The sequence below is a fragment of the Mesorhizobium sp. M7A.F.Ca.MR.148.00.0.0 genome, assembly GCF_003997735.1.
In the GTDB taxonomy this organism is placed as follows: domain Bacteria; phylum Pseudomonadota; class Alphaproteobacteria; order Rhizobiales; family Rhizobiaceae; genus Mesorhizobium.
In genome coordinates, this window is sequence record NZ_RZTB01000004.1 from 1 (window position 1) to 57,342 (window position 57,342).

The 57,342-nt window shown below is 63.2% G+C and carries 49 protein-coding genes and 2 pseudogenes; 22 read left to right on the forward strand and 29 right to left on the reverse strand.

Annotation, left to right across the window (positions count from 1 at the left end):
• The first annotated feature begins 95 nt into the window (after positions 1-95).
• Complete coding sequence (locus tag EOB49_RS02450; RefSeq protein WP_127380041.1) at positions 96-2,078, forward strand: acetyl/propionyl/methylcrotonyl-CoA carboxylase subunit alpha; 1,983 nt, start codon at positions 96-98, stop codon at positions 2,076-2,078.
• A 90-nt stretch (positions 2,079-2,168) separates the two neighbouring features.
• On the opposite strand, the gene EOB49_RS02455 is transcribed toward EOB49_RS02450, so the two are convergent.
• Together EOB49_RS02455 and EOB49_RS02460 are read right to left on the reverse strand one after the other, a co-directional pair.
• Positions 2,169-3,290, reverse strand: a complete 1,122-nt coding sequence (locus tag EOB49_RS02455) for an ABC transporter substrate-binding protein (RefSeq protein WP_127270990.1) — start codon at positions 3,288-3,290, stop codon at positions 2,169-2,171.
• A 392-nt stretch (positions 3,291-3,682) separates the two neighbouring features.
• Positions 3,683-3,949, reverse strand: a complete 267-nt coding sequence (locus tag EOB49_RS02460; RefSeq protein WP_013532614.1) for a sel1 repeat family protein — start codon at positions 3,947-3,949, stop codon at positions 3,683-3,685.
• A 449-nt stretch (positions 3,950-4,398) separates the two neighbouring features.
• Here EOB49_RS02460 and EOB49_RS02465 point away from each other — a divergent pair, with 449 nt between their 5' ends.
• From EOB49_RS02465 to EOB49_RS02480, 5 genes are all read left to right on the forward strand, one after another.
• Positions 4,399-4,740 (forward strand): DUF2147 domain-containing protein, encoded by a 342-nt coding sequence (locus tag EOB49_RS02465; protein WP_127380042.1) that lies wholly within the window; start codon positions 4,399-4,401, stop codon positions 4,738-4,740.
• 224 nt (positions 4,741-4,964) lie between these two features.
• Positions 4,965-5,123, forward strand: coding sequence for a hypothetical protein (locus EOB49_RS36345; RefSeq protein ID WP_023812838.1), 159 nt, complete (start codon positions 4,965-4,967; stop codon positions 5,121-5,123).
• Between the two features lie 39 nt (positions 5,124-5,162).
• A complete protein-coding gene (locus EOB49_RS02470) occupies positions 5,163-5,357 on the forward strand; it encodes a hypothetical protein (RefSeq protein ID WP_127292634.1) in 195 nt (64 codons plus the stop codon).
• 74 nt (positions 5,358-5,431) lie between these two features.
• Entirely contained in the window at positions 5,432-6,937 is a 1,506-nt protein-coding gene (locus EOB49_RS02475; RefSeq protein ID WP_127380043.1) for an AMP nucleosidase, read from the forward strand.
• Between the two features lie 70 nt (positions 6,938-7,007).
• A complete protein-coding gene (locus EOB49_RS02480; RefSeq protein ID WP_127380044.1) occupies positions 7,008-8,054 on the forward strand; it encodes an endonuclease/exonuclease/phosphatase family protein in 1,047 nt (348 codons plus the stop codon).
• A 4-nt stretch (positions 8,055-8,058) separates the two neighbouring features.
• Here the strand turns inward: EOB49_RS02480 and EOB49_RS02485 are convergent.
• The 3 genes and pseudogenes from EOB49_RS02485 to EOB49_RS36350 all read right to left on the reverse strand — a co-directional run bounded on the left by EOB49_RS02485 (position 8,059) and on the right by EOB49_RS36350 (position 10,676).
• Positions 8,059-8,658: pseudogene (locus EOB49_RS02485) on the reverse strand (DUF922 domain-containing protein).
• 128 nt (positions 8,659-8,786) lie between these two features.
• Complete coding sequence (locus EOB49_RS02490; protein ID WP_127380045.1) at positions 8,787-10,466, reverse strand: electron transfer flavoprotein-ubiquinone oxidoreductase; 1,680 nt, start codon at positions 10,464-10,466, stop codon at positions 8,787-8,789.
• A 63-nt stretch (positions 10,467-10,529) separates the two neighbouring features.
• Entirely contained in the window at positions 10,530-10,676 is a 147-nt protein-coding gene (locus EOB49_RS36350; protein ID WP_164781564.1) for a hypothetical protein, read from the reverse strand.
• Between the two features lie 10 nt (positions 10,677-10,686).
• Between EOB49_RS36350 and EOB49_RS02495 the strand changes: the two genes are divergently transcribed.
• The 3 genes from EOB49_RS02495 to EOB49_RS02505 all read left to right on the forward strand — a co-directional run bounded on the left by EOB49_RS02495 (position 10,687) and on the right by EOB49_RS02505 (position 13,368).
• Positions 10,687-11,331 carry a hypothetical protein gene (locus tag EOB49_RS02495; RefSeq protein WP_127380046.1) on the forward strand — a complete coding sequence of 215 codons (645 nt, stop codon included), beginning with the start codon at positions 10,687-10,689 and terminating at the stop codon, positions 11,329-11,331.
• Between the two features lie 210 nt (positions 11,332-11,541).
• On the forward strand, positions 11,542-12,411 hold the full coding sequence (locus tag EOB49_RS02500) for a uracil-DNA glycosylase (RefSeq protein WP_127380047.1): 870 nt from the start codon (positions 11,542-11,544) through the stop codon (positions 12,409-12,411).
• 144 nt (positions 12,412-12,555) lie between these two features.
• The gene (locus EOB49_RS02505) at positions 12,556-13,368 is read left to right on the forward strand and encodes a helix-turn-helix transcriptional regulator (protein ID WP_127323083.1); all 813 of its coding nucleotides are present in this window, start codon (positions 12,556-12,558) and stop codon (positions 13,366-13,368) included.
• On the opposite strand, the gene EOB49_RS02510 is transcribed toward EOB49_RS02505, so the two are convergent.
• Positions 13,369-14,346 carry a DMT family transporter gene (locus EOB49_RS02510; protein ID WP_127327209.1) on the reverse strand — a complete coding sequence of 326 codons (978 nt, stop codon included), beginning with the start codon at positions 14,344-14,346 and terminating at the stop codon, positions 13,369-13,371.
• Positions 14,343-16,649, reverse strand: a complete 2,307-nt coding sequence (locus EOB49_RS02515) for a xanthine dehydrogenase family protein molybdopterin-binding subunit (protein ID WP_127380048.1) — start codon at positions 16,647-16,649, stop codon at positions 14,343-14,345. The genes EOB49_RS02510 and EOB49_RS02515 overlap by 4 nt, the downstream gene beginning before the upstream one ends.
• A gap of 156 nt (positions 16,650-16,805) precedes the next feature.
• Between EOB49_RS02515 and pepN the strand changes: the two are divergent.
• From pepN to EOB49_RS02535, 4 genes and pseudogenes are all read left to right on the forward strand, one after another.
• Positions 16,806-19,450 (forward strand): annotated as a pseudogene (pepN, locus tag EOB49_RS02520) (aminopeptidase N).
• 183 nt (positions 19,451-19,633) lie between these two features.
• Positions 19,634-21,955: a PAS domain-containing sensor histidine kinase gene (locus EOB49_RS02525; protein ID WP_127380049.1), complete on the forward strand. Its 2,322-nt coding sequence runs from the start codon at positions 19,634-19,636 to the stop codon at positions 21,953-21,955.
• Between the two features lie 108 nt (positions 21,956-22,063).
• Positions 22,064-22,324: a type II toxin-antitoxin system prevent-host-death family antitoxin gene (locus tag EOB49_RS02530; protein ID WP_023812822.1), complete on the forward strand. Its 261-nt coding sequence runs from the start codon at positions 22,064-22,066 to the stop codon at positions 22,322-22,324.
• Entirely contained in the window at positions 22,321-22,758 is a 438-nt protein-coding gene (locus tag EOB49_RS02535) for a type II toxin-antitoxin system PemK/MazF family toxin (protein WP_127327205.1), read from the forward strand. The genes EOB49_RS02530 and EOB49_RS02535 overlap by 4 nt, the downstream gene beginning before the upstream one ends.
• A 59-nt stretch (positions 22,759-22,817) precedes the next feature.
• On the opposite strand, the gene EOB49_RS02540 is transcribed toward EOB49_RS02535, so the two are convergent.
• The 13 genes from EOB49_RS02540 to EOB49_RS02600 form a co-directional block, all read right to left on the reverse strand.
• On the reverse strand, positions 22,818-25,766 hold the full coding sequence (locus EOB49_RS02540) for a bifunctional [glutamine synthetase] adenylyltransferase/[glutamine synthetase]-adenylyl-L-tyrosine phosphorylase (RefSeq protein ID WP_127380050.1): 2,949 nt from the start codon (positions 25,764-25,766) through the stop codon (positions 22,818-22,820).
• Positions 25,766-27,244 (reverse strand): HAMP domain-containing sensor histidine kinase, encoded by a 1,479-nt coding sequence (locus tag EOB49_RS02545; protein WP_127380051.1) that lies wholly within the window; start codon positions 27,242-27,244, stop codon positions 25,766-25,768. Before EOB49_RS02545 ends, EOB49_RS02540 begins: the two co-directional genes overlap by 1 nt.
• A 7-nt stretch (positions 27,245-27,251) precedes the next feature.
• Positions 27,252-27,926, reverse strand: coding sequence for a response regulator transcription factor (locus EOB49_RS02550; protein WP_164781566.1), 675 nt, complete (start codon positions 27,924-27,926; stop codon positions 27,252-27,254).
• A 352-nt stretch (positions 27,927-28,278) separates the two neighbouring features.
• On the reverse strand, positions 28,279-29,832 hold the full coding sequence (locus EOB49_RS02555) for a Do family serine endopeptidase (protein ID WP_127380053.1): 1,554 nt from the start codon (positions 29,830-29,832) through the stop codon (positions 28,279-28,281).
• Positions 29,833-29,962: 130 nt separating this feature from the next.
• A complete protein-coding gene (locus EOB49_RS02560; protein WP_127380054.1) occupies positions 29,963-30,430 on the reverse strand; it encodes a cytochrome c-type biogenesis protein in 468 nt (155 codons plus the stop codon).
• Positions 30,427-32,418 (reverse strand): heme lyase CcmF/NrfE family subunit, encoded by a 1,992-nt coding sequence (locus EOB49_RS02565; protein WP_127270960.1) that lies wholly within the window; start codon positions 32,416-32,418, stop codon positions 30,427-30,429. Before EOB49_RS02565 ends, EOB49_RS02560 begins: the two co-directional genes overlap by 4 nt.
• A 32-nt stretch (positions 32,419-32,450) precedes the next feature.
• Positions 32,451-32,894 carry a cytochrome c maturation protein CcmE gene (gene ccmE, locus EOB49_RS02570; protein WP_127380055.1) on the reverse strand — a complete coding sequence of 148 codons (444 nt, stop codon included), beginning with the start codon at positions 32,892-32,894 and terminating at the stop codon, positions 32,451-32,453.
• An 8-nt stretch (positions 32,895-32,902) separates the two neighbouring features.
• Positions 32,903-34,039 (reverse strand): c-type cytochrome biogenesis protein CcmI, encoded by a 1,137-nt coding sequence (ccmI, locus tag EOB49_RS02575; protein WP_127380056.1) that lies wholly within the window; start codon positions 34,037-34,039, stop codon positions 32,903-32,905.
• A 93-nt stretch (positions 34,040-34,132) separates the two neighbouring features.
• A complete protein-coding gene (locus EOB49_RS02580; RefSeq protein ID WP_127269161.1) occupies positions 34,133-34,570 on the reverse strand; it encodes a hypothetical protein in 438 nt (145 codons plus the stop codon).
• A gap of 185 nt (positions 34,571-34,755) precedes the next feature.
• Positions 34,756-36,189 carry an ATP-binding protein gene (locus tag EOB49_RS02585; protein WP_127380057.1) on the reverse strand — a complete coding sequence of 478 codons (1,434 nt, stop codon included), beginning with the start codon at positions 36,187-36,189 and terminating at the stop codon, positions 34,756-34,758.
• Positions 36,173-36,838 carry a response regulator transcription factor gene (locus EOB49_RS02590; protein ID WP_023812809.1) on the reverse strand — a complete coding sequence of 222 codons (666 nt, stop codon included), beginning with the start codon at positions 36,836-36,838 and terminating at the stop codon, positions 36,173-36,175. Before EOB49_RS02590 ends, EOB49_RS02585 begins: the two co-directional genes overlap by 17 nt.
• 120 nt (positions 36,839-36,958) lie before the next feature.
• Positions 36,959-37,261, reverse strand: a complete 303-nt coding sequence (locus tag EOB49_RS38755; RefSeq protein WP_127380058.1) for a hypothetical protein — start codon at positions 37,259-37,261, stop codon at positions 36,959-36,961.
• A gap of 175 nt (positions 37,262-37,436) precedes the next feature.
• Positions 37,437-37,844 carry a DUF3168 domain-containing protein gene (locus tag EOB49_RS02600; RefSeq protein ID WP_127380059.1) on the reverse strand — a complete coding sequence of 136 codons (408 nt, stop codon included), beginning with the start codon at positions 37,842-37,844 and terminating at the stop codon, positions 37,437-37,439.
• A 272-nt stretch (positions 37,845-38,116) separates the two neighbouring features.
• Between EOB49_RS02600 and EOB49_RS02605 the strand changes: the two genes are divergently transcribed.
• Positions 38,117-38,905: a fumarylacetoacetate hydrolase family protein gene (locus tag EOB49_RS02605; RefSeq protein ID WP_127380060.1), complete on the forward strand. Its 789-nt coding sequence runs from the start codon at positions 38,117-38,119 to the stop codon at positions 38,903-38,905.
• Here the strand turns inward: EOB49_RS02605 and EOB49_RS02610 are convergent.
• The 5 genes from EOB49_RS02610 to EOB49_RS02630 form a co-directional block, all read right to left on the reverse strand.
• On the reverse strand, positions 38,902-39,705 hold the full coding sequence (locus tag EOB49_RS02610; protein WP_127380061.1) for an ABC transporter permease: 804 nt from the start codon (positions 39,703-39,705) through the stop codon (positions 38,902-38,904). The genes EOB49_RS02605 and EOB49_RS02610 overlap by 4 nt on opposite strands.
• Complete coding sequence (locus tag EOB49_RS02615; RefSeq protein WP_127380062.1) at positions 39,705-40,538, reverse strand: ABC transporter permease; 834 nt, start codon at positions 40,536-40,538, stop codon at positions 39,705-39,707. Before EOB49_RS02615 ends, EOB49_RS02610 begins: the two co-directional genes overlap by 1 nt.
• A 25-nt stretch (positions 40,539-40,563) precedes the next feature.
• Complete coding sequence (locus tag EOB49_RS02620) at positions 40,564-41,679, reverse strand: ABC transporter substrate-binding protein (protein WP_023812803.1); 1,116 nt, start codon at positions 41,677-41,679, stop codon at positions 40,564-40,566.
• 68 nt (positions 41,680-41,747) lie between these two features.
• The gene (locus tag EOB49_RS02625; RefSeq protein ID WP_127380063.1) at positions 41,748-42,842 is read right to left on the reverse strand and encodes an ABC transporter ATP-binding protein; all 1,095 of its coding nucleotides are present in this window, start codon (positions 42,840-42,842) and stop codon (positions 41,748-41,750) included.
• A 118-nt stretch (positions 42,843-42,960) separates the two neighbouring features.
• Positions 42,961-43,857: a LysR substrate-binding domain-containing protein gene (locus EOB49_RS02630; RefSeq protein ID WP_013532647.1), complete on the reverse strand. Its 897-nt coding sequence runs from the start codon at positions 43,855-43,857 to the stop codon at positions 42,961-42,963.
• An 84-nt stretch (positions 43,858-43,941) separates the two neighbouring features.
• Here EOB49_RS02630 and EOB49_RS02635 point away from each other — a divergent pair, with 84 nt between their 5' ends.
• The 6 genes from EOB49_RS02635 (at position 43,942) to EOB49_RS02660 (ending at position 51,903) form a co-directional block, all read left to right on the forward strand.
• Positions 43,942-45,570, forward strand: coding sequence for an amidohydrolase (locus EOB49_RS02635; protein ID WP_127380064.1), 1,629 nt, complete (start codon positions 43,942-43,944; stop codon positions 45,568-45,570).
• Positions 45,557-46,489, forward strand: coding sequence for a dimethylarginine dimethylaminohydrolase family protein (locus EOB49_RS02640; protein WP_127380065.1), 933 nt, complete (start codon positions 45,557-45,559; stop codon positions 46,487-46,489). The genes EOB49_RS02635 and EOB49_RS02640 overlap by 14 nt, the downstream gene beginning before the upstream one ends.
• A 239-nt stretch (positions 46,490-46,728) precedes the next feature.
• The gene (locus EOB49_RS02645) at positions 46,729-48,168 is read left to right on the forward strand and encodes an FAD-binding oxidoreductase (protein WP_127380066.1); all 1,440 of its coding nucleotides are present in this window, start codon (positions 46,729-46,731) and stop codon (positions 48,166-48,168) included.
• A 228-nt stretch (positions 48,169-48,396) separates the two neighbouring features.
• Complete coding sequence (locus EOB49_RS02650) at positions 48,397-50,550, forward strand: penicillin-binding protein 1A (protein WP_127321660.1); 2,154 nt, start codon at positions 48,397-48,399, stop codon at positions 50,548-50,550.
• Between the two features lie 206 nt (positions 50,551-50,756).
• Complete coding sequence (locus tag EOB49_RS02655) at positions 50,757-51,341, forward strand: DUF1214 domain-containing protein (protein ID WP_127321659.1); 585 nt, start codon at positions 50,757-50,759, stop codon at positions 51,339-51,341.
• Entirely contained in the window at positions 51,334-51,903 is a 570-nt protein-coding gene (locus tag EOB49_RS02660) for a DUF1254 domain-containing protein (RefSeq protein WP_127380067.1), read from the forward strand. Before EOB49_RS02655 ends, EOB49_RS02660 begins: the two co-directional genes overlap by 8 nt.
• A gap of 140 nt (positions 51,904-52,043) precedes the next feature.
• On the opposite strand, the gene EOB49_RS02665 is transcribed toward EOB49_RS02660, so the two are convergent.
• Positions 52,044-52,232: a hypothetical protein gene (locus EOB49_RS02665; RefSeq protein ID WP_127321658.1), complete on the reverse strand. Its 189-nt coding sequence runs from the start codon at positions 52,230-52,232 to the stop codon at positions 52,044-52,046.
• A gap of 188 nt (positions 52,233-52,420) precedes the next feature.
• Between EOB49_RS02665 and EOB49_RS02670 the strand changes: the two genes are divergently transcribed.
• Complete coding sequence (locus EOB49_RS02670; RefSeq protein ID WP_127380068.1) at positions 52,421-53,458, forward strand: hypothetical protein; 1,038 nt, start codon at positions 52,421-52,423, stop codon at positions 53,456-53,458.
• Here EOB49_RS02670 and EOB49_RS02675 read toward each other — a convergent pair.
• The 3 genes from EOB49_RS02675 to EOB49_RS02685 all read right to left on the reverse strand — a co-directional run bounded on the left by EOB49_RS02675 (position 53,436) and on the right by EOB49_RS02685 (position 56,355).
• Entirely contained in the window at positions 53,436-53,783 is a 348-nt protein-coding gene (locus EOB49_RS02675) for a DUF1491 family protein (RefSeq protein WP_027035808.1), read from the reverse strand. The genes EOB49_RS02670 and EOB49_RS02675 overlap by 23 nt on opposite strands.
• Before the next feature lie 69 nt (positions 53,784-53,852).
• Positions 53,853-54,650: a peptidoglycan-binding protein gene (locus EOB49_RS02680; RefSeq protein ID WP_127268164.1), complete on the reverse strand. Its 798-nt coding sequence runs from the start codon at positions 54,648-54,650 to the stop codon at positions 53,853-53,855.
• Entirely contained in the window at positions 54,625-56,355 is a 1,731-nt protein-coding gene (locus EOB49_RS02685; RefSeq protein ID WP_127380069.1) for a PAS domain-containing sensor histidine kinase, read from the reverse strand. The genes EOB49_RS02680 and EOB49_RS02685 overlap by 26 nt, the downstream gene beginning before the upstream one ends.
• 536 nt (positions 56,356-56,891) lie before the next feature.
• Between EOB49_RS02685 and EOB49_RS02690 the strand changes: the two genes are divergently transcribed.
• Entirely contained in the window at positions 56,892-57,245 is a 354-nt protein-coding gene (locus EOB49_RS02690) for a DUF5330 domain-containing protein (RefSeq protein WP_027035810.1), read from the forward strand.
• Positions 57,246-57,342: the final 97 nt, after the last annotated feature.

Consider the following 57,342-nt stretch of genomic DNA (forward strand, 5'->3'; position numbering starts at 1 on the left):
TCTCCCCCCTTGCGGGGGAGATGTCCGGCAGGACAGAGGGGGGTGTTCAAGCGCTCTGCTTCCCATGGACTTCGAACCTTACATGCGGAGGCTCCATGTTCGCCAAGATCCTGATCGCCAATCGCGGCGAGATCGCTTGCCGTGTCATCCGGACGGCGCGCAAGATGGGTGTGCGCACTGTCGCCGTCTATTCGGATGCAGACGCGAGATCCCTGCATGTCGAGATGGCCGACGAGGCGGTGCATATCGGCCCCTCGCCCGTCAGCGAAAGCTATCTGCGCGGTGACAAGATCATCGCCGCGGCCCTGGCAACGGGCGCACAAGCCATTCACCCCGGCTACGGCTTCCTGTCGGAAAATCCCGATTTCGTCGACCAGGTGGTGGCGGCGGGGCTCATTTTCATCGGCCCGTCGGCGGCCTCGATCCGTGCCATGGGGCTGAAGGACGCCGCCAAGCGGCTGATGGAAAAGGCCGGCGTGCCGGTCGTGCCGGGCTACCATGGCGAGGCACAGGAAATCGTGCTGCTTGCGTCCAAGGCACGCGAGATCGGCTATCCCGTGCTGATCAAGGCGCGCGCCGGCGGCGGCGGCAAGGGCATGCGCCGGGTCGAGCATCCAGATGAGTTTTCCGAAGCGTTGTCCAGCGCACGGCGCGAGGCGAAAGCCGCTTTCGGCGACGACCGCGTGCTGGTCGAAAAATATGTCGACAAGCCGCGCCATATCGAGGTGCAGGTGTTCGGCGACAATTTCGGCAATGCAGTGCACCTTTATGAACGCGACTGCTCGGCGCAGCGCCGCCACCAGAAAGTGATCGAGGAATCGCCCGCGCCCGGCATGACCGAGGCTTTGCGCAAGGCGATGACGGATGCGGCGGTGAAGGCCGCCAAGGCGATCAATTATTCAGGCGCCGGCACCATCGAGTTCATCGTCGATGCCTCGCAGGGCCTGAAAGCCGACCGCTTCTGGTTCATGGAGATGAACACCCGCCTGCAGGTCGAACATCCGGTCACCGAAATGGTGACCGGCACCGATCTGGTCGAGTGGCAGTTGCGGGTCGCCAGCGGCGAAAAGCTGCCGAAGACGCAAAGCGAGATCGCGCTCGTCGGCCATGCCTTCGAGGCGCGCATTTATGCCGAGGACGCGACGAAAGGTTTTCTGCCGGCAACGGGCACGCTGCACCATCTGAAATTTCCAGACGCGGCCTCCGAAGGCGCCACGATGCGCATAGAGACAGGCGTGCGGGCGGGTGACGCCATCTCGCCCTATTACGACCCGATGATTGCCAAGCTGGTCGTCCACGCAAAGGGCAGGCTGGCGGCTCTGGAAGCGCTTGGCGCGGCGCTATCCCGGACCGAGATCGCCGGCTCGACCGTCAACACCGCCTTTCTTGCCGCTCTGGCCGCCGATCCGGATTTCGCTGCAGGCGATGTCGACACCAGCCTGATTGGCAGACACCAAGAAACCTTGACGACCGTCCCGCCGCCGAGCGACGAAACCATTGCTGCCGCCGCTCTTGCGGCCTCCGGTGCCGGCGCAACCCCGTCATCCGACGATCCGTGGTCGTCGCTTGTCGGCTATGCACATTTCCACAGCGTGGCGCGACGCACATGGCTGAAGTTCGGCGAAGACGATATCGCGGCGAAGGTTTCGGTGCGGGCGGACGGACGATTCCAGGTCGCGCTGGACAAGCCCTATGGCGACACCAATTCGCATGATTTTCGCGCCACGCCGCGCCTCGCCCGCTGGCCAGGCCATATCACCGTGTTCGAAGGCGCCGTTGGCTACACCTTCGCCGTGCCGGACCCGTTGGCACGGGCCGATGAGGCGGCGGCAAGCACCGGCAGCCTGCGTGCGCCGATGCCGGGATTGGTCAAGCTGGTGCGCGTGGGAAAAGGCGATACGGTGATCAAGGGCCAGCCGCTGCTGATCCTCGAGGCGATGAAGATGGAGCACACCATCGCCGCGCCGCATGACGGCGTGATCGCCGAGATCGCCACAGAGGGCGCACAGGTCACCGACGGAACGGTGCTGGTGCGGTTCGTCGAGGAGCACAACGCCGCGACCACAGCAGTGAGCTGACGGTTCGGAAGGCCAGCGACAGGGCAAACAAGAAAATGGCCGGGATGAACCCGGCCATTTCTCTATGCTATCCAGTCGCCAGGGTGGCGATTACTGCGCGATCGGCGCGTATTTGCCGTCATGCCACTGGTTGATGTCGTAGCTGGCATTCTTGAGGTCGCCCTTCTCGTCGAAGGTGACATCACCGACAACGGTGCTGATCGGCGTACCGTTCTTCAACGCTTCGGCAACCTTGGCCGGGTCGTCGCTGCCGGCACGCTTGATGCCTTCGGCGAAAGCCTGGATGGTGGCGTAAGAGAACAGCGTGAAACCCTCCGGCACGAAGCCGCCGGCCTTGATCTTCTCGACGGCTGCCTTGGCTTCCGGCTTTGCCTGCGGATCCGACGGGAAGACGAACATGGTGCCCTCGCCGGCCGGGCCGGCAACCTGCCAGAATTCCGGCGAGGCGATGGAGTCCGGCATGATCAGCTGGAACTTCAGGTTCTGTTCCGCCGACTGACGCAGGATCAGGCCGGCTTCAGGATGGTAGCCGCCGAAATAAACAACGTCGGCTTTCAAATCCTTGAGCTTGGTGACGAGAGCCGAATAGTCCTTCTCGCCAGCGTTGATGCCGTCATAATAGACCTCCTTGAGGCCGCCGGCATTCATCGTTGCCCTGACGGCGTCAGCCACGCCCTGTCCGTAGGCGCTCTTGTCATGCAGGACGACGACATTCTTGCCGGCAAACTTCTTGGCGATCCATGGGCCGATGAAGGCGCCCTGCGCGTCGTCTCGCGTATAAAGGCGCATGATCGTCGGCCAGCCGGCCTTGGCTGCCGCATCGGTCAGCACCGGGTTTGACGAGGCCGGGCTCATCATCAAGGCGCCGGCTTCGGCATAGACAGCTGATGCCGGAATGCTGGAACCCGAGCAGGCATGGCCGTCGATGAACTTGACGCCATCGGCGACGACGCGGTTGGCAACCGACACGGCCTGCTTGGGATCGCATTGGTCGTCTTCGATGCTCAGCTTGATCTGACGACCGTCGACACCGCCCGCAGCGTTGATCGCATCGGCGGCAGCCTGTGCGCCCTGCTTGAACTGATCGCCGATGGTGGCGAGCTGTCCTGTCATCGGGCCCACCACCGCAAAGGTGATGTCGTCTGCGAATGCGACCGGCGTGCTCAACATCAGGCCGAATATGGCCGCGTTCAAAATACTCAATTTTTTCATGACGGTAGAACTCCTCCACTCACGCGCGGCCGCCCCGGCCGCGCTTCTTCCAGAGAGGCCGGACAATTTCACCCTTCATTGAGCCTGTCTAGGCGCATTGGCGCCGCTCGATTGGGCCTGCAAGACGTCATCCACGCAAAAAGCCACGCCAGCCTTGTTCCGGCTGGTCGCGGCTTTTTTGCCCGTCGAGCAATCTCCAGGCGCCCCCGCGCCTAAAAATCCGCTCAGCTTCCCTGTGTCGCGCACGACTGGGCCTTGCGGCCTGCCGCGTTCTTTCCCTCGCCTTCGTGACCGTCTTGCGCGGCCTTCAATTTCGCCGGGTCTGGCCGTCTGTGCGGCCTTGATCCCGGAGCTTCCCTGTCTTCGATGGACCTGTCTGCGATTGGCAGATTTCAGTGCATGGTCATCCATTCGCGGGCTTCGCGCAGCGCCGTGGCGATCTCGACCTTCGACATGGCGGCCGAAAGTTCCGAGCGCAGCTCGGCGGCGCGGGCCGAGCCCTTGATTGCGGCGATGTTGAACCATTTGTGGGCGGCAACGACATCGGTCTCGCAATCGCGGCCGGTCGCATACATCATGCCCAATTCGAAAAGGATGTCGGCCTGGGCAGTTGCTCCCATGGCGCCGAAACCTGCTTCAAGCATTTCAAAACGTGCCATTTCAATCCCCTGTTTTCCGGCCCCTGTCAGGCTCCCGAGAGCTGCCTTCTTTCGTCTTGCCGGCTGCTCTTCCGATGCTTTCGAGAATGCCGTGCAGGCTTGAATCCGTCGTTAAATGGCGTGCTTAATTTGAGGAAAACAAAGCTAAAACAAGAGGTAAACGCCGAAATTCGTTAAGGATACAAACCCAGCAATTCAGCCTGCTTGCCTCAAATTTGACGAAAGTTTTCTCGCGCGGGGGCAAGACTTCGCTAACCACGGCAGACAAAGGCGATGCGCCGATCGTTTCATTTCATCGTCGAGGAGGCGCTTTCAGGCGGCTGCGAAATCCCAAAGTCTTCCGCTACGGCACCGCTTTTGTTTTGCCGGGAGCTGGATTAGCTTACGTTTGCGTAAGCGGCAGACCGGCGAGGCGGAGCATCCGGCCGGACATCCACAGGGAGGAAGACATGTTTCGAAAACTGAGCCTGGCCCTTGCGGCCACATTGATCGTGGCGAGTGCGGCATGGGCCGATCCGATCGAAGGCAATTGGAAGACGCAGGCCGGCGAAACCGCGGCCATCGCCGGCGGCAGCTCGTTTTCCATCACGCTCAAGTCCGGGAAATATGCCGGCAAGACCATCGGCTCGCTCAAGGCGACGGGCGACAACAAATATGCCGGCAACATCACCGATCCGGCAAACGACAAGACCTATTCGGGCAAGGCGACATTGTCGGGCACCTCTCTTAAGATGAGCGGCTGCGTGCTCGGCGGGCTGATCTGCAAGAGCCAGACCTGGCACAAGCTCTGATCGAGCGCATCCTTGCGACATGAGGACGGGGCCCCAGCGGGCCCCGTTTTCGTTTTGTCGACACATCCTGCACCGGTGATGCTCGATACCCGCGGCGGCTATCCAAACCGACGCCGGCGCCGTCGAAACCCCGTCAATCATCTTGAACGGCAGATGAACGCCGGCATCAGAGCCGGTTCAGTTGCATCAGGGCATTCTCCGGCGTGTTGAAGGAGACCGACCCAATGCTTGCTCGCCGCTTCACCATCGTCTGCCTGCTGGTGAGCCTGTTTGGAATGTTCTTCGCCATCCTCGTCGCCGAAGCGGGCCGTCCGGCCCGCGCCTGGGACGAAGCCAGTTCCAGAACCTGCCGCCTCGCCTGCCCCACCCATCTTCGCAACTGAACAAAGAACCAAGACCTCGAAAAGAAAAGCTGAAACACCATGAACCGCATCGCCGCCAACGCTCTCAAGACACTTCGGCTTCTGCCGCGGGCGGCGCTTATCCTGGCGGTTCTGGCCGCTCCGGTTCTGGCCGTGCCGATGATGCGCTCAGATGCCGGCTCGACGATCGACGCACCAGCCCTGAAGAAGTCCGGCGTCGGCTTTGTGCTCCTGGTCAGCCTGCAGCGCGGTTGAAGAAAAACGGCGCGTTGGCCGCCTTCGGTCGCGACACCCCTCCCAAGTGCCGATCCAAGTCTCTATATTGAGCCATGGAAAAGCGAATCTACCCACAAGCCATCGAATCTGTCGTCATGCCGGAGCCTTTTGGCCGGCAAAGCTTTGATAGCGCCGAAAAAGCAGTCAAGGCACTGCAGGCGCTTTACAACCGCAACACCAAGTTCCTGCGCGACTCCTTTGCAGAGCTAGCGGCAGCAGGCGGCGACAATGGCAAGCGCTACCGGGCCTTTTATCCGGAGATCGGTGTCACCACCAACTCGTTCACCCAGATCGACTCGCGCCAGGCCTATGGCCATATGCCGACGCCCGGGCATTTTTCCACCACCATCACCCAGCCGGGCCTGTTCGAAAGCTACCTCGTAGAGCAGTTGCGCCTGATCATGCGCAATCATGGGGTTGCGGTCACGGTGTCGGAATCGACCACACCCATCCCGCTGCATTTCGCCTTCCTTGAAGGCACCCATGTCGACGGCGCGACGGCAGAGCGCATCAAGCGGCCGATCCGCGACCTGTTCGACGTGCCGGATCTCGACGGCACCGACGACCAGATCGCTAACGGCACCTTCGAAGTCGCCTTTGGCGAGCCGAGGCCTCTGGCGCCCTTCACGGCGCAGCGCATCGATTATTCGCTGCACCGGCTGTCGCACTATACGGCGACCACGCCGCAGCAGTTCCAGAACTTCGTGCTGTTCACCAATTATCAGTTCTACATCGACGAGTTCGTCGCCCGCGCCCGCGACCTGATGGCCAGCGGCGGCGGCGGATACACGGAGTTCGTCGAGCCGGGCAATGTCATCACCAAGAGCGGGCAAAGCGCGCCAAGCGAAGGCGTTGCACCGCCGCGCCTGCCGCAGATGCCGGCCTATCACCTGAAGAAATCGGGACATGGCGGCATCACCATGGTCAATATCGGCGTCGGGCCTTCCAACGCCAAGACCATCACCGACCATATTGCGGTGCTGAGGCCGCATGCCTGGGTGATGCTCGGCCACTGCGCCGGCCTGCGCAACACCCAGGCGCTTGGCGACTATGTGCTGGCGCATGCCTATGTGCGCGAGGACCATGTGCTGGACGACGATCTTCCGGTCTGGGTGCCGATCCCGCCGCTGGCCGAGATCCAGGTGGCGTTGCAGGAAGCCGTCGCCGAAGTCACCGGCCTTACCGGCTACGACCTGAAGCGCATCATGCGCACCGGCACCGTCGCCACCATCGACAATCGCAACTGGGAACTGCGCGACCAGCGTGGTCCGGTACAGCGTCTGTCGCAATCTCGCGCCATCGCACTCGACATGGAATCGGCGACCATCGCCGCCAATGGCTTCCGCTTCCGCGTTCCCTACGGCACGCTGCTGTGCGTTTCGGACAAACCGCTGCATGGCGAGTTGAAGCTGCCCGGCATGGCGACCGAATTCTACAAGCGCCAGGTGGCGCAGCACCTGACCATCGGCATCAGGGCGATGGAGAAGCTCGCGGAAATGCCGATGGAGCGGTTGCATTCGCGCAAGCTCAGAAGTTTTTCGGAAACGGCGTTCCAGTAGGCCGATGCCACGCATCGCGGCGGCATTTCTCATCTTGATTGGGCCGCATTTCTGCCGATAAGCAGGCGGCATGGAGAGAGCGAGCCTCGGGACATTGCTGATTTCGGTTGCATTCCTGGCAATGCTGGCCTGTTCGATCGCTCTGGTGACCGGGTTTTTCGGAACGCTGCATCCCGCCTTCGATTCCTTCTCGCATTTCCGCGTCCACCTTGCCGTGCTGATGGCGCTTTGTGCGCTGCCGCTGCTGGCCACGACATTTCGCCTGCAGGCGGCCGTGGCACTGCTTTTTGCCGTGGCGGCCTTCGCCACCACTTCCGGGTCGCTGTCCTTCTCCCGCCTGTGGCCGGTTCAGGCCGCCTATGAAGCAAAGAACGAAGACCGCGCGATCTACAAGCTGCTGCAGATGAACCTGCGCTACGACAATCCGACGCCGAAGAAGGTGCTGTCGCTGATCGGCCGGACCAATCCCGACGTGATCACCCTCGACGAGGTATCGGCGATGTGGGCGACCGAGCTTGGCTATATCAGCAGCGCCTATCCATACCGGATCCTCTGTCCCTATCCCAACGGCATATTCGGCGTCGCGCTGCTCTCGCGGCGGCCCTTTGCCGCGGGCACCGAGGCGCGTTGCGAAAGGCGCGGCGCCATGGCGACAGCGACCGTCGACTTCGGCGGCATCGACGTCGATGTCGCGGCGATCCACCTCAGTTGGCCGTGGCCACGCGAGCAGTACTGGCAGATCGGCGAGTTGACGGAGCCGCTTTCCGCGCTCGGCGAGACGGCCATCATGGCGGGCGACTGCAATGCCGCGCCATGGAGTGCCGCCGTGCGGCGGGTCGCGGCGCTTGGCGGGCTGACCGTGATGCCGTCCGCCGGTCCGACCTGGATCCACATCAAGCTGCCGGACTTCCTGCGGCGCTTCGCAGGCCTGCCGATCGACCAGGTTTTCAGCAAGGGCGGCGTGACCATCCATTCCGCGACACGGCTGGAAGACACCGGCTCGGATCACCTTCCGGTCATGGTGGAGTTCTCACTCAGGCTGAACCAGCAAAAGCCGCTCGACGAACATGAAACCGCGACCGCGGCCATAAGCCAGACCGGCAAGACGCCAGGCTGAAGGATCAGGGCCTGACCAAAGCGATGACGAGATGCTGGACATGGCCGCCATCGCGATGCTCGCGCGCATCGAAAGCGAGCTGCTTGGCCTCATATGCGGCATTGGTGGCCTTGATACGTCGCTGTGCCTCGCGACGTGTCTTGTAGCAGAACCGGTCGTCGGCAATCCTGAGGCCGGAGATCGATCTTTCCGTGGCCTACATCATCTCCCTGGCGATGCGGCCATGGGTTTCCTCATGGGCGCGGACGCCGGCGAAGAACCGCGTCCATCGCTTCCGGAGCGTCGGCGTGGTGGCCGAGGCGACACGCGGAAACGTATAAAAGAGATTGAGCGTGCCGTTGGCGCGCCGCAAGCGGCAAACGCCATTGTCCTGGCTGGTGTCAAGGTCCCAATCCACTGCGTAGCCGGTCAACGCGATGGCGTGCGTCATGAAGCCGTGCTTCGGCCCCTTGCGGTCCATAGCCTGCATCAGCGCCAGCCCCGTATTCCCGGTGATGTCGTAGGTCCGCGTCTTGACCACCACCCTGGTGCCGGCCGAGGCCGCCGAAGCCGAACCGAACAGCGCAGCGATCGCCACAAGGCATGCCAGAACCGCCAGGCGCATTGGCCATCTCCTTATCGTCAAGGAATGGAACCATAAGCGCGCGGCAGTTTCAACAGTCCTAATGTTTCACATGCGACGGGAGACCCGAGCCGTCGTCGGGTCCTTTGCACGCTGTGGCCGGCGCGGGCCTACATGCCCTGGTAGACCGGGCCTTCTCCGCCTTGCGGCGGCACCCAGTTGATGTTCTGGTTCGGGTCCTTGATGTCGCATGTCTTGCAGTGGACGCAGTTCTGCGCGTTGATGACGAAGCGCACATCCTTGGCCGTGGGATCGGCGGCGGCATTGCCGTCCTTGTCGACCCACTCGTAAACCCCGGCCGGACAGTAGCGCGTCGAGGGGCCCGCAAAGACATCGTGCTCGGAACGCTTCTGCAGTTCCATGTCGCCGACAAGCAGGTGGACCGGCTCGTTTTCCTCGTGATTGGTGTTGGACAGGAACACCGAGGACAGCCTGTCGAAGGTCAGCACGCCATCGGGCTTCGGATAGGCGATCTTCTTGTGCCGGGCGGCAGGCTCGAGCGTCGCATAGTCGGCCTTGCCATGCTTCAGCGTGCCGAAGGGCGAGACACCGAACAGCGTGTTCAGCCACATGTCGAGGCCGCCGAGGCCGACACCGACGATCGTGCCGAAGCGCGACCACAGCGGCTTGACGTTGCGCACCTTCTTCAAATCCTTGCCGATGTCGGTCGCGCGCCAGGCTTCCTCGTAGGAAGCGAGTTCGTCGTTGGCGCGCCCGGCACCGATCGCCTCTGCGACATGCTCGGCCGCCAGCATGCCGGACAGCACGGCATTGTGCGAGCCCTTGATGCGCGGCACGTTGACGAAGCCCGCCGCACATCCCATCAGCGCACCACCGGGGAAGGAGAGTTTCGGCACCGACTGCCAGCCGCCCTCGGTGATGGCGCGCGCGCCATAGCCGAGGCGCTTGGCGCCGTCGAAAGTCCCGCTGATCGCCGGATGGGTCTTGAAGCGCTGGAATTCCTCGAAGGGCGACAGCCAGGGGTTCTTGTAATTGAGGTGGAGGACGAAGCCGACCGCCACCTGATTGTCCTCGAGATGGTAGAGGAACGAGCCGCCGCCGGTCTTCAAGTCAAGCGGCCAGCCGAAGGAATGCTGGACCAGCCCCGGACGGTGGTTCTCCGGCTTGACCTGCCAGAGTTCCTTCAGACCGATGCCGTATTTGCCCGGTTCGCGGCCATCGGAAAGCTTGTATCTGGCGATCAACTGCTTGGCGAGCGAGCCGCGAGCGCCCTCCCCGATCAGCACATATTTGCCCATCAGCGCCATGCCGGGTGCGAAGCCCGGACCGTGCGTTCCGTCCTTCTCGATGCCCATGTCGCCGGTGACGACGCCGGTGACGGCGCCTTGCTCATTGTAGAGCAGGCCGGCAGCGGCAAAGCCCGGATAGATCTCGACGCCGAGCGCTTCGGCCTTGGTCGCCAGCCAGCGGCAGACATTGCCGAGCGAGACGATGTAGTTGCCGTGATTGTTCATCAGCGGCGGCATCAGCATGTTAGGCAGGCGAAACGAGCCGGCAGGACCAAGGACGAGGAAATGGTCTGATGTGACCGGCGTCTTGAAGGGATGGCCGTCCTCATCGCGCCAGCCCGGCAAGAGCCGGTCGATGCCGATCGGATCGACAACGGCGCCGGAGAGGATATGGGCGCCGACCTCACCGCCCTTCTCCAGGACGACGACCGAAAGCTCGGGATTGACCTGCTTGAGGCGGATGGCAGCGGCGAGGCCCGCCGGTCCGGCACCGACGATAACCACGTCGAATTCCATGCTTTCGCGTTCGATGTCGCTCATCAACCCCTCCGCACTGGCTTATCCCATTCGGGTATCTTGCTGGCTCCCGCGCTGCATAGCGCATCAATTGACGACAGGAAACCGGCGCATACGTGACAATGCCGTTTTGGCCAAAAAGTCGCGCATTGCGAAGCTGGAAGACTGCTTTTCGCCCGGCATTGCCTCCAAGGCGCGCGTTTCTAATTGTTCGACGGCTTGCTTATCGGCCATACTTCACGCCATGCGCATTCCTGGGCCAGCCGGCTTTTCATCGACGCGCTTTCTTTTCCCGCTCGGCCGGATCCGCCAGGCGCTCCTTTTGGCCCTTCTGATGCTGGCGCCGCATCACGCTGCCGCCGACGAAGTGAAGGTCTGGGCGGCAGGCGCCTACTCCTTCTCCGACGAGCTTGGCGGCTTCCGCATCACCGGCGCCTCGGGCATCGGAACGAAGGACGATCCGTTCGTCATCACCGAAGAGCTGAATTCGTCAACACCGGTGACGCTGACGATCCGCACGACAAAGCCGATCCAGGCCTTCGGCAAGGCCGGCGAATTCGCCAACGGCATGATGTATATGCGCATCGAGGTGCTCAACAACAGCGGCCAGGCCTGGGTCGAATTCCAGTTCGAATTGCAGGAGATCCTGAATCGGCCGAGCGTGTTCGGCGACGGGCTTTCCTTCGACCAGCGCAACAAGACGCCAGACAATATCTTGTCGAGCAATTTCGCCGATTTCGATCGCGATTTCGAACCCTATGACCGGCTGCTGTTCAGGAATGGCAAGGTCGACCCGCTGAAAACCGCCAGGTTCGAATTCCTGATGACTGATTACACGCCGCGCTGGACGTTTTACCTCGTGCAGGATCCACGCATACCGACGGGATGAGGCGCGGATGCGGGGCGCGCTCTCCCCCCTCGAGGGGCGGCACGACCGGACGCGACTCCCCTTCGCCGACAGAGGAGGTTGACGCTCTACGCGCGACGACCCCCTCTGGCCTGCCGGCCATCTCCCCCTCAAGGAGGGAGATTGGCTGTCATCACCGCTTTCGCCAATCACAAACTTGCAAATCGTGCTCGCGCGGATGAATGTGCCGGCATGACTGCCGCTTCCCCAAACAACAGACCTGACATCGCCGACTTGCTGGCCTTTTACGCCAGCGTGGGCGTCGACGAGGCGCTTGAAGACCAGCCCGTGAACCGATTCGCCGAGGTTGCGCCAAAGCCCATGGAGCGCGCGGCGGCGTCTTCGGGCGATATCGCCGCACCGCAGAGTTCGACGAATATGTCTCGCCCCGAACCAGGTGACAGATCAAGTGCGCCGCCGGTTGCGCGCCCAACGTCGGCCACCGTTCCCGACGAAGCGCAGGCGGCACTGGCTCGCCAATTGGCGACGACAGCAACGACGCTGGACGAGCTTCGCCAGCACATGGCGGCATTCGAGGGCTGCAATCTCAAGGCCACCGCCAAGAGCCTGGTGTTCGCCGACGGCAACCCGGACGCCGCCGTGATGCTGGTCGGCGAGGCACCCGGCCGCGACGAGGACATCGAGGGCCTGCCCTTCGTCGGCCGATCGGGCCGGCTGCTCGACCGCATGCTGGCGGCGATCGGGCTCGACCGTACTTCAGTCTATATCGCCAATGTCATTCCCTGGCGGCCGCCGGGCAATCGCACGCCGACGCCGCACGAAACCGAGATCTGCCGGCCGTTCATCGAGCGGCAGATCGAACTGGTCAATCCGAAGGTGCTGATCAACCTTGGCGGCCCGTCAGCCAAGACCTTGCTCAACACCTCGGAAGGCATATTGCGGCTGCGCGGCAACTGGCGCGCCCACACGACGGCGTCCGGCATCGCCATCCCGGCCATGCCGACGCTGCATCCGGCCTATCTCCTGCGAACCCCGTCGCACAAGAAGCTGGCGTGGCGGGATTTTCTCGAAGTCAAGGCGAAGCTGCGCGCACTTGGGTGATTGGCCAATCTCCTCCACGAGGGGGGGAGATTGGCTGTCATCTCCGCTTTCGCCAATCTCCAATGTGGATAGGCGAACGCCGGCAAGAACTATGACCTCAGACGTAATTGAAATGCCCCCCTCTCCCAGTCTAACCATGCCCTCATGACAACAGCCCAAACCTCCGCCGGCAGCCTCATTCGCGAGTGGCGCACCCGCCGCCGCATGTCTCAACTCGACCTCGCCATGGAGGCCGAAATCTCGCAGCGGCATCTGAGCTTCGTCGAAAGCGGCCGCGCCGCGCCCTCACGCGACATGGTGCTGCATCTGGCCGAGCAATTGTCGATGCCGCTGAGGCAGCGCAACCAGTTGCTCCTCGCCGCCGGCTTTGCGCCGAGCTTCGGCGAGCGCTCATTGACCGACACCACGATGGCGCCGGCGATGGCGGCGGTCGAGATCGTCCTCAAAGGCCACGAGCCGTTCCCGGCACTCGCCGTCGACCGCCACTGGAACCTAATTTCGGCCAATGCCGCCATTGCCCCCTTCCTTGCCGATGTCAGCGAGGCTTCGCTGCTGACGCCGCCGGTCAACGTACTTCGCCTCAGCCTTCATCCCGGCGGCATCGCGCCACGCATCGTCAATCTCCAGGAATGGCGGACGCATCTGCTCGAGCGCCTGAAACACCAGAATGACGCGAGCGGCGACGCGGTGCTGATCGAACTCGAGCGTGAGCTGAGGACTTATCCGTCCGGCTTGAAAGGCAGTCGGCCGGTGTCGGTAGAGCCGAACCCCATCGTGCACCCGCTCAGGCTTGCGCACGGCGACCAGGTGCTGTCGTTCATCAGCACCATCACCGTCTTCGGCACGCCGCTCGACGTGACCCTGTCGGAACTGGCGATCGAATCGTTTTTTCCAGCCGATGAGCAGACGAGAACGGTGTTGGTGCGGTTGGCGAAGGAGCGGGCCGAGCTGTCGTAATCACCCTTCAGGCAAAGATGCCTTGCGCGTGCGGGTGCGCTCCAGGCCAAGCTGGCGTTCGCGCCAGATGATGAAAATGCCGGCGGCGACGACGATCAGGCCGCCGACAAGCATATGGAGCGTGGCGACGTCGCCGAAGACGAGATAGCCGACGACGACGCCGAGGATCATCGACGTATATTCGAACGGCGCCACGACCGAGGCTTCGGCATGGCGATAGGCTGCCGTCATCAGGATCTGGCCGAGGCCGCCGCAGAAGCCGGCGGCAACAAGAAGAGCCGCCTGGAGCGGCGTCAGCGCCTGCCAGCCGAATGGCAGCGACAGCAGCGACATGACGCTCGCCGTCACCGAAAACCACAGCACGATGGTCGCTGTGCGCTCGCTTTGCACGAGATTGCGCACCAAGAGCATGGCGACGGCCGAGATCGCCGCGGCGACAAGAGCGGCGATGACGCCAAGCACTTCCTGATCGTCGAGCGCCTCGTCGGAACTCAGCAGCGTCAGTTCCGGCCAGGAGATGATCAGCACGCCGACCAGGCCGACCGCGACCGCACTCCAGCGATAGACACGGATGGCCTCGCCGAGGAAGATGGAGCTGAACACCACCACCAGCAGCGGCTGCGCGTAATTCAGCGTGATCGCTTCCGGCAGCGGCAGCCGGGTCAACGCAAAAAAGCCGAGCCCCATGGCGCAGACGCCGACCAGGCCGCGGGCGATGTGGTTGAACGGACGGTTGGTGGTGAAGGCAGTGCCGAGTTCTTTCCTGAAGGCCAGGAAGGCGATGATCGGGAAGATAGCGAAGAAAGAGCGGAAGAAGACAATCTGGCCGGCCGGAACCGTGCCTGCGGCTTTGATGCAGGTCTGCATGCCGACGAAGACCGCCACCGACACGATCTTGAACATGATGCCGGTTAGCGTGTCGTGCCCGCCGGCATCACCGCTGGCTGTGGCCGGGGGGCTGCCGGGGCCTGCTGTCACGCTCCCGACGCTTCTCGGATGGTCGCCCAGATACGCGCCGGCGTTGCCGGCATGTCGATGTGCTTGACGCCATAGGCGCGCCAGAGCGCGTCAGTCACCGCATTGAGTGCCGCCGGCGTCGAGCCGATGGTGCCGGCCTCGCCCGCGCCCTTGATGCCGAGTGCATTGGTGGTCGAAGGCACGTTGCGGGTCTCGAAATGGAAGAACGGGAAATTGTCGGCGCGCGGCATGGCGTAATCCATGAAGCTCGCAGTCAAAAGCTGTCCGTCCTCGCCATAGATGGTGTCCTCGGTCAGTGCCTGGCCGATGCCTTGCACGACGCCGCCATGCACCTGGCCGGCGAGCAGGATCGGGTTCACGGTGACGCCGAAATCGTCGACGATGGTGTAGCGGACGATCTCGGTCGCGCCGGTGTCGGGATCGATCTCGACCTCGCAGATATGAGTGCCGTTGGGATAGGTGCATTCGTCCTGCACGAACTCGCCAAAGCCCTTGAGATCATCCGGCGTCTTGGCGGCCTTGGCGATGGCGGAAAAATCGATCGAGCGATCGGTGCCGACGATGCGGGCAACACCATCAGACAGCTCAATGTCGCCGGCCGAGGCTTCAAGCTCGTCGGCGGCGATGCGCTTGATCTTGTTGGCCAGATCCTCGCCCGCGCGGGAAGCCGATACACCCCCCAGCGGTATGGAGCGCGAGCCGCCGGTGCCGCCGCCGGCTTTCAATTCATCGGTATCGCCCTGGCGGACATGGATCTTGTCGATGTCGAGATTGAGCTTTTCCGACAGGAACTGGGCATAGGCGGTGGCGTGCCCCTGTCCGTTGGTCTGGGTGCCGATCTTCAGCGTCACCGTGCCATCGCCGTTGAGTTCGACGAAGGCCGGTTCGGAGCCCGGAAAGGCACAGGCCTCGATATAGGTCGCCATGCCGAGGCCGCGGATTTTTCCACCGGCCTTCGATTGCGCCAGCCGCTCGGGAAACGCTTTCCATTCGGATTGCTCAATAGCGCGCTCCATATGGCCTTCGAATTCACCGGTGTCGTAGAGGCGGCCGGTTTGCGTCCGGTAGGGAAATTGCTCCGGCCGGATGAAGTTGCGGCGGCGGATCTCCTCGACAGGCAGGCGGAGATCGTGGGCGCAGGCATCGACCAGCTTTTCCAGCAGGAACGCCGCTTCCGGCCGGCCGGCACCGCGATAGGCATCGACCGGGCAGGTGTTGGTGTAGAGGCCGGTCACCGAGACGTCGAGCGCCTGGATATCGTAGACACCGGTGGACATGGTGACGCCGATATAGGGGATGAACGGGCCGTATTGCGAGATATAGGCGCCGATGTTGGCGAGCAGGTCCACCTTCATGCCGAGAAAGCGGCCGTCTTTGTCCAGCGCCATCTCAGCCGTGACGAAATTGTCGCGGCCTTGCGCGTCGGTCAGGAAGTGCTCCGTGCGGTCACCGGCCCATTTCACCGGGCGGCCAAGCCGCTTTGCCGCTTCCAGCACCAGCGGATATTCGCGGTAGACGAAGCTCTTCGGCCCGAAACCACCGCCGACATCAGGCGTGATGACGCGCAGCTGGTCCTTCTTGATCTTGAACACGCTGGCCAGGATATACTGCATGGAGTGCACGCCTTGCGACCCGGTGGTCAGCACGAAGCGCTTCTCCTCGACGTTCCATTCGCCGATCGCGGAGCGCGGCTCCATGTAGTTGCACACCAGCCGGTTGTTGACGAACTCGATGCGGGTGACATGGGCGGCCTTGGCGAAAGCCGCTTCGCTCTTTTTCTTGTCGCCCATGTGGTAGCTGAAGGCGCGGTTGGAACCAAGCTCCGGCCAGACCAGCGGCGTGCCTTCGGCCAATGCCGTTGCCGTCCCGGAGGCCGCATCTTCGCCGTCATAGTCGACATCGATCAGTTCGGCGGCATCCTGCGCCAAGGCTCGGCTGTCGGCGACGACGAAGGCAACGGCATCGCCGACATAGTTGACGCGGTCGCGGCACAGGATCGGGATATCGCGCGTCGGAGCCTTGGTGCCGTCCGGCTGTTCCTGCATGACGCCGGATTTCAGATCGCCGAGATGGGCAAGATCCTTGCCGGTCAGCACCAGATGGACGCCAGGTGCCGTCTTCGCCGCCTCGGTCGAACCGATGGTGAAGGTGGCCTTGGCGACCGGCGAGCGCAGGACATAGCCATGCAGGACGCCAGCCGGCTGGATGTCGTCGGTATAGCGGCCCTGGCCCTGGATGAAGGCGGCATCCTCGCGCCGCAGCACGGATGCGCCCATGCCGAATTTCGGTGTGACGACGGTCATGGGTGCCTCGTGATGATGACAGGAGAAGGAACGCCTGAAATAGGCATTGCCTCAGTTTTGTCGAGGGGCCGTTTCGTGTAAAGAGCGCGGACTTCAAATTTCTTGGACCAGCGGACACAATCCGCCGCCAACGCAATCGACAGGAAAACCCACGGAATGCGCACGGACACCGGCCAGGTCTTCAAACTCGAAGACTATCGCCCCAACGACTACCTCATTCCGACAACCGACCTTACCTTCCGCCTTTCGCCAGACGCAACGCGTGTCACCGCCGTACTCACGGTAGAGCGCCGTGACGACGTCTCCGTGTCGGCACCGTTGGTGCTCGACGGCGACGGGCTGACGCTCAAGCGCATCGAGATTGACGGCAAGAAGGTAAAACCGGCGGATCTGCTGGCGACGCCTGACCGGTTGACCATCCTCAAGCCTCCGGCGGCGCGTCGCTTCCAGTTGCTCATAGAGACCGAGGTGGCGCCGGCCGGCAACGAAGCCCTGATGGGCCTCTACCGCTCGAGCCATGTCTACTGCACGCAATGCGAAGCCGAGGGCTTTCGCCGCATCACCTATTTCCTCGATCGTCCCGACATCCTCTCCGTCTACACGGTGCGCATAGAGGCAATGCGTGACGAAGCGCCGCTGCTCCTGTCCAACGGCAACCCGGTCGACAGGGGCGACCTCGGCGACGGCTGGCACTATGCAGTGTGGCACGACCCTTTCCCCAAGCCATCCTATTTGTTCGCGCTGGTGGCCGGCAATCTCGGCCAGGTTGCGGACAGTTTCGTCACGCTATCGGGCCGCACGGTCGAACTCGGCATCTATGTCGAGCCCGGCAAGGAGAAGCTGGCCGGCTACGCGATGGATGCCCTGAAGCGGTCGATGAAATGGGACGAAGAGGCATTCGGCCGCGAATACGATCTCGACGTCTTCAACATCGTCGCCGTGTCAGACTTCAACATGGGAGCGATGGAGAACAAGGGCCTCAACATCTTCAACGACAAATATGTGCTGGCCGACCGGGAGACCGCGACGGACGCCGATTTCGCCAATATCGAGGCGATCATCGCGCATGAGTATTTCCACAATTGGACAGGCAACAGAATCACTTGCCGCGACTGGTTCCAGCTCTGCCTGAAGGAAGGCCTGACGGTTTTCCGCGACCACGAATTCTCCGCCGACCAGCGCTCGCGCGCGGTCAAGCGCATCGCCGAAGTGCGCACCTTGCGCGCCCACCAGTTTCCCGAGGACCAGGGTCCGCTGGCGCATCCGGTGCGGCCGCGCCGCTACCGCGAGATCAACAATTTCTACACCGCGACGGTCTACGAGAAAGGCTCCGAAGTGGTGCGCATGATCCGCACAATTCTCGGTGCCGACGTCTTTCGCGCCGGCATGGACCTCTATTTCGAGCGGCACGACGGTGACGCCGCGACGATCGAGGATTTCATCAAGGTGTTCGAGGATGCGTCCGGCCGTGATCTGTCGCAGTTCGCGCTCTGGTATCATCAGGCAGGCACGCCGAACCTGACGATCAGTTCGACGCACAATCCGGCGGCGCAAGAGTTCACGCTCGAAATCGAGCAGTTGGTACCGCCGACACCCTCCGAAAGCCGCAAGCGGCTGATGCACATCCCGCTGGCTTTCGGCCTGATCGGCGCCGGCGGCAAGCCTGTGCCGTATAGCGGCGTCGAGGGCGCCAGCGTCGAGGACGGCGTCATCCATATCCGCAAGCGTCGCCACATGGTGCGGTTTTCAGGCGTCACCGAGCGCCCGGCCGTGTCGCTCAACCGCGGCTTTTCGGCGCCGGTGACATTGTCCGTCGAGCAGAAAGCCGACGACCAGTTCTTTCTCGCCCGCCATGACAGCGACGCCTTTTCGCGCTGGCAGGCCTTCAATACTCTGCTGACCGATGCACTGATCACCGCCTTCCGCGAGATCCTCGGCGGCAAGCAGCCGGCCTTTGCACCGCGGCTGATCGAACTCGCCGGCAGCATCGCCGGCGACGAGACGCTGGAGCCGGCCTATCGAGCACTGGCGCTGGCATTGCCCGGCGAAGCCGACATCGCCCGCGACATCGGCCGGAACATCGACCCCGATGCTATCTATGCGGCTCGCGAGGCACTGGCGTTGGCGATCGGCACTGCGAACCGGGACGTTTTTTCGGGCCTTTACCGCAGCCTTGCCGACAAAGCAGCGCTCAGCCCCGACGCGGCGAGCGCCGGACGACGCGCCTTGCGCAACACTTTGCTGGATTATCTGTCGCTGCAGCCGGGTGGAGCAGCACTCGCCGCCAGGCATTTCCAGTCGGCGACCAACATGACCGACCGCGCGGCAGCACTTGCCGTGCTCGCGCATCGTCACCACGGTTCGCCCGAGGCGGTCGAGGCGCTGGCGGCTTTCGAGACGACCTATGGGTCCGACCCGCTGGTCATGGACAAATGGTTCCAGATCCAGGCCAGCGTTCCGGGACCGCAAACCGTCGACACCGTGAAGGCCCTGACCAACCACCCGGCCTTCTCGATGGGCAATCCGAACCGGTTCGCTCGCTGATCGGCACCTTCTCCAGCGCCAACCAGACCGGCTTTCATCGTGCTGACGGCGAAGGCTACTGGTTCTTTGCCCAGACTGTGCTTGAGGTTGAAAAGCGCAACCCGCAAGTGGCGGCCAGGCTGGCTACGGCGCTCAGATCGTGGCGTTCGCTCGAACCTTTGCGGCAGGCGAAGGCCAGGGAAGCGCTGCTGTCGATCGCCGGCGCCGAAAACCTGTCGGCGGATCTGCGGGATATTGTCGAGCGCACGCTGGCGTAGGGAGAGTGATCTCCCCCACGAGGGGGGAGATCGACCATTTCGACGTTATTTTAGTCGATTTTTAATCTTTTTTGGCCGGACCACTGGACAAGGCGAATCACCTTTGATTCTTTACTGACGATTCGGATGTGCGGCGTTTGCCGGATCACCAAGCAGCATAGGCAAATTCGGGGAGTGCCATTTATGGCGAAGGCGGACGCGTGGGGCGCGCCCGGAGGGACGGCTTTTGCGCGTCGTGAGACGCGCGGCGACGGTCTTGCCGGGAATACGCGGCTCATCGCCGAACCGGCCTATCGACGGCTTCTGGCCGCCGAGCCGCTGCTGCGCCGGTCAATACCCGTCCTCATCATCACCTTCCTGATCGTCATCGCGGCGCTGCGCGTGCTGTCGCTGATGAACGAGCGCGACGATGTCGAGCGCAATGCCAAGGCGATCCTGACGCTGGCGGCGGGCCAATTGGCCAGTTCGCTCGCCACCACCTCGGAAACGGTGCCCGGCGCCATACAGGACCTGCTGGAGACCACCAGCCGTCAGGGCGCGATGGGCCGCAGCCATGTGCTTGTCATCACCGACAGCGCTTTCAAGATCGTCGCGGTGACGCCGCGCTCCATGCCATGGCAGGGCCATTCACTCGACGGCCTCGTCGAGGGCGGCCAGCCCTTGTTCATGTTCGGCGATCGTGCCGGCGTCATGGACGTCAACATCGACGGACGGGATTGGTACGCGGCGGTCAGCCTGGCGGATGGCGGAAAGGGCGCATCGGCGGCCCTGGTGCCACAGGACGCGGTTTTCGATGCCTGGCGCAAGACCGTTTCACTGAACGTCACCCTGTTCGTGCTGACGGCCGGCGTGCTGATCGTCATCCTCTACGCTTATTTCGGTCAGGCCGCGCGTGCGCAGGCGGCCGACCGCATCTATCTCGAAGCGCATCAGCGCATCGATATGGCGCTGGTGCGCGGCCGCTGCGGCCTGTGGGACTGGGACATGGTGCGCGGCAAGATGTACTGGTCGCGCTCGATGTACGACATGCTCGGCTACAAGCCCTGCGACACGATGCTGTCCTTCGGCGAGGTCGATCAGATCATCCATCCCGAGGACGGTGACCTGTTCGAACTCGCCAACAGAATTGTCGCACGCGAGATCGATCATATCGACCAGGTGTTCCGGATGCGGCATTCCGACGGCCAATGGGTCTGGATGCGCGCACGGGCACAGGTCATCGATCCGGAAGCGCCGGAGATCCAGCTGATCGGCATTGCCGTCGACGTCACCGAACAGCGTCATCTGGCGCTGCGTTCCGAGGCTGCCGACCTTCGCCTCAGGACGGCGATCGAGAACATCAACGAATCCTTCGTGCTGTGGGATTCGACGCAGCGCCTGATCATGTGCAATTCCAAATACCAGCAGGACAATGGGCTTTCGGACCGCGACGTGATGCCGGGCACCGCGCGCGCGGCGCTGGAAGAACGCATGCTGGCCTTTGCTTCCGAACGGCGGCTTGCCCACACCAGCGGTCTGCAGGGCGGCGCCACTTTCGAGCGGCAGCTGGCCGACGGCCGCTGGCTGCAGGTCAACGAACTGAAGACCCGGGACGGCGGCATCGTCTCGGTCGGCTCGGACATCACCCAGATCAAGCTGCACCAGGAGAAGCTGGTCGACAGCGAGCGCCGGCTGATGGCGACGATCCATGATCTTAGCCTGGCGCGGCGGGCCGAAGAGGAGCGTTCGCGCGAACTGGTCGACCTCAACCGCAAATACATGAAGGAAACCGAACGCGCCGAAGCGGCGAACCGGGCCAAATCCGAATTCCTGGCCAACATGTCGCATGAGTTGCGCACGCCGCTGAACGCGATCATCGGCTTCTCCGAACTGATGGAACAAGGGCTGTTCGGCCCGCTCGGATCGGAGCGCTACGAGGAATATGCCACCGACATCAACAGCAGCGGCAAATATCTGCTGGGCGTCATCAACGATATTCTCGACATGTCCAAGATCGAGGCCGGCCAATTCTCGCTGGACCGGGAAGAAATCGACCTCGGCCCGCTCATCAGCGAAACCGTACGCGTCGTTTCGCTGCAGGCGGCGCAAAAGGCCATCACCGTGGAAACGCGCATTGCCGATGCGCTGACGCTGGTCGCCGATCGCCGTGCGATCAAGCAGATCGTCATCAACCTTTTGTCCAATGCGGTGAAGTTCACCGGCCAGGGCGGCCACATATCGGTCAGGGCCCGCAACACATCCGGCGCGTTGGTGCTGACGATCGAGGACAATGGCTGCGGCATCCCCAAGGATGCGCTCGGCAAGCTCGGACGGCCTTTCGAGCAGGTGCAGAACCAGTTCTCCAAGAGCCATGCCGGGTCCGGCCTTGGTCTTGCCATCTCACGTTCGCTGGCCGAACTCCAGGGCGGCGCGCTGAAGATCCGGTCGAGCGAAGGAGTCGGCACGATCGTGTCGGTGCGCATCCCGGTGAAGAAGGCCGTGCTGGCGATCAAAGCCGCAGCCTGAAGATTTCATCACCATTCCAGGCTTGATCCCATCTCGCAGGCCCGAGGTGAGATGCTTTGACAAAACTATCTATTTTATCTATTTTAGATAGAAATGAGAGGCATTGTCATGCGGGTGACTTCAACAGAATTCCAGCAGAATGTCGGGCGTTTTCAGGACGCTGCCCAGCGTGCGCCGGTCGCAATCACAAAGAATGGCCGGACCCACACGGTACTCCTGTCGGCGGCGATGTTCGAGGTGTTGGTCAAGGGACGAGTCGCCCGTAACGCGGAAGAACTGGACGATGAGACGCTGAACGCCATCGCCGAAAGCGCCGTACCGAGCGAATATGCCGGGCTCGATGCGATGCTTAAAGACTGGACACCGTGAGCCTGCCCAAACCTATCCCGGGTCTGGTGATTTCCTATTCTTACCTCTGGGTGAGAGAACACGAAAAGGGTGCCGAAGAAGGTCGCAAAAACCGACCATGCGCCATTGTCGCCGCGCGCCGGGTCGTGGAAGGCCGTGAAGTTATAACGGTCGTTCCGGTCACACACTCGCCACCGGCTGATCCTGCCGATGCAGTAGAAATACCTGCGCCACTCAAAGCCCATCTCGGCCTCGATGACACGCCGTCATGGATCGTCGTGACCGAAACCAATGACTTCCTCTGGCCGGGTCCCGATCTCAGGCCCATCGCGGGCAGCAAACCGTCCCGATTCGACTATGGCATGCTGCCGCCGCGTTTCTATGCCTATCTGCGCGACCGGATTTTGCAGTCTCACGCGAGCCGGGCGCTCCAGCAGATTCGGCGAACAGAGTAGCTGCATGAGACCGGAAGAGCACGAAACGTCTTCGGTTCCAGGGGACGATCGCTTCACGGTCATCCCGTACGAAGCAAAAGGTCGAAGTCCTTCCTGACCTTCTGCGATGTCTCCTTGAGGTGTGCTTCCAGCACACCGAAATCCGGCAAGTCGGTCACCGCCAGAAGCAGATCCGAAAGCCCCGGCGGAACGTCGTCGCGCTCAAAGGCTCCGGTGAGGCACAGCCGCGTCATCTGGGTCAGTGCAAGATAGAGCGCGTAGGCGTCGCCAAGCTCCTGCCTCACCCCGGCAGCCGCGAAGCCCGGTGCCAGGCGCGACAGGATCTCGGCGGTGCCGGTGGCGCGGCGCCCGGTCTCGACCTGCCCGGTAATGACGGCCACCTGGGCGATGAATTCCAGATCGATCAATCCTCCGGGAATAAGCTTGATGTCCCAGAGATCGCGCGGCGGCTTTTCCTTCTGGATCATAGCCCGCATGTCCGCAGCCTCGGCCATCACCTTTGCAGCATCGCGCGGCTGGCCAAGTACAGCCGCTACTTCCGCTTCAACCTCGCCGCACAGGCTGGCGTCGCCAGCAATGGCGCGGGCGCGGACCAGCGCCATGTGTTCCCAGGTCCAGGCTTCCTGGCGCTGGTATTTCTTGAAGGCATCGATATGGGTGGCCACCGGTCCCTTGTTGCCGGACGGCCGCAGGCGCAGGTCGAGTTCGTAGAGCACCCCCTCCGCCGTCGGCGCGGACACCGCCGCGATCAGCCTTTGCGTCATGCGGGTGTAGTAATGCGAAGGTGCCAGCGGCTTGTCGCCATCGGACTCTTCGGCATCCGACGCGTGGTCGTAGAGCAGGATCAGGTCGACATCCGATCCGGCGGTCAGCTCGCGGCTGCCGAGCTTGCCCATACCGAGCAGCGCAACCACGCCGCCGGCAATGGTGCCGTGGCGGGCCGCGAATTCGGCCGTCACCGCCTGCAACGCAGCCTCGATGGTGAGATCCGCCAGATCGGAAAAGGCGCGGCCGGCCCGCGCCGGATCGATCGAGCCGGCGAGCAGCCGGACACCGATCAGGAATTTCTGCTCGGAGGCAAAAATGCGCAGCCGGTCGAGCACATCCTCGTAAAGCCGGTCGCCCTCGACGAAGGCGGAAAGCCGCGCCGACAGATAGGCGCGGTCCGGTAGTTCGGTGAGCAAGGCCGGGTCGAGCAAACCATCGAAGACATGCGGCCTGCGGGTGATGATCGCCGCCAGCCGGGGGGCGGCCCCCATGATCGTCGCCAGAAGCTTCAGCAGGGCAGGATTGGACTGCAGCAGGGAGAACAGCTGGATGCCAGCCGGCAGGCCGGCGAGAAACTCGTCGAAGCGCATCAGAGCTTCGTCGGCCCGGCGCGTCTGGCCGAAGGCGCGCAGCAGCGCCGGCGTCAGTTCCGTCAGCCGCTCGCGTGCCTCCGCCGACTGGGTGAGGCGATAGCGGCCGAAATGCCAGCCACGGATGACGCGGCAGATGTCGCTTGGCCGCTGAAAGCCGAGCCCGTGCAAGGTCTGCAGCGTATCGGGATCGTCCACATCGCCGGTGAAGACCAGGTTGCCGATGCCGGTCGACAGTTCGGGTGCTGTTTCGAACAGTGCCGCGTAGTGACGTTCGACCTGCTGCAGCGAGGCACGGAACGCTTGAGAAAAGGCAGAAGCATCGGCAAAGCCGAGCATGCGTGCGATACGCTCCAAGCCTTCATCATCTTCCGGCAGCGTGTGCGTCTGCTCGTCGGCAACCATCTGCACGGCATGTTCGACGCGGCGCAGGAACCAGTACTGGCGGGCAAGCGCATCGCGCGCCTCGGCGGTGATCCAGCCGCGGGTCGCAAGCTCGCCGAGCATCGGCACGGTCTCGCGGCCACGCAGTTCAGGGAAGCGTCCGCCGGCGATGAGCTGCTGGGTCTGGACGAAGAACTCGATCTCTCGAATGCCGCCGCGGCCAAGCTTGACGTTGTGGCCTTTGACCGCAATCTCGCCATGGCCCTTGTGGGCGTGGATCTGGCGCTTGATCGAATGGACGTCGGCAATCGCCGCGTAGTCCATGTATTTGCGCCAGATATAGGGCTGCAACTCCTTGAGGAAGGCCGCACCCGCGGCCAGATCGCCTGCCACCGGGCGTGCCTTGATCATCGCGGCGCGCTCCCAGTTCTGGCCGCGTGCCTCATAGTAGCGCAGTGCCGCCTCGACCGGGATCGCCAGCGGTGTCGAACCGGGGTCTGGGCGCAGTCTCAGATCGGTGCGGAAGACATAACCGTGTTCGGTGCGGTCCTGCAGGATGCGCACCAGGCGGCGCGTCAGCCTCGAAAACAACTCGGTGGCATCGAGCGGATCGACGACGGCGGGCGCTTCCGGATCGAAGAAAACCACCAGATCGATGTCGGAGGAAAAATTCAGCTCATGCGCGCCGAGCTTGCCCATGCCGAGCAGGATCCAGCCCGACTGTTTCGACGGATTGCCGACATCCGGCAGTTTGAGTTTGCCCTGGCCATGCGCGTCACGCAGTAGGAAGTCGACGGCCGCACGGGTGCAGGCGTCTGCAAGATCGCTCAATCGCCGGACCGTCAGCGCCGTTTCGGCCTCGCCGGCAAGATCGGCCAGCGCGATGAGGAAATGCGCCTCCGCCTTCCACTGGCGCAGCTCCATCATCAAGCCGGATTCCGAGACTGCTTCGGCTAGATGCACCTGGTCGATGGCGGCGCCGATCACCTTCAGCCGAGCCTCGATCGTCTGCTCGAACAGCCCGTCCAGGATTTGCGGCCGGCGACGTGCGGTATCGCGCAGGAACGGCGACAGATCGAAGACGGCGGCAAGGAAATCCTGGCCCTCCCCCTTGCCGGCCAGGAACTTGGCCAGCCGCGTCAGTCCTTCTTCGCGCGCCGCGGAAGCGATCTCGGCCAGTTCCAGCCGCGCACGGTCTTCGTCCAGCGGAGCCAGGCTGGTCGCCGGCTTCAGCAGCCAATCTTTCGCCCTCGCAGCCGTGCTCATCAGTGATCCTCCCGTGCTGGGAAACTCATGACCACGGATAATCCGGGATTGCCAGGCAAGAGTTCAAGCCGGCCATTGTGGAACGTCATGACCGCCTTGGCGAGGCTGAGGCCAAGACCGGAACCCGGCTGCGAACGGCTCTTCTCCAGCCGCACGAAACGTTCCGTGGCTCGCGCCCGGTCGCCATCGTCGGGAATGCCGTGTCCATTGTCGGCAACAGACAGGCGAACGTCCGTACCGGCTCGCTCGAGCGTGACGCGCACCGCCGGCTGGGCATTGGCGCCGGTCGAATATTTGATGGCGTTGTCGACGATGTTCGACAGCGCCTGACCGATCAGTTCGCGGTTGCCGTTGACGGACACCGCGTCGAGCGCGTCTGCTTCCAGCGACACGCCTGCCTCTTCCGCCACCGGCTCGTAAAGCTCGACAACGTCGCGCACGGCCTCCGCCAGATCGACGCGGTTGGTGTTCTCCGAGGAGTAGCCAGCCTCCAGCCGGGAGATCATCAGGATGGCGTTAAACGTTTTTATCAGCTGGTCCGACTCGGCAATAGTGCCTTCCAACGCCTGCCGGTAGTCGGTGGGCTTTTGCTTGCCCGAAAGCGTCGCTTCGGCCCGGTTGCGGAGCCGGGTCAGCGGCGTCTTCAGATCATGCGCGATGTTGTCGGAAACCTGCTTCAAGCCTTCATTGAGCGTGGCGATCCTGGCCAGCATGGCATTGAGATTTTCGGAGAGCCGGTCGAACTCATCGCCAACCCCCGTCACCGGCAGCCTGCCCGACAGATCGCCGCCCATGATGCGACGGCTGGCTTCCGACACGCTGTCGATGCGCTTCAGCGCGGCGCGGCCGACAAAAAACCAGATCAGCAATCCGCCCAGCCCCATCATGCCGAGCGCCAGCATCAGCGCACGGCGGATGACCGCACGAAACCGCTCCGGCTCGCCAAGGTCGCGGCCGACCAGCATGATCATCTGGTTCGGCAGCCGCAGCACCAGCGCAATGGCGTTGTGGCCCTTTTCGCCCTGCGCCTGCGCATCGTTCTGCTCGGATTGGGTGGTGGTACCCTGCTCGGCGGGAAGGTTGCGCAGGCGCTCGAGCTCTCCCTCGCCAAAACGCTGATAAGAGAACGGACTGCTGGTCCAGCCTTCGGTTTCGAGAACGCCCGGCTCCAGGCTCTGCACATTGCCGGTCAGGATCTGGCCGTTGGCGTCGGCGATCAGATAGAGGTTGGCGCCGGGCTGGCGCGAGCGGGCCTCGACTACACGGACCAACACCGGCAGACCGCCGCGTTGATAGGCGCGAGCCAGACCGAGCACCTCGTCATTGATGGTGTCCTGTGTCTGCCCGGTCAGCATCCGCGCCGACAACGAGGTCATGTAGAAGACGAGCGCCACCGCGCAGAGCGCGAAGAGCAGGAGGTAGAGCGCCGAAAGCCGCGCTGCCGTCGTCTTCATGATGGCTGGCACGGAAAGAGCCATGCCGCAGCTAGCCGCTCTTCAGCATATAGCCGGCGCCGCGAACCGTATGCAGGATGGGCTTGTCGAAGCCCTTCTCGATCTTGCCGCGCAGCCGGGAGACATGGACGTCAATGACATTGGTCTGCGGATCGAAATGATAGTCCCAGACATTTTCCAGCAGCATGGTGCGCGTCACCGCCTGGCCGGCATGCCGCATCAGATATTCGAGCAAGCGGAATTCACGCGGCTGCAGCGTTATCTCGCGTGACGCACGGCGGACCGAATGCGACAGCCTGTCGAGTTCGAGATCGCCGACGCGGTAGACGGTTTCGGCTTCCTTGGCGCTGGCGCGCCGGTTCAGCACCTCGACGCGGGCGAGAAGCTCGGAGAAGGCATAGGGCTTTGTCAGGTAATCGTCGCCGCCGGCGCGCAGACCCGTGACCCTATCATCGACCTCGCCGAGCGCCGACAGGATCAGCACCGGCGTTGTGTTGCCCCTGGACCGGAGACCGGCAATGACCGACAGGCCGTCGCGACGCGGCATCATCCGGTCGATCACCATCACGTCGTAGTCGCCCGCGTCGGCGAGCGCAAAGCCGGTTTCGCCGTCACCGGCGACATGAGCAGTGTGACCGGCCTCGGCAAAGGCTTTCTGCAAATAATCCGCAGCCTCGCGATCGTCTTCTATGACGAGAATCTTCATAGGGCTGTTATACGCGATTTCGCCGGAAGGTTGAGTGGCAGACATCTGCATTGTGGCCTTTGCCAAAGCGCACCGCGATCAAGATTGCCCGAAGCCGTACGCGATAAAGCTGCTCGCTGCCGATGTCATTTTGCGTCGGATCGCGGAAGCGCTTTTGAAAGTATGCGGCAGCGGACGATGGGAAGCCCGCTGCCGCCGGGGGAAGGCGCGATGACTGACTAACGCGCGCTTCTCCATGCTTTCCCGTACGGCGGCTCGGGGGTGTTGAAACTGCCGCACTGGAAAAGTCCAACCTGCCGCCGGAACGCCCTCACCCACTTGGAAAGGCCGAGAGATCGCTCCGGGGCCAACCTCAACCCTTGGCGACGGGCAGCGCGACGAAACGATTGGTGTCGTCGCGGGTGATCTGCATCAGCACTGCCTTGCGGCCGGATTTGACTGCATCGGTCATCGCCTTGGTGACGTCGTCGGTGCCGTTCACTTCGGTCGAATTGACCGATGTAATGACGTCGCCCGGCTGGATACCGCGATCGGCGGCATCGCTGTCGGGATCGACATCGGTCACCACCAGTCCCTTGCCGTTTTCAGATTTGGTAACGGTCAGGCCGAGATCGGCCAGCGTGTCGGGCTTGGCCGGGGCGGCGGGCTGCTGCTGGTCGACAGAGGCTTGCTTGTCGCTCGAGGGCAGTTTGCCGAGATCGACCTTGACCGTCTGGCTCTTGCCGTCGCGCCACACGTTGACGTCGACCGACTTGCCAGGCGAATAGGCGCCGATCAGCCGGGCCAATTCCTTCGGCGAAGCGACATCCTTGCCGTCGACCTGGGTGATCACGTCACCGGCCGTGATGCCCGCCTTCTTGCCGGGACCATCGTCCTGGGCACTGGAAACCAGTGCGCCGTTGTTGGACTTCAGACCAAGCGACTCAGCGATGTCGGAGGTGACCGGCTGGATTTCCACACCGAGCCAGCCGCGCTGCACGGAACCGCTCTTCATCAGGTCCTGAACGACCTGCTTGGCGGTCGAAGCGGGAATGTCGAAGGCGATGCCGACGCTGCCGCCGGACGGCGAGAAGATCGCGGTGTTGATGCCGACGACCTGGCCGTTGAGGTTGAAGGTCGGACCGCCAGAATTGCCGCGGTTGACCGATGCGTCGATCTGGATGAAGTCGTCATAAGGGCCAGCGCCGATGTCACGGCCGCGGGCGGAGACGATGCCGGCGGTGACGGTTCCACCAAGGCCGAACGGATTGCCGACGGCCACCACCCAGTCGCCGACGCGAACCTTGGAGTCATCGGCGAAGTCGACATAGGTAAACTTGCCGACGCCGTCGACCTTGAGCACGGCGAGATCGGTGCGCGGGTCGGTGCCGACCAGCTTGGCGTCGAGTTCCTTGCCGTCATGCATCACCACGGTGAAGGCCGAGCCTTCCGAAACAACGTGATTGTTGGTGACGAGATAGCCGTCATCCGAGATGAAGAAGCCCGAGCCCTGGGCAACCGGCCGCGGCTGGTCGTTGTTGCGGTCGCGGTGGCTGAAGCGCCTGTTGCCGCCACCCTGGCCGTCCTGGTCACCAAAGCCACGGAATTCCTTGAAGAAGCGGCGCAGCTGTGGATTGTTGGGCAGGTTGTTCATGCCATCCTGGTCGTCGGACGGGTCGGAGCCATCATCGGCGGCCGGGCTGATCTTGGCCTTGACCTTGACACTGACAACGGCGGGAGAAACGCGCTCGACCACATCGGCGAAGCCCGGCACCTGCGGCGCCTCGACGCGCACGGCATCGGCCAGAACAGGGCTGGTTCCGCTGGTCAGCGCGCCAACCCCGATCGCACCGGCCACGGCGACAGATGCGACGGCAGCCATGAGACGCTTGCGGGTGACGGAATATGAATTGGGGGCAATATTCATGGATCTCTTATCCTCTTTCAACGGACGCTGCTTGGTCGGCATCCTCGGAAAGGAGAATTAGAGCGGCACACATTACAGCGCCATTTCCGACACATGAAACTTTGGTAATGTTTGCGGGTGACGGCGGACGTCAGTCGCGGCGCAATATGGCGTCCAACGATGCCTGTTCTTCGGCGGACAGGGATTTTGTTGCCAGCACGCGGCGCGACCGCGCGGTCAGCACGATGAAAACACCTCCCACCAGCAACAGCAGGACGGGCGTGCCCCATAGCAACGCATTGCGCAGGTCGAATCGCGGCTTCAGCAGCACGAACTCGCCATATCGCGAAACCACGTAGTCCATGACCTGCTGGTCGGTGTCGCCGGCGACGAGGCGCTGACGCACAAGGACGCGCAGGTCGCGGGCAAGGTCGGCATCGGATTCGTCGATCGACTGGTTCTGGCAGACCATGCAGCGCAAGCCTTCCGACAGCGCCCGCGCCCGCGCCTCCAGCGTCGGATCAGGCAGCACCTCGTCAGGCTTCACCGCCAAGGCCGTGCCGGCAAAGAACAGCGCCAGCAGCAGGACGATGGAGGTCAGAGAAAGCCGCGCGTTCATGGCAGGGTCGCGGATGGCACCGCGCTCGCCTGCTTGCGCCGCCGCGACGGCGCGCCGACGCGCAGGCGCCGGTCCATCAGTGACATCGCCGCGCCCGCCATCATCATCAGGCCGCCGCCCCAGATCAACGTCACCAGCGGCTTCCACCACAAACGCACGACGACGGAACCGTCATTGCCCTCGTCGCCGAGCGAGATGTAGAGCTGCGAGAAACCAATCGTCCTGATGCCCGATTCCGTCGTCGTCATCTGCCGCACCGGATAAAACCGTTTGGCGGAGCTGATTTCGCCAACAGGGCTGCCGCTGACGCCGATCAGTTCGAAGCGGCCGAGATCCTCGCTGTAATTCGGTCCCTGGGCCGGATAAAGCCCGACGAAACGCAGCGTATGGCCGGACAGTTCGACGGTCTCACCGGCATGCATCGACAGGATCTTCTCGGTGCCGAAGCAAAGTGTGCCGACGATGCCGAGCGTGGTCAGGCCGAGGCCAAGGTGAGCGAAGGCAGTGCCGAAGACCGAGCGCGGCAGGCCGAGCAAGCGCCTGACCATGATCCCGGCGGCGACATTGCCGACCCCCGATTTGACGGCGAGATCGGTGAGCGCGCCAAGGATCAGCCAGACGGCAAGGCCAACGCCCAGGGCTGCGAACACCGAGGCGCCGTCGATGAACAAAGCGGTGACCAGCGTCGCCAGCAGCGCCGCTGCAAAGGCCACCATAAGGCGCTGCGCGACGGCGAAGACATCGCCGCGCTTCCAAGCCAGCAACGGCCCGAACGGAACCACGAGCAGCAACGGTACCATCAGCGGTCCGAAGGTGAGATTGAAGAACGGCGCGCCGACCGAGATCTTGTCGGCTGAAAAGGCTTCGACGGCGAGCGGATAGAGTGTGCCGACGAGGACGGTCGCCGTCGCCGTCGTCAGGAACAGATTGTTGAGGACCAGCGCCCCTTCTCGGGAAATCGGCTGGAACAGGCCGCCGGTCGTCAGCCGGGAAGCGCGCAGCGCAAACAGCGCCAGCGAGCCGCCGATAAACAGCGTCAGTATGCACAGGATAAACACGCCGCGCGTCGGATCGGTGGCAAAGGCGTGCACCGAGGTCAGCACGCCTGAACGCACGAGGAAGGTGCCGAGCAGCGACAGCGAAAAGGTCAGGATGGCGAGCAGCAGCGTCCAGATCTTCAGCGCCGAGCGCTTCTCCATGACGATGGCCGAATGCAGCAGCGCTGTGCCCGCCAGCCACGGCATGAAGGAGGCGTTCTCGACCGGATCCCAGAACCAGAAACCGCCCCAGCCAAGTTCATAGTAGGCCCAGTACGATCCCATGGCGATGCCGCCGGTCAGGAACATCCAGGCGACCAGCGTCCACGGCCGCACCCAGCGCGCCCAGGACGCGTCGATGCGGCCTTCGATGAGAGCGGCGACCGAGAAGGAAAAACAGATCGAGAAGCCGACATAGCCGAGATAGAGGAACGGCGGGTGTATGGCGAGGCCGAGATCCTGCAGGATCGGGTTGAGATCGCGGCCTTCGATCGGCGCCGGATTGAGCCGGATGAACGGATTGGACGTCGCCAGGATGAACAGGAAGAAGGCGGCGCCGATGGCGCCTTGCACCGCAAGCACATTGGCGCGCAGCGTCGCCGGCAGGTTGGAGCCGAAAGCGGCGACGAGCGCGCCGAAGAAGGTCAGGATCAACACCCAAAGCAGCATCGAGCCTTCATGATTGCCCCAGGTACCGGTGATCTTGTAGATCAACGGCTGCAAGGAATGCGAGTTTTCCCACACGCTTGCCACCGAGAAATCGGAGCTTGCATAGGCACTCGCCAACGCTGCGAAAGACAGCGCCGTCAGGGCAAAGCCGGTCACCGCGACCGGACCGCCGACGGCCATGAGGCGCTGGTTGTTCAGGCGCGCGCCAAACAGCGGCACCACCGTCTGCACCAGCGAAAGCGCAAACGCCAGGACGAGGGCGAAATGTCCGGTTTCAACCATGCCCGTGATCCATTGTCGCTCTCCTGCCGGAGCTATTCACTCTTGGTCTCCTGCCAGACGCCCTTGGCCTTGAGGCCATCCGCAACCTCCTTGGGCATGTAGCGCTCATCATGCTTGGCCAGCACGCTATCGGCAACAAAAACCCCGTCCGGGCCGAAAGTACCCTCGGTGATGACGCCCTGCTCTTCGCGGAAAAGGTCGGGCAGGATTCCGGTGTAGGTGACCTTGACCGATTTGTGCGTGTCGGTGACCGAAAAGCCGACCGTGGCCCCCTGCCCGCGCTGGATCGTGCCTTTTTCGACCAATCCACCCAACCGGATGCGCTGGCCAGGCTGGACGCTTGCGGTGGTGAGATCGGCCGGCATGTAGAAATAGGAGGCCTTCTGGCCAAGCGCGTAAAAAGTCAGCCCGGTCGCGGCACCCAGGAAGACTAGGCCGCCCATGATCACCGACAGTCGTTTCTGCTTGCGCGTCATGTCTTGTTCTACTCCGTCGCCGTCAGGCCAAGCGAGGCGGCAAAGGCGGTGAATTTCTTCGCCTGGTCACTGTCGGCTCCAAAGACGGCAATGGCGCGACCGAGCGCCTCACGCGCCTGATCGGCCTTGCCGAGCACGACATAGGAACGAACGAGCCGCATCCATCCTTCCGGATCGCGCGGATTTTGCCGCAGTTTGTCGTCGAGGCCGGCGACCATCGTGTTGATCATGGTCTCCCGATCCTGCGGCGACATCGAGGATGCGGCGTCGAAATCGCCGGCATCGGGACCGTTGGTGGCGCCGGAAGCGACGTCGGAGCTGCCGGATTTGGCGAGCGCCTGCTCGACGGCACCGCGCCATGGCGAGTCCGGCGGCAATCTGCCCAGCATCGCCTGCCATGCCGTGGTCGCTTCCTTGGCGCGGCCCTCCTGCGCCAACGCCATGGCCAGGTAGAAACTCGCCTTCGCATTGGCCGGATCGAGCTTCAGGGCTGCCTCGAAAGCATCCTGGGCATCGGCCGAGACAATGCCGCCTGCCGCGCTGGCGATCGCCTCGCCGAGACCGGCCTGGCGAACGGCGCTGTCGCCATCGAGCCGGATGGCGTTGCGATAGGCTCCCGCCGCGTCGGAAAAGCGCTGCATGCGCAGATAGACCGGTGCGAGCACGTCCCAGCCCCTGCCGTCAGTGGGATTGGCGGCCAGATGGGCTTCGGCCCGCGCCACCAGTTCGTCGACCGAACTGTCGGCGGGATTCTTGGCCAACCGCTCGCTGAGCGGTTGCGACGGCAGGTCAGGAGAGCCAAGCTTGACATAGAGCCCCCAACTGACCAGCGGCACCGCCAGCACGGCTACGGTTGCCACCAGCCTTGCCGTGATCGACGCTCGGCCAGGGCTTGCGCCGCCGGCGGTACCCGCATTGTCAAGGCGAAGGATGCGGCGAGCGATCTCGGCGCGGGCCTCGGCGGCTTCGGCCGGCTGGATCAAGCCACGCGCGGCGTCGCGGTCAAGCTCGGACAATTGGTCCCGATAGACTTCGAGATCATGTTCGCCGCTCGACGACGCGCCCTTGGCGCTGGCGGCCAGCGGCAGCAGCACCGCCAGGCTTGCACCCAGCGTGAGAATGGCGGCTATGACCCAGAACAGCATGGTTCTTCCAATACCGGCAGAGCTCTGCCGTGCCAACAGATGCATGCTGCGACGCTTTGACGACGCCAGCCGCCAATCATCGGCAGACGGTCGTCAGGTCAGCGGCGTCCAGCTGCCATCGGCGTTGCGGCAAGCGGTTCCACGCGCCGTGACCCCGGCGCCGGCGGAAAATACCGTCTGCGTGTACTGGCGGCAGTCCTGCGAACCGACACGGTACGGCTGGGCCGGAACCACCTCGCCGTAGCGCGAAGCCTGAGCGCCTTTCCACGTCACCTTCTGGCCGCTGGTCGTATATTCCAGCGCCTTGTATTCAGCCTCGAGCGCGCTGCGCTTCTCGGTCTCGCTGAGGCCGTTGCCGATCGTCCCGCTGATGAGGCCGCCGCCCATCGCCGAAATGATCGTCGTGGTCACCTTGCCGCTGGAAGGAGGTGTCGAGGCCGGTGTCACTGCTATGGCTGGACCCTTGCCGCTCAAGGTGGTGCAGCCGGAAACGGCCAGCAATGCGGAAACGAGAGCGACGCGAATCTTCATGCCAACAACCGATTTTCGTGAGTGGGAGCCTGCCATGGATGCGCCGGGGGCCGCGTCATCGGAGAAGTTGGCGTGGCCATAGTATTGATATTTGTCGGAAATTTGGCCGTTGGCAGCTGCGAGACCAATCGACATGCCGCCAATAACATCTCCCGTCCCTCTATGTCGATTGGCCCTGGTGAACATCACTGAAGGCTCCGCAATCGCACCACCGCCTTCAATCCGCCCATACCGGACCGTTCGAGCGCCAGAACGCCTCCATACTCGTTGACAAGGTCTGCGACAATGGCCAGCCCCAGACCTGTTCCGGGCTTTGTCTCGTCCAGACGCCGTCCTCGCTTCAGCGCCTCGCGCGCCTTGTCCTCGGGAATGCCCGGACCGTCATCCTCTATGCTGATCTCGAACAGGCCGGCCGGGTCGTCCTTGCCGGTCAAGGGCACGACCGAAACCTGCACCGCGCTCTTTGCCCATTTCATCGCGTTTTCAAGGAGATTGCCCAGCAATTCCTCAAGATCCTCGCGCTCGCCGGCGAAGACGATTTCGGCCGCCGGCAGCGACAGCGACAGATTTGTCTGCGGATTGAGCTTCTGCAGAACCCGCACCATGCGCTGCACCAGCGGCGTCACCGGCGTGCGATAGACGACGCTGTCGCGTTGCGCCGCGACGCGGGCGCGCTGGAGATAGTGTTCGACCTGCTTCTGCATGGAAGCGGCCTGTTCGGCGATCAGCTGCCCCTTGGCACCGCCGAGCGCGCGGCCCTCGTTGAGCAGTACCGCCAGCGGCGTCTTCAGCGAATGGGCGAGATTGCCGACCTGTGTTCGCGACCGCTCGACGATGCGCCTGTTGTTTTCGATCAACGCATTGGTTTCGTTGGCAAGCGGTTCGATCTCGGCCGGGAAGCGGCCGTCGAGCCTCTGCGCGGTGCCCTCGCGCACCATAGCGAGCGCGTTCCTGACCCGGCGCAGCGGCTGCAGGCCGAGCAGGATGGCGATCGCGTTGATGGCGATCATGCCGACGCCGAACAGGCTGAGATAGGTCACCAGGCGGCGCTGGAAGGTAGCGATTTCCTGTTCGAGTTCGCTCTGGTTGCCCATGACGCGGAAACGCGCGGCCCGGTTCTTGGCGTCGAGAACGAATTCGCTCTCGAAAACTTCGAGTTGCTCGCCGTCGATGCCTTCGGCTGCGTAGCTGCGCTGAAAGCTGGCATTGAACGGCACCTCGGCAACGCTCGGTGATGGGATCGTCGTGGTCATCGACGACGAGTGGAGATCGCCATGCACGCCCTCCGAAGCGGGCTCGACCGACCAGTACCAGCCCGAATTCGGCTCCGAGAACCGAAGGTCGCCGAGGTCTGGCGCGCCAGTCAGCGCCCCGCTGTCGGAGATGCCGATCGACCCGATCAGGTTGAACAGATGCGCCGAAAGCAGGCTGTCGAAGCCGCGCTCGCTGGCCTGGCGGTATAGGGTGGTGATCAAGGTGAAGATGACAACGAGCGTCACGATCGCCCAGACCGTGGAAAAGGCGATGACGCGGAACGTCAGCGAACGCGGCCACAAACGCAGCGAAAGCGGCGTCCTTGCGGTTGGTTTGAGCGGTTCCGAGTTACGCCTCCGGCTCACGCATGCGGTAGCCCATGCCGCGCACGGTTTCGATCATGTCGATGCCCATCTTCTTGCGCAGCCGCCCGACAAACACCTCGATGGTGTTGGAATCACGGTCGAAATCCTGATCGTAGAGGTGCTCGACCAGTTCGGTCCGCGAGACGACCTCGCCCATATGGTGCATCAGATAGGCAAGCAGACGGAATTCGTGCGACGTCAGTTTCAGCGGCACGCCGTCGACATCGGCCTTGGAGGCCTTGGTGTCGAGACGCAGCGGCCCGCAGGTCAGTTCGGACGAGGCATGGCCGGCAGCCCGCCGGATCAGGGCCCGCAGCCTCGCCAGAACCTCCTCGATGTGGAACGGCTTGGTGACGTAGTCATCGGCGCCGGCATCGATGCCGGAGACCTTGTCGCTCCAGCGGTCGCGCGCCGTCAGGATCAGCACCGGCATCTTGCGGCCGCCGCGCCGCCAGCGCTCGACCACGCTGATGCCGTCCATCTGCGGCAGGCCGATATCGAGCACGACCGCGTCATAAGGCTCTGTGTCGCCAAGGAAATGGCCTTCCTCGCCGTCGAAGGCGCGGTCGACGACATAGCCGGCATCGACCAGCGCATCCGATATCTGCCGATTGAGATCCTTGTCATCTTCGACGACGAGTACACGCATGCGGAGTTCGATACCTGTTGAAGAGCTTTGTCAGATTGAAGAGCTTGGTCAGATTGAAGACTGGGGGCAGATATAGGCCGATTCCGGCGGCCTGGGAAACGTAGCCTAAGGTTGATTGGATCAGTTCAGCGGAACGACGATTTCGGAACGGCGCGGACGTTGTCCGTCCTTGCCCGGAACGAGCACGACGATGACACAGACAGGCTGACCGCCGCGCGTCGATTGCGAGGCCTTGGCCAGCGTTCCGCCATTCTGCTCGGCCACCTGCTGGCCGATGGCGTAGCAATCGGACGCAGCCAGTACGATCGGGCTGGCCAGGTCGGGCGGCGCGATGACCGGTATCGCCATCGCCTGCGACGCGAACAGTCCGGCAGCACAAAGCGCCAGTGTCGCGGTTCGGAGGGGGGAGCGAAGCGTTTTCATGACCGGCGTTGTAACGCATCGGTGCTGAACGTGAAATGAACGGTGAACGCCGCTGAAAACATCCTCGCCACACCCCTGCAACGCGAGACAATCAACCTGGAATTTCACCGCCTCGAACAGGTGAAATCCCGCGAAAGTCCAGTCTAGACTCGGTTTTGACCATATTGAAAGCGCATCAGGCATTTTCCTGCGTTATCGCGCGAAAACGCAGCAGCCCGTGATGCACGAGCAGATCCTCGTCATGGCGGGCTTCGGCAAATTCCAGCGACAGTCGTGTCTGGCCGCGAGGGCCAATCACCAATGCTGCGTCGGCAAGGCGCGCCTGGATGGCGGCCATGATGGCTAGCGCTTCGGCATCGCCATGGGCTTTCGACCAGACATGCAGCGTAATCAACTGATCATCAGTGTTCTCGGTGCCCGTATCCCAGTCAAAAGCGGAGGTCTGGCCGCAGGTCACGTACGGAAAAGCGGCATTGTCGGTTGGCCGTTCGAGCAGTCCGGCGCCGCCCAGCAAGGCCGACAGCGATGCATCGCTTTTCAGCCTGAGAAACAGTGCCTGCTGTAAATCGTCTGGCGCGGTCATCGTCTTTTCCTCCAGTTCCTGCGCTGCCGATTATTGCTTTTCGGAAGCTGTCCGCGTTCTGCGTGTTCTGACAGATATAGCCATTCGACGCGCGGAGGCGATGGCGATTCGTCATCGGAATGATGGATGCCGATGATCTCGAAAGGGCGACTTTGCCAACACTATCGTCCGTGGGCACCGCGCCGTGAACATGGACTCTCGATTCCTGGTTACATATTCTCGCTCGATACAGGGTCGCATGACGATCCACGAAGCAATTTCGGAAGCTGATGATGCTCGATGCAGAAAAGACCAGGGCTGCCTCGCGGTTGTTGGTAGGCCACTGGGACAAGGGCACCCGTCTCGGCGCCATACCTGAGGCGTTGCGCCCACAAACACGGCTCGAAGGTTACGCCATCCAGTCGCATGTCATGGATCGCTCGGCGGCCTCGCTTTTCGGCTGGAAGATTGCCGCGACCAGTCTGGCCGGACAAAGGCACATCAATGTCGACGGCCCGATGGCCGGACGTCTCCTGGCCGAAAAAGCGGTGGAGGTCGGCGGGACCGTTTCCCTGGCGACGAGCAAGATGCGCGTGGCCGAGATCGAGTTCGCTTTCCGATTCGGACGCGAACTGCCGCCTCGTCCGGCACCCTATGAAATCGCTGAAGTGATGAAAGCCGTGGCGACCTTGCACCCGGCGATCGAAATTCCGGACTCACGCTATGACGATTTCTGCGCCGTCGGGGCGCCGCAGCTCATTGCGGACAATGCCTGCGCCAATCTGTTTGTCATCGGCGAGGCGGCGGAAGACGACTGGCGCGGCGTGGACCTTGCAAAGCACCCCGTGGTCGCTTTCGTTTCCGGAATGTCGCAGCACAACGGATCGGGAGCGGCCGTGTTGGGCGATCCTCGCATCGCGCTCACCTGGCTCGTCAACGAGCTGTCGGGCCTGGGCATAGCGCTCCAACCGGGACAGGTGGTGATTACAGGCACCTGCGTGACGCCGATAAGCGTCGAGGCAGGCGACGAAGTCACAGGCGATCTCGGCCGGTTTGGCCGCGTCTCGGTGCGGTTTGTCTAGGCTCCGCGCTGCCTGGCCACGAAACTGCGCACCGCCAGCACCAGCACGGTGATGATGATCAGGATCACCGAGAGCGCGGCGATCGCCGGGTCGATGTTGTCGCGCAGGCCCATCCACATCAGCCTCGGCAGGGTGATGGCGTTGACCGAGGTGATGAACAGGGTGACGCCGATTTCTTCCCACGACAGCACGAAGGAGAGCAGTGCCGCTGTGATGATGCCGAACTTGATGTTGGGCATGATGATGCGAGTGGCGCGCTCCCACACAGTGGCCCCTAAGCCCCGCGCGGCAAGGTCGATGCGCCGGTCGAGCTGGCTGAGCGAGACCAGCATCAGCACCGTGGCGAAGGGCACCGTCATCACCGAATGCGCCATGGCGACGCCGAGCCATGTGTCATAGCCGAAGAACGTGCTGAAGCCCGACATCGAGGTCAGCAGGAAGTAGAGCGTGATCGCCGAGACCACCGGCGGCACCACCATCGGCAGCAGCACGAAACCGACCAGGGCCGCGGTGAAGCGCGGCTGGAACATCCAGACGCCGAGGCTGAAGCACAGCGCGAGCACGGTGGAAAAGGCACTGCTGACGACACCGATGCGGATCGAGAGCAGGATTGATTGGAGCCAGCGCGGGTCCTCGACCAGCGCCCGGTAGTGGCGCAGCGACAGTTCGCTCGACGGCATCGCCAGCATGCGGCTCGGCGTCAGCGACACCGGGATGACGGCGAGCAGCGGCATCAGCAGGAACAGCGCCACGAGGGCGGCGATGATCAGCGAGACGGGACCGGGGCGGTAGGTCGGCATCAGATCAACTGCTTCGGTCTGACATATCGGAACAAAAGCGCCATCAGCGCGCCGACGAACAGCACCAACACGACGCTGATCGCCGCCCCCAGGCCCCAGTCCGGGCTCTGGAAGATCCTGAGATAGATCAGCTCGGCGATCATGACGCTGCGGCCGCCACCGAGGATCGCCGGCGTGACGAAGAAGCCGAGCGAGAAGACGAACACGATCATCGCCGCGCCGATGATGCCGGAGCGCGTCATCGGCACGAACACTGTCCAGAAGGTGCGCATGCGGCTGGAGCCGAGCCCGCGCGCGGCCAGGAGCACGCGGTCGTCGAGGCTGCGCATAGCCGATGCCAGCGGGAAGACGGCGAAAGGAATGAGGAAATGCGTCATGCCGACGATGACGCCGAATTCGTTGCGCACCAGCGCCAACGGTTCGGAAATGAAGCCGATCGCCTGCAGCCAGCTGTTGATCAGGCCGCGATTGGAGAGCAGCGCCACCCAGCCGAAAGCACGGGTCAGCACGGAAATCCAGAAGGGAACGAGAATGCAGAACTCGGCGATCAGGCGCTGTGCCGGCGTTCCACGCACCCAGACGACGGTGATGGCGTAGGCGGCGGCCACCGAAACCACGGTGACGACTGCCGCGATGCGCAGCGTGCGGATGAACACCGACTGCACGAGATCGTCGGTGAGCAGCGCCTCATACTGGCCGAGGCCGGGCGTCGGCAGCGTGAAGCTCCATTTGACGACGCCGAGGAACGGCCAGGCATAGGCCAGGACAAGAAACAGGAGCAGCGGCGCCATCAACAGCGCCGCGCCCATCCTGTCGGAGAGATAGGATCTCATGTCGACCCGATTACCCCTGCCCTGATCAGGCCGAGATGATCTTGGTGTATTCGTCGAGCGCCGGCCCGTAGTTCTTGGCGTACCAGTCCATGTCGAGCGCGATCTGCTTCTTCATGTTCTCGGGATCGACCGGGTTGATGCGCTTCTTGTCGGCAGGGATCAGCGCGTCTGCCGCCGGGTTTGCAGGACCTTGGCCGAGCTTGTCGAACATGACCAGCTGCTTTTCAGGGTCCTGGGCACTGGCGATGAACTTCATCGCAGCGTCCTTGCCGCCGGGATTGCCCTTGAGCACGGCGAGCGCACCGGGCGAGATCAGGCCCTGGTCCCAGATGAACTTGATCTTGCCGCCGCTATCCTGCTCGATCAGTGAAGCGCGGGTCGACCAGACGATCGCCATCGAGGCCTCGCCATTGAGCAGCACACTCTGGCTTTCGGCGCCGCCACCCCAATAGGCAACGACGTTTTCCTTGAAGGCGGCGATCTTGTCATGGGCGCGCTTGAGGTCGAGCGGGTAGAGCGACGCAGGCGCGATACCGTCGGCGAGCAGCGCCGCTTCCCAGCTCGACACGCCCCATTTGTAGAGCGAGCGCTTGCCGGGGAATTTCTTCACATCGAAGAAATCGGCCATGCCGGTCGGCGCGTCCTTGCCGTACTTCTCGGAATCATAGGCGATGACATAGGAGAAGAAATAGGTCGATGCGGCGTATTCCCAACCAAAGCCGGGCCGCATCTTCTTCTTGTCGACGATGTTGTAATCGATCGGCTCGAGAGCCCCTTGGGCGCCGAGCGTGATGGCTGAGAACGGGTCTACGTCGACGAGATCCCAAGTCGGCGCGCCGCTCTTGAACTGCGCGGCGATGGCGCCTTCGGTCGGACCCGAACCGTCCATCTTGACGGTGATGCCGGTGTCCTTGGTGAAGGCCTGGCCATAGGCGGCATCGTAGGCGGTGATGGCATCGCCACCCCAGTTGACCAGCACAAGTTCCTTGGCCTGCGCAAAGGCACCTGTCGAGCGCAGCAGCATCGGCGTGCCGGCCAGCACGAGTGCCGCCAACTGTGTGAACTGCCGGCGCGAAATCTCGCCGCGACCTGCCCTGGCGGACAGGCTCTCGATGGCTTGTTTCTTGGTATCATGTGTCATGTCAGTTCCCCTTTTTTGTTGTTGATAGTGCCCGAAAGCGGTGCTGCGATGTTTCGCTCCACCGTTTGTCATTGTCCTCCATGCGGAAGGAGGAAACCCTTTTCCGCCGGCCAGGTGAGCCAGACGGAGTTGCCCTTGCTCAGCGCCGCGGCAGCCACCTCGTTGGGCACCGAGACCGTGACCTTGGCGCCTTGCCGCGTCATCAGGTCGAGCCGCGTTGCCGCGCCGAGATAGGTGGAGTTGGTGGCGGTAGCGGCGATCCCATTCTCACCATCTGCCGCCTCGCTCGATATCGACATGTATTCGGGCCGGATCGCCAGGATGGCATCCCCGCGCACGAGTTCGGCCTTGCAGCCCATGCTGACCGCGCGGTCCTCGCACAGGCCGGTCGAGCCATTGCCGGCAGGCTTGACCCCCTTCAGCGGCAGCATGTTGATCTCGCCGAGGAACTCGGCGACGAAGCGGTTGTCCGGCCGGTCGTAGACCTCGTCGGGCGGTCCAACCTGCAGCAATTTGCCGTGATTGAAGATGGCGACGCGCGACGACAGCGCCAGTGCCTCGCTCTGGTCGTGGGTGACGAAGACGAAGGTGGTGCCGGTCTCCTGGTGCAGCCGCTTCATCTCGGCCTGCATCTGGCCGCGCAGGCCCTTGTCGAGCGCGGAAAACGGTTCGTCGAGCAACAGCACGCCCGGTTCGAACACCAGCGCGCGGGCCAGCGCCACGCGCTGCTGCTGGCCGCCCGACAGTTGCGCCGGCAGTTTTTTCTCGTGGCCCTTGAGGCCGACGCGCTCGATCATCTCGCCGACGCGGCGCTTGATGTCGGCGGCCGATTTCTTGCGCACCTTGAGTGGGAAGGCGATGTTGGCTTCAACGCTCATATGCGGGAACAGCGCGTAGCCCTGGAACACCATGCCGGCGGCACGTTGCTCGGCCGGCCGGTCGGTGATGTCGACCCCGTCGCTGAACAGCTTGCCTTCGGTCGGCTGCACGAAGCCGGCAAGGATCATCAGGAAGGTGGTCTTGCCCGAACCGGACGGCCCGAGCAGGGTCAGGAACTCGCCACGGCCGATATCGAGCGACAGATTGTCCAGCGCACGGAACGAGCCGAAGCTCTTGCCGATCCCGATTGCCTTGATCTCTGCGGCACGGCCGGGTTGCTGCATACTGCCCTTTCCCTAACGCTTGTCGAAATCGTAGGCAGGGTGCCGGCTCACCGCAACCGAATAGTTTTCGCGTGATCGGCAAATTCCATTCATCTATGGCGAGATGTCGCCACCTGCCTCAATACGGCAGAATGCGGTTCTCCTGGAGTTTCGACCGCAGCCATCCTGCGAACGCTTCGAGCACCGGATGCGAAGCCTTGGCGTGTTCGGAGACCAGGAAATAGGAACGCGGCGACTTGATCGCGATGTCGAACGGCCTGACCAGCCGGCCCTCGCTCAGCGCCCGCCGGCTGGTCAGTTCGTCGCCCATGGCGATGCCCTGGCCGGCAATCGCCGCCGAAAAGACGAGGTTCATGTCCGAAAAGAAGATGCCGCCCTCAATGTCGGGGTTTTCCACCTTGGACAGCGCCAGCCAGCGCGCCCAATCCTCGGTGTCATCGAGATGCAGCAGGTTGGCGCGCAGAACGTCCGACGGCCGGGAGAAACCGCCGACCTTGTTGAGCAGCGTCGGGCTGCAGAGCGGCGTGAACGAGATTTCGCAGAGCGGCTCGACCGCCCGGTTCGGCCAATTGCCGACACCAAACGCAATGAAGGCATCGGCATCGGCATTGCTGACATCGTCGAGCCGGCGCGGCGTCAGGATGCGCAGCGCCACGTCAGGATACATCTGCCGGAACTCGCCGATATGGGTGCACAAGAACAGCGAGGCGAAGCCGGGCGTGCAACTGACGGCGAACGAGCCGCCGACTCCGGTGCCGGCATCGCGCGTCACCGCGTCGCCCAGAACGGTGAGCGCCTTGCGCACATCGCTGGCGTAGCGCTGGCCGCGCGGCGTCAGCGCCACGCCCTTGCCGATGCGTTCGAGCAGGTCGAAGCCGAGGTCGCGCTCCAGCAGGCGAAGCTGATGGCTAACAGCGCTGCGGGTCAGGTGCAACTCGTCGGCGGCGCGCCAGACGCTGCCGTGCCGGGCGAAGCTGTCGAGCGCACGCAGCGCTTGTGTCGATGGTATACGCAAGGAGCCTCAGGTGAACCGAATTTGCACGAACCGGGAAAACATATCACTTTTTAGCGACCCGCTTCACTGCTTTCTTCTCATGCCATGGAGAAACCGGTGGCCACCTCGGCGCAAGCAACCGCCCTTGCCTGTCTCGACGGCATCCAGCCGTTGTTGTCCGCGTGGACACGCACCATCTTCGATTTCGGCGAGACCGCGTGGCGGGAGTATCAATCAGCCGCCTGGTATGTCGAGCGGCTGAAACTCGAAGGCTTTTCCGTCGAAGAAGGCTCCGGCGGCATGCCGACCGCCTTCTGCGCGCATTGGACCAACGGTCCCGGCCCGACCATCGGCATGTACGCCGAATACGACGCGGTGCCGGGCAATTGCCAGGATGCCGCTACGGTCGAGCGTCCGCGCCGGGGACTTGGCAACCAGGCCGGCGGCCACACCGACCCGCATTCCGGCCTCGGGATTTCGAGCCTCGGCGGGCTGCTGGCGACCAAGGCGGCGATGCAGCGCCGCGGCATATCAGGCACGCTGCGCTTCACCGGCGAGCCGGCGGAAAAGGTGCGCGGGTCAAAGCCGATCCATGCCGCCAAGGGCTATTATGACGGCCTTGCCGGCATGATCTCCTTTCATCCGTTCTACATGCTGCCGCTCTGCAACACGGCGCGCTGGGACACGCATTGCGGCGCGGCCTACGCGATGATCTATCGCTTCATCTGCGACCAACCGGAGCGCTGGGCGCTGGCTGCGGGTGCTGCACCCATTCCGCAAGCACATTCGGCGGCGCGCGCCCCCGGCGCCAACGACGCATTGATGATGATGTACATGGCCTCCAAGGCTCTGCGCGATTCCATGCTGCCGCACCAGGGCGGCTGGTCGATCAGCGAAGCGATCCTGACGGCGGGGCAAGCAACCGCCGACAATTTGCCGGCGGGGCTGGCCGAGATACAGTACATGATCCGCGTGCCGACGCTTGCCATGGCCGAGCAGGTCACCACGGTGCTCGACCGCAATGCCGAGGCCGCTGCCGGCATGAGCGGCTGCCGCCATGAGCGGCATTGGGTGTCGAAGTCACGACCGGGACTTGCCAATCATGCCATGGCCGAAATCGCCTATGAAGCGCTGTCGACGGCTGGGCCGCCGCGCTGGGACGAGGACGCCAAGGCAGTTGCCCGCGAAATACAGGTCAATGCCGGGCGCATGGCGAGCGACGAGCCGTTCATCGAAGAGCTAGAGCGCTTGATCGAGCCGCAGGCGGCGGAAGCGATCCTGCGCCGCGATCTGCCGCCCTCGCAAGTCAATTCGACCTCCGACGATTACACCGACATGAGCTGGCATACGCCGACGGCGCGGTTCTATGTCGCCCGCCCGGCGCTGCGTTCGGAGACCGGCTACCCCTATCCGGCATGGGTGATGAATGCGCTGGGCGGCATTTCGGCGACGATCGACCCGATGGTCATCTGCGCGTCCAAGACGGTCGCGCTGGCGGCGCTCCGCCTGCTGGAAGACCAGACCGCCCGCGATGCGGCGATGAATGAATTCGTCGCCCGTACCGGCGGCGGAATCGGTGGTTCGAACTGGATTGCGCCGCTCTGCGACTACGAGCCGCCGATTGGGTTTCGTTGGCCCGAATATGTCACCACCCCGCGCGGACGCGACTGGTGGATACCGAGCAATCAGACACCCCAAACCACCTCACGAGGAGCATCCCATGACCGTTCATGACCGCATTGTCGCCGAGCCGTTTTCGCTGCAGCGCCGCAACCCCGCCGGCGGCACCAAGCCGCTGACCGCCTGGGGTTTTGCCAACGAGACCGACGTGCTGACCGACGTCCTGCTTGGCTCACCCAATTTCCTGCGCCATCTGGCGACCAGTTCGCTGTCGCGAAAGCATCTGCGCGAGGCGCCCTGCAACGTCCAGATCGCCCAGGCCCAGCACAAGGACCTGGTCGCCGCCTACGAGCATTTCGGCGTCAACATCCACTGGCACGAGCCGACGCCTGAGCTGCCGATGCAGGTCTATTCCCGCGATTCCAGCGTCATGACGCCCTACGGCGCCTTCATTACCGCCATGGCCAACTGGTGGCGGCGCGGCGAGAACTATGCCGCGATCCGCACCTACGAAAAGCTCGGCATCCCGATCTACGACATGGTCACCGCAGGCACGTTCGAGGGCGGTGACTTCAACGTCATCGAGGACGGCGTCGTGCTGATCGGCTGCGGCGGCGCGCGTACGCAGGAGGAAGGTGCGCGCCAGGTACAGGCCTGGTTCGACAAGGAGGGTTGGGAAACCCGCATCGCCTTCATCGACGAGTATTATGTTCATATCGACCTGATGGTGGTGCCGATCGCCGAGAAACTGACCGCTGTCTGCCTCGCCTGCACCGAACCCGGCATTGTCGACTGGTTGAAGGGCAAGGGCCACGAGATCATCGACGTGCCGTTCCAGGATACGATGGCGCTGGGCTGCAACTTCATGTCGCTGGGCAGGGACCGGGTGATCGCGCCGACCTCCAGCCAGGCGCTGATCGGTCAGCTCAAGGCGCGCGGCTTCGAGGTCGCGGCCGTCGACATGAGCGAGATCTCGAAGACCGGCGGCGGCATCCACTGCATGGCGCAGGCGCTGAAGCGCGAACCGGCCTGAGGAGTGGGATAGCGCTACGCTGCTTCGCTCACATTCGCATCAGCATGATCGGCATCCTGGCGGCCGAGGGTGCAAGGTCGCGCGCGCAAAACGGCTGAGATCGCCGGCTGGCGGCACCATGTGCCCCGCTGGCGAGTCGCAACGCTGGCCGACGCGAAACTTGCGCGATAGCTAATATAAGCGCACAGTAAAAACGTCTTTTGGGAGAGGACAGCTCATCTGCAAATCGGGAGGAAACCATGAACACCATGAGCCTCACCACGCTTGAACGCGGAAAAACGACAATCGACGCCGCAGCCCTGGAAGCGTTTTCGGCACAATTGCGCGGCAAAATGCTGAGCGAAGGCGATGCCGCGTACGACGAAGCACGGACCGTCTGGAATGCCACGGTCGACCGGCTGCCCGGGCTGATCGTGTGCTGCGTCGGCGCTTCCGATGTCATCAGTGCCGTGAATTTCGCCAGGGAGAACAGGCTTCTCGTCTCCGTGCGCGGCGGCGGCCACAACATTGCCGGAAGTGCGGTCTGCGATGGTGGCCTGATGATTGATCTGTCGTTGATGAAGTCGGTGCGGGTCGATGTCGCGGCGCGGCGGGCATGGGTCGGGCCTGGCGCGACGCTTGCCGATGTCGACAAGGAAACGCAGGCCTTCGGGCTGGTGGTGCCGACCGGAATCAACTCGACCACCGGCATATCCGGCCTGACGCTGGGTGGCGGCTTCGGCTGGATCACCCGCAAATTCGGCCTGACCATCGACAATCTTGCCTCCGCCGATGTGGTCACCGCCGACGGCAAATTGCTCCGGGCCAGCAAGACTGAAAATCCCGATTTATTCTGGGCGCTGCGCGGCGGCGGCGGCAATTTCGGCGTCGTCACGGCATTCGAGTTCCATCTCCATGAGTTTGGACCGCAAGTGCTGGCAGGGCTTGTCGTCCATCCCTTCGCCGATGCCGAAAAGGTGCTGCGGGAGTATCGCAAGGCGCTCGAAACCGCTCCTGACGAGTTGACCTGCTGGGTAGTCATGCGGCAGGCGCCGCCGCTGCCCTTCCTGCCCGCGGAATGGCATGGCAAGGAGGTTCTGGTTCTGGCCATGTGCTATTGCGGCGATATTGAGACGGGCGAAAAGGCGACGCAGAAACTTCGAGCCATCGGCACGCCGATTGCCGATGTCGTGGGCCCCAGCCCGTTCACCGGCTGGCAGCAGGCATTCGACCCCCTGCTCACGCCCGGCGCCCGCAACTACTGGAAGAGCCATGACTTCACCGAGTTTTCCGAGGAGGCGGCTGCGGTCGTCAGGGGGGCAATAGCCAAGCTGCCGGGACCCGAGTGCGAGATATTTATCGGCCATGTCGGCGGCGCGGCAGGTCGTGTCAAGGCAGACGCAACGGCGTTCCCACAGCGCAGTTCGCATTTCGTCATGAACGTTCACGCCCGCTGGCGCGAACCCACGATGGACAAGGCTTGCACCGACTGGGCTCGTTCAATCTACGAGGCGGCCAAACCTTATGCCGCCGGCACCGCCTATGTGAACTTCATGCCGGAGGACGAGGTTGACCGGGTCGAAGCGGCCTATGGTGGCAATCATCGACGGCTTCTGGAAATCAAGCAGCGCTACGACCCGCTGAACCTGTTCCGCATGAACCAGAATTTGCGTCCGAAAGAAAGCTTGCGAGCCGCATGAGGCGCGCCGTGCTGCAGTGAAAAAGCTCACGCCTCCGCTGGAGGCGCGGGCACATGCTGTTGGCGCCGGGCTGTATTCTTGGGCCGGCCCATCAGCAACAAACCCAATACTGTGTCTTCGCCGCCCTTGTGAGTGCTGGAAAAATGGAGGAATAGTCTCCCGGAATGCATCGCCCTGAAATTGCCGGTTTGCGGTTCTCAGGTCGTGCAATTGCTAGCCGGATTCCGAATGGCCAGTCCCGAACCGCGCAAAAGAAGAGGTCCGATCGCCGCTCGGCTGCTGGCGCTCGATGCGTGGATCGATTCCTCGCTCTATGAGATCGGCTTCAAGGCGCGCCAGTTCTGGGAATCAGCGACGATCTTCTCGCGGCGCTTCCGCGTCAACGGCTGGCGCCGTGGCATCATCGAACTGTTGAGCGAAGGTTTCACGCTCGGCGCCGTCGGCATCGTGGTGATGCTGGCGCTGGCCATTCCGGCTTTCCAGGACACGGCCGGCGACTGGCGCGCCCAGGGCGACTTCGCCGTCACCTTCCTTGACCGCTACGGCAACGAGATCGGCCAGCGCGGCATCATCCAGCGCGATTCCGTGCCGGTCGACGAGATGCCCGATCACGTCATCAAGGCGGTGCTTGCCACCGAGGACCGTCGCTTCTTCGATCACTACGGCATCGATGTGCTCGGCCTGTCGCGCGCGATCTTCGAGAATGTGCGGGCGAACTCCGTCGTCCAGGGCGGATCGAGCATCACCCAGCAGTTGGCCAAGAACCTGTTCCTCACCAATGAGCGCACGCTGGAGCGCAAGATCAAGGAAGCCTTCCTGTCGCTGTGGCTCGAGGCCAATCTGTCGAAGAAGGAGATCCTGCAGCTCTATCTCGACCGCGCCTATATGGGCGGCGGCACGTTCGGCATCGAGGCTGCCGCCGACTTCTATTTCGGCAAGAGCGTCAAGGACCTGAACCTGGCCGAGGCGGCGATGCTGGCCGGCCTGTTCAAGGCGCCGACCAAATATGCGCCGCACATCAACCTGCCGGCGGCGCGCGCGCGCGCCAATGTGGTGCTGTCCAACCTTGTGGATGCCGGCTTCATGACCGAAGGCCAGGTCCTGCAGGCCAGGCTGCATCCGGCCGATGTCGTCGACCGCGGCGAACAGAAAAGCCCTGACTATTATCTCGACTGGGCGTTCGACGAGGTCAAGAAGATCGCCAAACCTGGCCAGCACTCGCTTCTCGCCCACACCACCTTTGACGCCAACATCCAGAAGGCGGCGGAAGAATCGGTGGAGTTCCACCTGCGCCAGTTCGGCAAGGAGTACAACGTCACCGAAGGTGCCGTCGTCGTCATCGAGACCAATGGCGCCGTGCGCGCCATCGTCGGCGGCCGCGACTATGGTGCCAGCCAGTTCAACCGCGCCACCAAGGCGCTGCGCCAGACCGGCTCATCATTCAAGCCCTATGTCTACGCAACCGCGATGGAACACGGCTTCACCCCCAACTCCATCATTTCCGGCGGCCCGATCAGCTGGGGCAGCTGGTCGCCGCACAATTACAACGGCGGGTCGGCCGGCAACGTCACGTTGATCATGGCAATGGCCAAGTCGATCAACACCGTACCGGTGCGGCTGGCCAAGGATCATCTCGGCATCGGCCCGATCAAGGCCATGGCCGAGGCGATGGGCGTGGAATCGCCGATCGAAGCACATAAGACGATGGTGCTGGGCACCTCGAGCATGACGGTGATGGACCAGGCGACGGGCTACAGCGTGTTCGCCGACAACGGCTTCGTCGGCTCCCGGCACGGCATCAGCCAACTCGTCACCCGCACCGGCGAGGTGGTCTATGATTTCGCCAAGGACGCGCCGCCGCCACACCGGGTGCTGTCCGAGCAGGCGCTCAAATCGATGAACACCATGCTGGCCGCAGTGCCGGTGATGGGTACGGCGCGGCGAGCCCAACTTCCCAACATCGTCGTCGCCGGCAAGACAGGCACCACGCAGTCCTACCGCGACGCCTGGTTTGTCGGCTTCACCGGCAACTACACGGCGGCGGTATGGATGGGCAATGACGACTTCACGCCGACCAAGAACATGACCGGTGGCTCACTGCCGGCGATGGTGTGGCAGCGACTGATGGTCTACGCGCACCAGAACATCGACCTCAAGCCGATCCCTGGCATCGACAAGCCCTTCGTCGATGAGGAGATCGCCGCCAAGGCCGAGGAAGCACAGAAGAAGAGCGACGATCAGGCGGCGGCCGATGCAGCAGCCGAACGGCCGCCGGTGCTGTCCAGCCGCACGACCCAGACGCTGCGGGACATGACCAGGCTGTTCCAGTCGGCGCCCGTCCTCAGTACGCCGCAACCGCCGGAGACGCTGTCGGCGCTGTGATTGGCGCCGAGACAGTTGAGGGGGTGATGGCCGGATCACCGCCATTGCCAAGCTGGAACACCCCTCATCCGACCGAGCTTCGCTCGGCCACCTTCTCCCGCAAGGGGAGGAGGGAGAGCCGTCTGCAATTCTACGTCGGCCCGCTTGCCACAAGGCCCCACGCCGCGATATCCCCGAGCGGCAACTCTTCGTGTTCCCGGCCCCTCATGCTCAAAACTGCCTTCCTGACGCTGCTTTCGCTTGCCATAGCCATCGTCGGCGGTGGCGGCAGCGTCTGGTATGCGCTGAAAATCCAGGATGGCGTCGGCGCCATCAGGATCGGCCAATGGACGGCCTTTCCCGATATCGGCACACCGGCCGCCGATCCCTATTCCAAGGCCCGAGTGGCGCGCGAGGGTGTGCTTGCGCTCGGCCGCGCCGAGGGGCTGTCCTTCGTCGCCGAGCGAGACGCGGCCGGCGCCGAGCTCAAGCGCGAATGCACCTACACAATCGAGGGTGATTTTCCGACGGCACGGTTCTGGACGCTTTATGCCGCCGACCAGTCGCTCGGCGTGGTCGAAACCGGCAAACCCCGGCTGGCGGCGCTGCAATCCTACGGGGTGGTGCGCCAGCCCGACAATTCGGTGATCATTTCAGCCGGCCATCACCCGATGCCGGGCAATTGGCTGCTGACAGACGGCTTCGGCAGGATGTATTTCGTGCTGACCTTCTACGACACGCCAATCGCCAGCAGCACCGGCCTGTCGGACGTCTCGCTGCCGCATATCGTCAAGGTCGGCTGCAATGCGTAGTTTTTACGCTGCGATGCGCGGACTTCTGCATGCCGTCCTGCTCGGTCTGCTCGGCGCCGGCATCGTGCACATCGCCGTGCTGCTGCTGGTGCCCGAGTTTTCCGAACGCGATGCCTGGTCGCGGCTGTCCATGGCGTCGGATCTCTACAAGATGACGCGGCTCGATGCGGAGGCCGGTGGCGCGCCCGTGGTGAAATCCGTCGACCCGCTGTTTTACGCGACGGCCTGCCGGTTCGATCTGGGCGAAGGCATGGTCCGCGTCAAGGCACCTGGGCATGTCCCGTTCTGGTCGGTGTCGGTCTATGACCGCAGCGGCCACAACATCTATTCCTTCAACGACCACACAGCGACCGTGGGCGTTCTGGATGCCGTCGTGCTGACGCCGGCGCAGATGATCGACGTGCGCAAGGATCTTCCCGAGGATCTTCAAGGAGCGATCTTCGTCGAAGCGCCGATCGAGGAAGGCATCTTCGTCATCCGCGCCTTCGTGCCCGACAGCAGCTGGAAGCCGATCGTGTCGCGCTTCTTCGAACAGAGTTCCTGCGAGTTGCAGGACTTCTAGAGCGTGTCGCGTCTGAACGGATTCAGACGACCCGCTTTGGATCTTTGTTTTTATGCATGTCGTTCTCCCAAAACCGAGGTCACTTTTGGGCGACATGCACTAGACATGACCCCGGACCAAAGGTCCGTGGCCGCCGAAACTCAGTGGTGCGGGACCGGTTTTGTTCCTGGCGAGCCCGGCTTGTCGGGATCGATCGGCCGCACTTCGCCGGCATGCGGCCGCTCGTAACGGATGCCGGGAAAGATGATCACTGCCGCCGGCATTTCGGCGGTTTGCTTTACTCTGGTGTTTGGTGCCGTACGCGGCACGAAAGACAGTACCATGCCCATGGTTCGCGCATTCCTCTCGGTTTCCCCGGAGCACAACGCAACGCCTCCAAATGTCATTAAGGCCCGCAGAGGGTTAACGGAACGCTAACGGATCGTCGCTAACTTGAACTTTGTTCTTGGCACTCTCGGAACCGGCACGGTCCCGGTCGAGCGTCGTCAAGGTTGTGTCGAGTACGGGCGTATCCTTCGTGTCATCTTCGGACTTCAGGCAAATCGCGGTGCGAAAAGACTCGGGAAAGGCCGAAAGGCTGTTCCGCGCCGCGGTGTCGGCATTCTGCTCGCTCACCCGCCCATCACGCCGCGAGATCGGTCAACTCGAAGACCTGACGCTGCCGCTGTTCAATGACGTGTCCGTCGAATCTCGCCGTTACGTGGCAGCCGCCCTTTCCGAATGCGAATACGCCCCCGCCGCCCTGGTGCGCCGTCTTTGCGAGGAACCGGTCGACATTGCCGCGCCGCTGCTCATCCGCTCACGCGCCGTCAGCGACATCGATCTCATCGCGCTGATCGGGCGACATGGCCTGCCGCATGCGCGTGCCATCGCCCGCCGCAAGGGCTTGAACCCGACCATTGCTGATCTGATCAGGGCCCTTGAGAGGCCAACCCTGGTGCGTGCGCCGCAGCCGGATGCGAACGCCGCCGCGGCAGACAAGATCGCGCCAGCGAGCACGGAAACCGCCTCTGACGAGCCCGCCCGGGAACAGGCACTCGGCATCGCGGCCGAGAATGCACGGCGCAGGCTGCGCTCGATGATGCGCACGGGCGACGAGGCGGCAGCGACGAACGCCGATCCTTTCAAAGGCGCCGACACCTATGTGAAATTGCGCGAGACAGCGCTGACGGGAAACGCCGCGTTCTTCCAGACCGCGCTCGCCGATGCACTCGATATCGATTTCGAGATCGCGCGATCGCTCACCGCCAACCAGAATTATGCCTCGCTGCTTGCCGCCTTGCGCTCGCTCGACCTTAGCGAAGACAGGGCCTTCCTGATCACGGTTGCCGTCTATCCCGGCCAGTTCCCGCATCCGCAGGCTATCCGCACCTTCCTCGACCGCTACCGGCTGCTGCATCGTGAAGCGGCCCAGGACAAGATGCGGTTGTGGCGGGCGGAAACCCTTTCAAGGGTGGTTCGCGGCGCAGCACCTGCCAACAGCGATACACGCACCGCCTTGAACAGCGACGATGCGACGGCTTCGTCCGGCCTCAGGGCGTCTTCACGGAAATAAGCTCCTCGACGGGCACGGTGCCGGCCTCGATCTCGACCACCCAGATGTCAGGATCGAATTTTTTTTCCCTTTCCAGCCTGGCGTCGAGCACAGCGGCATCGTCGCCTGCTCCGAGCAGAGTGAAAAACCGGTCGTCGGGCTTGGCCGAATCATAGCTTGTCTGCGGCGCCGGCCCGAACAGGGCAACCTCGCCCAGCCTGCCCCGCGCCAGGACGAACACAGCGCCGGCCTCGGTCGCGCCGCGCTTGACCACGGCGGCAAATCCCCCGGCGCCGAAAACCCGGCGCAACAGGGCCGAGACCCACAGATCCGATGTGACGCGCATGAGAGAGCTCCCCAAACTGCGGGTTCTCTATCGATATTTCCGCCGCTGGGCGAGCCGTCGTTTCAGCCGTCAGTTGGTCAGGCCGATCTCGCGCATCTTGACGTAGACGATCTCATCGGGCTCGCCGGTCTGCGGCAGCCCGAACAGCGACTGGAATTCCTTGATCGCCGCCTTGGTGCGCGCGCCGACGACACCATCCAGCTGCATGTCGTCATTGCCGAACGCCTTGAGCCCGGCCTGGATCTTGACGATGCGGGCATCGGGCGCTTGCGTCTCGGCATCCGCCTGCCCGGAATTTGTCTGTCCTGAACCTGTCTGCAAAGACACCGGAACGGCGGCCGGCATATCCGGGCGCGGCTGCGGCCTGGGTACGACGGAAGCGGTTTTCGGCGTCGCGCCCAGTTGATCGAGCAGAAGCGCGTCGATCTCGCCGGACGCGTTGAGCCCGACCTTCTGCTGATAGTCCTGGATGGCCTTGCGGGTGTTGGGTCCGGAAATGCCGTCGACCGTTCCCGAATAGAAATCAAGATCCTTCAATATGCCTTGCACCTGCTCGACAACCGGATCGCCCTTGATCGGTGCCGGCGCGCCGGATGGCCGCACGATGTTAAACGTCGTTTCCGGCTCGTCGGGCGCCGCGTGCGGAAAGCCCGCAATGCTGCGGGTCGCGAAGAATGCGCCGGCATGCGGGAAAGGCTGGTACCACAAGGCATTTGCAGAGACGTAGAACAGCGTCACCAGGAATGCCGTCGAGCCGCCCACCAGGACAGGGTTGCGCGAGATCATGCCGCCGACGGCGACAGCGCCGTCCTGAAAGGCGTTGCTGCGGCGCTTGACTGCCTTAGCCTGTTTTGCGGAGCGAGCCATTTCTGTCCCCTTTCGCCATCGCTACAGGCATGGTCAGCACGCCGGCCTTCTCCGCCTGATGCCCCTTCGGACCGTTCACCGGCAGGCTGATGGTCACCGTGGTGCCCTCGCCCGGCATGCTTTCGATGGACATCGTGCCTTCGTGCAGCGCCACAAGGCCCTTGACCAGTGAAAGGCCAAGACCAGTCCCCTCGAAACGGCGGGTATAGTCGTTCTGGATCTGCATGAAGGGCTTGCCGAGATTGGCGAAATCCTCCTCGGCGATGCCGATGCCGGTATCCCTGACCCAGAAATGGAGGCGCGAACCGATCCGCTTGGCACAGACGACGACGTCGCCGCCGTCGGGGGTGAACTTGATCGCATTGGAGACCAGGTTGATCAGCATCTGCTGCACGGCGCGCTGGTCGGCATTGATGTCGCCGGCGTCCGGCGCGATCTGCGCCCGCAGATCGATGTTCTTGGCCTGCGCCTGCAGCTGCATCATCGACTGGCACATGTCGACCGCTTCCGCGAACCGGAACGGCTCCGGCTCGGTTGCATAAACGCCCGATTCAATCCTGGACACGTCGAGTATCGAGGTTACGACGGCGAGCAGATGCTGGCCCGAATCCCTCACCAGGCCGACATATTCCTTCTGGCGCGGATCCTTGAAGCCGCCGAACATCTCATGCAGCAGCATATCCGAGAAGCCGATGATGGCATTCAACGGCGTGCGCAGTTCGTGGCTGACCACCGCCAGGAAGCGGCCCTTCGCCACTTCGGCGGATGCGGCCGCCTCATTGGCCGCCGCGAGATCCTCGCGCAACCGGGCGATCTCGTCATTCTCGCGCAGGACGAGCGTAAAGACGTCACCCTGTTCCTCACCGCGCACCAGATCAAGCGAGAACGGGCGGTAATTGTCGGCCGTCAGGCTATTGCCGTTCTGAGGCAGGCGGATGCGCAATTCGAGCCGGCGCGACAGCGCACCGTCGCGCATGTCGGCCATTGCGCTGAGATAGGAAACGCGATCCGACAGATGGACGCGATCGAAGAGGCCGTTTCCGGACAGCAGTTCGGGCGGCAGTTTCAAAAGCGTGCGCGCTTTCGGCGACGCGTCTAGGACCTCGCCATGGCGGGCGACCCGCAAGACCACCGCATCGATGATTTCTTCGAGCCGGTCGGCAGAGTCGACCACAGCCGCGTCGGCCGTGTTTTGAAACGCCGATGCACGCGGCATCAGCGTAAGCGCCCACGCCAACGGCACCAGCCAGTGCCACGCCGCGATCTGCGCTCCTGCGAACGGAAATACGGTTCCAGCCAAAGGCTGAGCCAGGATGGCGACAGCGGCCGACACGGCTCCCCACAGTGCTGCACGTCGCGAGCCGCCGATCCACCAGGCTTCGAAAGGCAGCGCCAGGACAAGCATGGCGACAGGCGAACCCAACCCGCCCGCGGCGGCAATGAGACTGCCGAGAGAAATGCCGGCCAGCATCAGGGCGAGCCCACTCACCATCGCTATCTTGCCGGTCGCCGCCACCAGCAAGGCGACGAACCAGCACAGGCCAAAGGCGGCGAAGATGGCGGCCATGGTGACGGCAACGCCCATGCCTGAAGTGACCAGGGTGACCGCGGCGCCGGCGGCAAAGAAAGGAGCGGCGAGCATGACGCCGATGAAACGGCGCTGGCGCTCGCGGTCGCTCCGCCCAAGGATGGACGGATGGACCATACGTTCGCAACCGGCAGAAATCGCGCCAGGCAATTCAACGTATCTGGCCTTGATTGAACTCAACTCAACGCACTCGCACTTGTCGTGGACAGCTCTGCTTTGCAGATGGTTCTGGTTGGCTTTGAAACTGGCATCCAGCGTTTAAGGAATGGATAAGGCAAGGCCGACCAAGGCCCTGGCCTGCGGCAAATATTGGGATGCCGGCCGCCGAAAGCACGGGCAAATGCAGCCATAGTAAACGGAGAGTTATCCGGCGACGGCACCTATCGGACAGGCGCACACGGCACCCGGACTTCCACATTCCAAGAAAAATACAGGAAAATCATGGGGATGTATGGTTATTTGTTGTTAAGGAAAATCACTGGCAATTGAGACAAATCGATTGCAGAACGCTTCGTTTCGAATTTGCCTAAAATTTGCGGAAAATTCTCTCTTTGCCCGCAAGCCGTCCTTTGCGCCTGTGTGCCAAGATCCTGCCTACAAAAGAGGACATGCCATATGGATGCATGATCCGGTCACGACGAGAGGGCAAGGGCATGGTCTTCCTCATAAGAATGGCTTTCTGGTTTTCGCTGGTGCTGCTGGCGCTGCCGCTGGCTGTCGGCCCCGATGAATCGGGCCGCGAAAGCGTCGGGCCGATCCAGGCCTTGTTTGCGGCACGCGAAGCGGTTGGCGATATCGCCGGCATTTGCGAACGCAAGCCCGATGTCTGCGAGACTGGCAAGTCGGCAATGCACACCATCACCGCCCGCGCCAAGGAGACCGCCAAGATCGCGGCAGCGATGATGGACGACAAGTCCGCCGCCGGCCCCGACACGTCGACGATGACCGGCAGCCTGCCCGAAGAAATCGTCTTGCCCGAGACCGTCAACCTGCCGCCTCAGAATTAAGCCGCTTCGACGGCGCACCGCGGGCTGTCTGCCCTCTCGACGCCCGCGGTGTCCTTGTTTTTCCGTGACGCGGAGCCGCCGCGTGACTATATCCGGC

Excerpts from the sequence above, each read along its gene's own strand:
- EOB49_RS02480 (WP_127380044.1), top strand. The coding sequence starts at position 7,008 with ATGGAGAGAGCGAGCCTCGGGACATTGCTGATTTCGGTTGCATTCCTG.
- EOB49_RS02680 (WP_127268164.1), bottom strand. The coding sequence starts at position 54,650 with ATGGCTCGCTCCGCAAAACAGGCTAAGGCAGTCAAGCGCCGCAGCAAC.
- ccmI (WP_127380056.1), bottom strand. The coding sequence starts at position 34,039 with ATGCTGTTCTGGGTCATAGCCGCCATTCTCACGCTGGGTGCAAGCCTG.
- EOB49_RS02675 (WP_027035808.1), bottom strand. The coding sequence starts at position 53,783 with ATGCGCGTCACATCGGATCTGTGGGTCTCGGCCCTGTTGCGCCGGGTT.
- EOB49_RS02615 (WP_127380062.1), bottom strand. The coding sequence starts at position 40,538 with ATGAGATCCTATCTCTCCGACAGGATGGGCGCGGCGCTGTTGATGGCG.
- EOB49_RS02450 (WP_127380041.1), top strand. The coding sequence starts at position 96 with ATGTTCGCCAAGATCCTGATCGCCAATCGCGGCGAGATCGCTTGCCGT.
- EOB49_RS02555 (WP_127380053.1), bottom strand. The coding sequence starts at position 29,832 with ATGAATATTGCCCCCAATTCATATTCCGTCACCCGCAAGCGTCTCATG.
- EOB49_RS02475 (WP_127380043.1), top strand. The coding sequence starts at position 5,432 with ATGGAAAAGCGAATCTACCCACAAGCCATCGAATCTGTCGTCATGCCG.
- EOB49_RS02540 (WP_127380050.1), bottom strand. The coding sequence starts at position 25,766 with ATGAGCACGGCTGCGAGGGCGAAAGATTGGCTGCTGAAGCCGGCGACC.
- EOB49_RS38755 (WP_127380058.1), bottom strand. The coding sequence starts at position 37,261 with ATGAAAACGCTTCGCTCCCCCCTCCGAACCGCGACACTGGCGCTTTGT.
- ccmE (WP_127380055.1), bottom strand. The coding sequence starts at position 32,894 with ATGACGCGCAAGCAGAAACGACTGTCGGTGATCATGGGCGGCCTAGTC.
- EOB49_RS02610 (WP_127380061.1), bottom strand. The coding sequence starts at position 39,705 with ATGCCGACCTACCGCCCCGGTCCCGTCTCGCTGATCATCGCCGCCCTC.
- EOB49_RS02645 (WP_127380066.1), top strand. The coding sequence starts at position 46,729 with ATGAACACCATGAGCCTCACCACGCTTGAACGCGGAAAAACGACAATC.
- EOB49_RS02665 (WP_127321658.1), bottom strand. The coding sequence starts at position 52,232 with ATGGGCATGGTACTGTCTTTCGTGCCGCGTACGGCACCAAACACCAGA.
- EOB49_RS02490 (WP_127380045.1), bottom strand. The coding sequence starts at position 10,466 with ATGAGCGACATCGAACGCGAAAGCATGGAATTCGACGTGGTTATCGTC.
- EOB49_RS02625 (WP_127380063.1), bottom strand. The coding sequence starts at position 42,842 with ATGCAGCAACCCGGCCGTGCCGCAGAGATCAAGGCAATCGGGATCGGC.
- EOB49_RS02565 (WP_127270960.1), bottom strand. The coding sequence starts at position 32,418 with ATGGTTGAAACCGGACATTTCGCCCTCGTCCTGGCGTTTGCGCTTTCG.
- EOB49_RS02640 (WP_127380065.1), top strand. The coding sequence starts at position 45,557 with ATGACCGTTCATGACCGCATTGTCGCCGAGCCGTTTTCGCTGCAGCGC.
- EOB49_RS36350 (WP_164781564.1), bottom strand. The coding sequence starts at position 10,676 with ATGGCCGATAAGCAAGCCGTCGAACAATTAGAAACGCGCGCCTTGGAG.
- EOB49_RS02500 (WP_127380047.1), top strand. The coding sequence starts at position 11,542 with ATGACTGCCGCTTCCCCAAACAACAGACCTGACATCGCCGACTTGCTG.
- EOB49_RS02660 (WP_127380067.1), top strand. The coding sequence starts at position 51,334 with ATGCGTAGTTTTTACGCTGCGATGCGCGGACTTCTGCATGCCGTCCTG.
- EOB49_RS02605 (WP_127380060.1), top strand. The coding sequence starts at position 38,117 with ATGCTCGATGCAGAAAAGACCAGGGCTGCCTCGCGGTTGTTGGTAGGC.
- EOB49_RS02650 (WP_127321660.1), top strand. The coding sequence starts at position 48,397 with ATGGCCAGTCCCGAACCGCGCAAAAGAAGAGGTCCGATCGCCGCTCGG.
- EOB49_RS02580 (WP_127269161.1), bottom strand. The coding sequence starts at position 34,570 with ATGAAGATTCGCGTCGCTCTCGTTTCCGCATTGCTGGCCGTTTCCGGC.
- EOB49_RS02685 (WP_127380069.1), bottom strand. The coding sequence starts at position 56,355 with ATGGTCCATCCGTCCATCCTTGGGCGGAGCGACCGCGAGCGCCAGCGC.
- EOB49_RS02620 (WP_023812803.1), bottom strand. The coding sequence starts at position 41,679 with ATGACACATGATACCAAGAAACAAGCCATCGAGAGCCTGTCCGCCAGG.
- EOB49_RS02560 (WP_127380054.1), bottom strand. The coding sequence starts at position 30,430 with ATGAACGCGCGGCTTTCTCTGACCTCCATCGTCCTGCTGCTGGCGCTG.
- EOB49_RS02505 (WP_127323083.1), top strand. The coding sequence starts at position 12,556 with ATGACAACAGCCCAAACCTCCGCCGGCAGCCTCATTCGCGAGTGGCGC.
- EOB49_RS02550 (WP_164781566.1), bottom strand. The coding sequence starts at position 27,926 with ATGAAGATTCTCGTCATAGAAGACGATCGCGAGGCTGCGGATTATTTG.
- EOB49_RS02465 (WP_127380042.1), top strand. The coding sequence starts at position 4,399 with ATGTTTCGAAAACTGAGCCTGGCCCTTGCGGCCACATTGATCGTGGCG.
- EOB49_RS02460 (WP_013532614.1), bottom strand. The coding sequence starts at position 3,949 with ATGGCACGTTTTGAAATGCTTGAAGCAGGTTTCGGCGCCATGGGAGCA.
- EOB49_RS02545 (WP_127380051.1), bottom strand. The coding sequence starts at position 27,244 with ATGGCTCTTTCCGTGCCAGCCATCATGAAGACGACGGCAGCGCGGCTT.
- EOB49_RS02600 (WP_127380059.1), bottom strand. The coding sequence starts at position 37,844 with ATGACCGCGCCAGACGATTTACAGCAGGCACTGTTTCTCAGGCTGAAA.
- EOB49_RS36345 (WP_023812838.1), top strand. The coding sequence starts at position 4,965 with ATGCTTGCTCGCCGCTTCACCATCGTCTGCCTGCTGGTGAGCCTGTTT.
- EOB49_RS02455 (WP_127270990.1), bottom strand. The coding sequence starts at position 3,290 with ATGAAAAAATTGAGTATTTTGAACGCGGCCATATTCGGCCTGATGTTG.
- EOB49_RS02525 (WP_127380049.1), top strand. The coding sequence starts at position 19,634 with ATGGCGAAGGCGGACGCGTGGGGCGCGCCCGGAGGGACGGCTTTTGCG.
- EOB49_RS02530 (WP_023812822.1), top strand. The coding sequence starts at position 22,064 with ATGCGGGTGACTTCAACAGAATTCCAGCAGAATGTCGGGCGTTTTCAG.
- EOB49_RS02590 (WP_023812809.1), bottom strand. The coding sequence starts at position 36,838 with ATGCGTGTACTCGTCGTCGAAGATGACAAGGATCTCAATCGGCAGATA.
- EOB49_RS02470 (WP_127292634.1), top strand. The coding sequence starts at position 5,163 with ATGAACCGCATCGCCGCCAACGCTCTCAAGACACTTCGGCTTCTGCCG.
- EOB49_RS02635 (WP_127380064.1), top strand. The coding sequence starts at position 43,942 with ATGGAGAAACCGGTGGCCACCTCGGCGCAAGCAACCGCCCTTGCCTGT.
- EOB49_RS02515 (WP_127380048.1), bottom strand. The coding sequence starts at position 16,649 with ATGACCGTCGTCACACCGAAATTCGGCATGGGCGCATCCGTGCTGCGG.
- EOB49_RS02690 (WP_027035810.1), top strand. The coding sequence starts at position 56,892 with ATGGTCTTCCTCATAAGAATGGCTTTCTGGTTTTCGCTGGTGCTGCTG.
- EOB49_RS02495 (WP_127380046.1), top strand. The coding sequence starts at position 10,687 with ATGCGCATTCCTGGGCCAGCCGGCTTTTCATCGACGCGCTTTCTTTTC.
- EOB49_RS02655 (WP_127321659.1), top strand. The coding sequence starts at position 50,757 with ATGCTCAAAACTGCCTTCCTGACGCTGCTTTCGCTTGCCATAGCCATC.